The sequence below is a fragment of the Citrobacter sp. S-77 genome (assembly GCF_963864895.1).
GTDB lineage: Bacteria > Pseudomonadota > Gammaproteobacteria > Enterobacterales > Enterobacteriaceae > Citrobacter > Citrobacter murliniae.
Map to the genome: position 1 here is coordinate 2,940,648 of NZ_CAWLWU010000002.1, position 46,447 is coordinate 2,987,094.

A 46,447-nucleotide genomic window follows, 5' to 3' on the forward strand; every position below is an offset into this window, starting at 1 on the left:
GGCATTGCGAACCGCTTCGCGAAAAGCCCCTTCGTTGGTAATCACATGATCAGCTGCCAGCACCAACAGTACCGGATCCCCCTGCGGGGTGTGACGTTTTGCCGCAAGCGCAGCCAGCGCAATCGCTGGGGCTGTATTGCGCCCTGCGGGTTCAAGGATAATGTTCTCGGTCAGCTTATTAAGTTGTCGTAACTGTTCCGCCACGATGAAACGGTGTTGTTCATTGCAGATAACGACCGGGCTTTCGCACTCTACGCCGTTCAGACGACAAATTGTGGTCTGCAACATGGTGAGATCGCCTTTCAGGCATAAGAACTGTTTTGGATACAGTACACGGGACAACGGCCACAACCGACTACCAGAGCCACCGGCCATAACGACCGGAAAGAGTTTGGATTGACTCATGATTTATCCCCGTATATCTGCAATAAATTGGGTGAGCACATTTTCTTTATCCAGCGTGCATTCGGCATAGTTTCGCGCCACCGTGTTTACTTTTGGCATCATCAACGCCTGTTCAATACCACTGACCAATGCACTCACCGACTCCGGCTCCACGCAAACCGCAATCCCCGGATAGCTTTCACAGAGCTGACCGAGTTCGGTTTCAGGCTCGGCGGTGATCACTGCATTGCCGCCAACAGCGAGTATATTGGTCAGTTTTGAAGGCAAAACGGCATCCGCCGCACCACGTTTTTGCACGACTAAATGGCAATCGCCCATCTTCAGTAACGCAGGTAGCGCGTCATAAGACTGCAGGGGGAAAAATTTCACGTTGTGCAGACCGAGTTCACTGACCATCTTCTCCAGCCGCGCTTTTCCACCACCCTGCCCGACGATCACAAACAACCATGGTTGATTGCTAAGTTGAACTGCCGCATCAATCACGCTTTCCAGTCCCTGTTTTTCTCCAACATTGCCTGAGTAGAGAATGATTTTTTGATCTTCAGGCAAACCGAGGTACTGACGTAGTGCCTGAGCATCGGCTGTGGACACCTCACGAAAACGCGCCACTTCCGACCAGTTAGGAAAGAAAATAACCTTCTGCGGCGCGACGCCTTTTCCCTCAGCTTTGTTCATCATGGAACGAGAGATTGTCGAAACGTGGTCCACACTGTGCAGACCACTGCGCTCAAAAGCGCTGGCCAGTTTCGCCACTGCGCTGCTTTTGCTTTTGCTTTTCCCGACCATCCCGAGCCCTAACATAGCGTCAACTTCATAGTCCTGGATGTGCAGCAGCGTCCGCGCCCCGGAAAGCCAGGCCAGCAACCGCATGCCAGGCGTACAAAACAGCGTTGGCACTACACCAATAATGCGATCCGGTTTCCAGCGACGCTGGGCCATTAGCGGGAAAAAACTACTCAGAGCGAAACTGCCTAAATGCAGCAGGCGCTTAAGCGTTGATGGCTGTTCAGGCACGTACAGAGGACAACGCCAGACAATGGCATCACCCTCCTCACGACGGTAGCGCCAGCAGGAATAGCGACCGTTTACTTTCCACTGTGGATAATAAGGAGGCGCGGTGATCACCCGAACGTCATGCCCTTTGCGCGCCATCCACTCCACCATCTCACCGGTGTACTTGCCGATGCCAGTTAGCTCGGGAGAATAGTTAATGCCATACACCAGGATCTTCATATTCCCGCCACTCCGGGCTGACGCTCCGGCATAAAGTACGCCAGGCTATTATCGTGCACGTTCTCACACTCCAACAGTGCCTCAGGTGTTAGCCAGCGATACGCCTCATGCTGGGCATCAGGCAATTGCAGTTCGTTTTGCTGCACCCGCAGACGAAAACCGAGCACGATGTAGTGGGTCGAGAAATCCTCACCGGAAAAGTTATCGTCATAAAAGTGCTGCCAGACCCCATAAAACTTGCCTGCGGATATCGATAAACGCAGCCCCAGTTCGGCTTCGGTCAGGCGTTCGAAGGCCATATGAAGCGGCTCATCTTTTTGCACCCGCCCCCCCGGTACAAACCAGTATCCCTGAGCCGGGCGATTGATGCGCTGACCAAACAGGTACTCGCCACGCGCGTTTTCCACAATCAAATCAATAGCCACCAACGGGGCAGAGCGCACGACGGTGGCAAAATCTTCATGGCGTAAAAACATAATTACCCCCGATACCGCTGCTGATTCTCAAGGAACCACCGCCAGGTGCTGGCAAGTCCGGCCTCCAGCGACACTTCGTGATACCAGCCAAGCTGGTGTAGTCGCGTGACATCGAGCAACTTCCGTGGTGTACCATCCGGTTTCGAGGCATCAAACACCACGCGCCCTTTGTAGCCCACTACCTTCGCGATAGTCTGCGCCAGTTCGCGAATAGTGCAGTCAACACCTGTACCTACGTTGATATGCGACAACATCGGCTGGGTGTGCTCTCGCCAGACTTCGCGAGCCAGCTCCATCACATGAATACTGGCCGCGGCCATATCATCCACATGCAGGAACTCGCGCATCGGCGTCCCGCTCCCCCACACCACAACGTCCGCCGCATTTTGATTACAGGCATCATGAAAACGGCGCAGCAACGCCGGGATCACATGCGAATTGCTCGGATGAAAATTGTCGTGCGGCCCGTATAGATTGGTGGGCATTACCGAACGATAGTCGCGGTCATGCTGACGGTTGTATGACTCGCACAACTTGATCCCGGCAATTTTTGCAATCGCATACGGTTCATTAGTGGGTTCAAGCGCCCCCTGCAATAGTTCACTTTCGTGCATCGGCTGTCTGGCCATCTTCGGGTAAATGCATGATGAGCCGAGGAAGAGCAGCTTATTCACGTTATGCTGATGAGCCGCATGAATAACATTGCTCTCAATCATCATATTTTCATAAATAAAATCAGCAGGATAAGTATTATTTGCCACAATACCACCCACTTTTGCCGCTGCCAGATACACCTGGTCAATACGTTCGGTCGCGAAGAAGTGACGCACCGCATTCCCGTCCAGCAGATTAAGCTCATCACGGGTACGCAGCACCAACTCAACGTTATCGCGCTGCGCCAGTTGCCTCACGATGGCAGACCCCACCATCCCGCGATGGCCCGCCACAAAAATACGTTGTTTCATCATCCTCAGTACTCCAGCGCGATGGCGACCTCATACCCATGGGATTTCAGCAGAGAATGTCGCTTCGCCGCCTCCAGATCGTTGGCAACCATTTCAGAGACCATCTGGCGCAGCGTAATTTCCGGTTTCCAGCCCAGTTTTTCGTGAGCCCTGGCCGGATCGCCCAGCAGAGTTTCTACCTCAGCCGGACGGAAATAACGCGGATCGACAGCAATCATCACATCGCCCGGTTTAACACCTGGGGCATCATGGCCGGTCACGGAAACGACAATCCCTTTTTCGTTCACGCCCTGACCTTCAAAGCGCAATTTAATGCCCAACTGTGCCGCCGCCATTTCCACAAACTGACGTACGGAATACTGCACACCAGTGGCAATAACAAAATCTTCTGGTGTTTCCTGTTGCAGCATCATCCACTGCATCCTGACGTAATCTTTGGCATGTCCCCAGTCGCGCAGGGAATCCATATTGCCGAGATACAGACACGACTCCAGCCCCTGGGCGATATTGGCAATCGCGCGGGTAATTTTCCGCGTGACAAAGGTTTCCCCCCGGCGCGGGGATTCGTGGTTAAACAGAATGCCGTTACAGGCGAACATGCCGTAGGATTCACGGTAGTTGACGGTGATCCAGTAGGCATACAGTTTGGCAACTGCATACGGCGATCGCGGATAAAACGGCGTGGTCTCTTTCTGCGGAATTTCCTGTACCAGGCCATACAATTCAGAGGTGGATGCCTGATAAAAACGGGTTTTCTTTTCGAGACCGAGGAAGCGGATCGCCTCCAGCAGGCGCAGCGTGCCAATCGCATCGACGTCAGCGGTATATTCCGGTGATTCAAATGACACCGCTACGTGGCTCATCGCCCCCAGGTTATAAACTTCATCCGGTTGAACTTCCTGTAAAATCCGGGTCAGGTTGGAGGTATCCGTCAGATCGCCATAGTGCAGATGGAATTTGGGATTACCCGAATGCGGATCCTGGTAAATATGGTCCACGCGTTCGGTGTTAAACGATGATGCACGGCGTTTAATACCATGCACTTCATAACCTTTTTCCAGCAAAAGCTCTGCCAGATAGGAACCATCCTGCCCGGTTACGCCAGTAATGAGAGCGACTTTTGACATGTTTTCACCTCTTAAATGATCCCCTCAGGGAGTAACTTTTTCGACGCGTTTGCGCGTAACAACTGCGGGATTACCCCGACAAACGGTATTTGCCGGCAGCGATTTAAAAACGCTGCTTCGTGCACCCACTACGGTGCCATCGCCAATCGTCACACCAGGAGCAACAAAAACATCCGTCGCCAGCCAGCATTTCTCACCAACAACAATCGGCGTGGCGGTAATATCAAAATATTGACTGGTGAAATCATGACTCCCGGTGCATAAATAACTTTTCTGTGAAATAACCGCGTGCGCACCAATCGTAATATTACCCAGCGTATATAAAACCGTGTCATCACCTACCCAGGCATAATCTCCCAGGGTTAATTTCCACGGATAAGTAATTTTTACTGAAGGTCTGATTACTACGTTTTTTCCTATTTTCGCGCCAAACATTCGTAATAAAAATGCGCGCCAGCGATACATCACCTGTGGTGACAGCCGAAATAATGTCGCCTGTACTGCCCACCATAATTGCACTTTAATGGCGCCGCCACCGCGAAAACCTTTCGGTACTGAGAAGCCATTTAAATTCTGCATAGTGTGCCCCTACGTTTTACCATATAAGGTTTTTGTCTTACCGGTTGTTCGCAGGCGTAAATACCAGGAAAGCTCAGCCCAAAAACCTGGCATCCGTAATATCTGTCGCTGCACTTTTTTTGCATCCCGGCATAATTCCAGATTATTCGTAGTAGACACACCGCCCATAGAGAACTCTGACACCAGTCCGGTGATTTTTTTAAAAGAAAATCCGCACTTATATAATTTGGCAGCCAATGCATAATCTGAGGATATTTTATATTGCAAGTCATAACGCCAGACATTCAATCCACTAACCGGAAAAAAAATCGCCTGATGGCTGGCCGGTAAGCTGTGATAGATATACCAGCCTGGTTTAGCCCGGCGTTTAATTTTATTACCATCACCGAAATCCAGTAACGCATCACCGATAACCATCGCGTTATCACTTTGCGCTTTCAGCTGACGAACAAACTTTGCGGCATCTGCATGTAGAACATCCCCGGAGTTAAGGAACAAAGCGAACCGCCCGCGCGCCAGCGCAATACCTTTATTCATCGCATCATAAATACCGTTATCCGGCTCGCTGACAAAGCGTAACCTGTGCTCTCCGTTAAGATCCTCAAGATACGCTGACGTACCGTCAGTGGAGCCACCATCAACGACAATCCACTCAAAGCTGATATCGCCCGCCTGCGCCAGGTGAGACAGTGACGCGTGAGTTTTGATAACCCCTTCCAAATTGCGAAAGGCGACGGTGATAATACTGAGCAGCATGTAAATTACCTCGCGATATTCAGCGCCTTGCGCAAAATAAACGGACACACAATTAAAAAAGCGTATTCCGGACTAAATACTGAACCGGTGAAAAACAACGACAGTGGCGTAAAAAGATAAAGCTGCACCCGATAATTCTGATTATCGCCAAACGCATTCAGCATCATTTTCATGACTGTCCCCATATACCAGAGGGCTAATATCACGGCAAACCATGAAAAATAGATAATCAACAAATACAAACCATTGTCTATCGTTTTACCTACATCCGCACCGTTAAAAATTCCGAATGACGCAACATACTCATAAAGTGAGCCGAATCTGACTACGCCATCAATATTCAGCAGAGAATAACCAACCATTACCAATGGGCCGACGATACGATAATACGATGACGAACCTTCTGTACCTAAATCTCCCAGGCGCGTCGAGATGTATGGAAATGCAAATACCACTCCAATCAGAAACACGCTCAGTGAGATAATCGCCAACGGTAACTTCTTTTTTATCGCATCTTTATTCAAATACTGGAACACCCACTCCAGTAAATAAAACAAGATAAATGTCATCACCCCCGAAAACGATCCTGATAATATTACCCCTAACAGAATCATAGCATCGGACTTAGGCGTTTTGATACCAAACTGTTTGATACTGAGCCAAATTGAGATTAAGGCCAGAGCGAAAAATGCCGGTTCGAAATAGAGTGCGGTAGTACGTTTGCCACCAAACTTAATAAAGTTCAGAACATAACTATTGCTGTAAATAAGATATTTCGAAATAACTTCCATTACGCTACTGCTACCGCTCAGAATAATCTGTGTCATTTCAATCGCAGCAAGCCCCACCACCAGCCCTACTACCAGCCAAAAGGAACGTAAAATTTTCCGATAGTTATGCGGCGAAATCGTTTTGAACCGAATACTCCACACCATACCGATGATGATCACGGTATACACAAAAAGCATCGCGGAGGTGACATATTTGCTGGCATCCAGAGACTGACCGAACAGATAGTTAAAAGCTGTCAGTCCTCCACCGACACCGAGCGCAATCAGCAACTTTTTGATATTGATGCGTTCAATAAACAGCAACAACAGAACCGGTAAAAAAGTGACGATCGTGACGGGAAAACTTTCTCCCAGTTGTGCAAGTTTGACATTAACCAGCAGATACAACAGCGGTAACATCAGGTAGCTACAGATTCTGATAGAACGAGACATATTCCTCCAGCATCTGTTGCCCGCTGTATACAGCCCGACTACGCTGGCTAAACGTCGCAAGCGAAGTAGCGAATACAGCCTGAGCTATTTCTGACTTATTCAGTTGTACCAGTCGCAGGACATCAGCGTCGCTGAACGTTTTTCCTCCCGATTTAGCCAGCACTTCCTGCGCTGCCTCGCTATGCGTGGCGATCACCGGCACACCGATAGATAGCGCTTCGCATAAAATCAACGGATAGTTATCAACCCGGGAACTGAATACCAGCCCATCCATTTGATTAAGAGCACTCATTAACTTGCCCTTATCGGTTTCAAATCCGTGATTGGTTACGTTCACCCCGGTAAACGGCGAAAACTTACCGAAGGTATGTAGCTCTATCTTGTCGCCCAGCGCGACCATCTGGCGCACCAGTTGCTGGTTCGTTTTACCGTCATAGCGCAAGTCGTGAGCCACTACTGCAATTTTCGGCCTACTGTGATGTTCCATTGCCTGTGGCAGGTCAGAGAGAATGGCTTCCGTTGCAATATCAATCCCGTTATTAATAATGCGGCAGAGTCCTGCGCCGTACAGGTGGTTAAACGCATCGGCTACATGCTGACTGGGAGAGATGAACTGGCAGCCTAACGCCAGCATGGCGCGAAACATCTGTCGTTTGCCGGGCAGTTGTTGGTGCGCCTTATCGACTTTTACTGGGGGATAGTTGGTCAGCGTTGGGCATTTCTGACAGTCAGTTTTCCAGCCCTCACAGCCGTCGGTAAAGGCACAGCGACCGGTGACACTCCAGTGATCATGTAGTGTCCAGACGAAGGTGATATCGGGTTTATGCAACTTCACCTTTTGGCAAAACGCCACTACCTCTTCCAGATTCAGCCAGTAGCTGTGCAGCACATGAAAATGCAGCACCAATGGACCAGATGTACGGGTAACTGTGCGGTACAAATTATCGAGATTGCCAAACAGGTCTCGGTTAGCCAGACGAAACAGCGCAATGTTCGCCGCCGACGTCAGGCGTGGCGTGTGCTTAATCACGTGTGGATAGTTGTCGTGGCTGATACTTCTCTTGCCGCCTTTGCCATAACCATACACAAAACGCGACGACAACCCTTTATCCAGCGCGCGCAGGTGCAGATCCAAAGCTACCCCTGCTGCCCCTCCTTCTGCGAGTCGGACATTAAACTGTAATATATTCATTTCGTTGCCTTAACCCGTGCTTTTTCACCCACCACCAGCGCGTCGTCAGGAACGTCATCAAGTACAACGCTGCCTGCGCCAATCGTCACGTTATGACCAATGGTGATAGCGCCAAGCAGAATGACATTAGCCCCCAGCTCAACACCGTTACCAATCACCGGGCAGGCCATATCTTTTGCACCAACATTTCCGATGGTAACGCCATGGCGAAGGGTAAAATCGTCACCTGCCACTACATGTTTGTTGATAACTACCCCATAGCCATGATGGATGGTAAAACGACGACCGATAGTTGCTGCTGCCTGAATTTCATAGCCAAATACACATTCAGTGATAAGGCGATACATCACCAATATCGGTGCTGCCCACAAGTTGTTCAGCACGTTTTTTTTACGCCACACGGAGCAAAAATGAGCAATCCGATACGCCCCTACCATGCAGCAGGGACGCAGGCTCCAGCCGTTCGCACGTAAATCTTCCAGCATATTTAACGTCCTCTCAGCCCGGCGGCCAGACGCTTGCTGTTACGCACTGAAAGTAACGTCAACAACGTGCGCCAGTTCATTCGTTTGTTACGGATCTGATAGAGAGTAAACAGCTGATATTTTTTGCTGGCCCGGTCAAATTTGCCTTTGTGCTTGCGGTAGAACTGGAAGTAACCGGAGAATTTTCGTGGTGATGATGTAATACGCATCTCGCCGTGATTAACATGCAGAATTTGCGTTGCCTCTTTTACCTTCCAGGGCTCGCCATACGCCACCACCATACGCAGGAAAATGTCGTAATCCTGTGCGGCTTTCAACGTTGTATCGAACAGGCACGCTTTAAAGCGCCAAGCCCAGGTAAAGACCTGATTACCAATAATGTTGCGCTTATAGAATTTACGTCGCGAGTACACGGACTTTGGGTAGAGCGGCAGACTGGCTGGCTGCGAATAGACCTCGCCTTCACAGATATAATCATCGGCATAGAGAAACGCACGAGTCACCAGTTGATGACGATATTTAAGGAAGACGCTCAAACGGTTTGGCGTCCACTCGTCGTCGTCATCAATCCCCGTAATGTATTGCCCGCTGGCCTGCATAATGGCCTGATTGCGTACCGCGCATGCCCCGGAGTTAATGGCATTATGAATATAGGTAACACGTGGATCGTTCAGCTCATCGACAAACTGCTGCAACTGCTCCCAGGACGAAGAGCAATCATCCACAATGATCATCTCCCAGTGTGGATAGTCCTGGCGCAGCACCGATTTAATTGCCCGGATAGCCAGTTGCTGACGGTTCCAGGTCGGCATATAAATTGAAATTAGCGGGTTGTCTGTTGTCATTCTCATTCCCCAGATCGAGATACGTTTGTCGGCCAGATAAAGCGCGTTTATGCCACCTACCGGCACCGTTCATTACTTACTTCGAATCCGACATGTACTCATATTCGTAGTAGCCGTAATCCTGGTATCCACTGGCGCGACGGAAGATAGAGTTGAGGATCACCCCTTTCACCTGAATGCCGTTTTGTTCAAAGCGGCTCAGGCTGGTTTCGACTTCTTTCAGGGTGTTGACGGCATAACGGGCGACCATCAGCGTAGTGCCGGCATGACGTCCTACAATCGCCGCATCGGTCACTGCCAGTATTGGCGGGGTATCGATGAGCACCAGATCATAGTTCGAGCTTGCCCAGGCCATCAGTTCGCCAAAGCGTTCACTCATCAGAAGTTCTGAAGGATTCGGTGGAACCTGTCCGCGCGGGACCAGATCAAAATTCGCGATTGAGGTTGGTTTTGCACAGGACGAGATGTCACCCTTACCAATGAGGAGATCGGACAGACCATTGACGTTATTGGTCCCGAGCAGTTCGTGCGTATAGCCTTTGCGCATATCGCAGTCGATCAGCAGAACGCGTTTGTGGGTCTGACTAATGACCGCCGCCAGGTTGGCGCAGACAAACGTTTTCCCAATTGACGGGCTGACCCCGGTAAGCATCAGCACATTGTTGCGCGCCTGCATCATGGCAAAATGCAGGCTGGTACGCAGGCTACGTACTGCTTCTATCGCCAGGTCGGTCGGATTCCCCACAGCCAACAGCTGACTTTGTTTGTAACGCTTAACACCTTTAATGGTTTTGACGCTATCACGTGCTTTTTGCCACTCAGAAAGAGGAATACTGGCATATACACTGATACCGTTCTCTTCCAGCACCTGAGGATTCTCGATCCCACGATTAAACAGAGAACGCAGCAGAACGCCAACAACTGAAAGCATCAGGCCAAGGATAATGCTACCGAGAATTATCAGCGCAGTTTTCGGTTTCAGTACGCCAGGCTGAGCAATGGCGGGGTCAACAATACGAACATCACCTACCGTACTGGCTTCGGTTATCTTCAGCTCCTGCTGTTTGTTCAGTAACTGCATATAAACCTGCTGACCAGACTCAACATCGCGGGTCAGGCGGACAATTTCCTGCTGCGTTTTCGGCATTGCGGTCACGCGCCCGTTCAGTTTGCTTTTCTCATCTTCCAGCGCCTGGCGTTTTTCCAGCAGCGTGCGATACGCCGGGTGCGCTTTGGTGAACAGTTTGGAAATTTCAGCTTCTTTGAACGTCAGTTCATTCAGCTGAGCATCAATATTCACCATCGAATCCAGTACCGCTTTCGCCTCCAGCGGAAGATCTACTGAGTCCTTATCCTGGCGAAACGCATTCAGTTTATTTTCCGCAACATCCAGGTGGTTACGCACCTCGGGCAGTTGCTTTGCCAGAAACGCCAGGCTTTTGGCCGCCTCTTCAGATTTACGCGCCACGTTTTGTTCCAGGTAGTTACGGGTAATACTGTCGAGGATCTGGCGGATCTGCTCCCGGTCTTCACCGGTAAATGTCAGGCTCAATACGCCGGTGTCTTTCCCTGTTTCAGTGACGCTCAGGTTATTTTGCAGGGTATTGATCATCCCAAGCGTGGAAAATTTACTGATGGTGAATTCGCTGTCGGGACTGGCATGAATTGCCTGGACCTGCATCGTAACCCCATCGTGGTTTAACAACTTTCCGACCTGCCCCCGGGCGCTAAAACCCCCGTCGCTCGTCAGTTGGTAACTTTTGGCATTCAGCACGGTCAGCGTAAAGATCTGTTCATTCATCGGCTTTGGAAAAGTGAATGTCGTCACTTTGACCGTTTCGTTCTGGCGGCCCATGAGTCGCTCCCAGCCCGCGCCAAAAATGGGAAACGTATTTTTGGTGACGGCGATATCCAAATCGAGATCGTCCACCGTTTTACCCAATACCAGTCGCGACTGGATAAGCTGGATTTCGGCTTCAGAAGCCGGGGGCTTGTTCGATAACGCTGAACCAATATCCTGAACCAGCGAGTTACCGGTATTTTGCTCAATTTGCACCAGAGCATCAGCACTGTAGATAGGGGTGGCAAACAAGGTGTAGATCGCAGCACACAGCGCAAAAGCAGTGGTTATGCCAAGCACCCACCAACGCGCTTCTATAACCGTCCCCACCAGGCGACCGATATCGATTTCATCGTTGCCTGTTACCGGCGTGGCAGACTGTTTTATTTTTTCCGTCATTGTTTATCCTGCTCCGCGTTCAGCGCCTTAGCCCATTGGCGGGCAGACCGTTCAAGTAATGCGTATACCGAGTCAAATGCTTCGTGGCTTTTGCGATAGGGATCGGGGATTTCACGCTCACCGTCCCAGTGACCAAAAAGCATCACTTTGCCCCGCATCTCCGGCACCATTTCACACAGTGCTGTAATGTGGCGCTTTTCCATGGTCAGGATCAGGTCATACTCCCGACACATTCGCCCCGAAATTTGACGCGCGCTATGATTTGCAAGAGACAGGTCGTGTGTCTGAGCCACGCTAATGGCTTTTGGATCCGCACCTTTGCCGACCAACGCGCCCAGGCCCGCGGAAGAGACCGTCAACGCCGGATGAAATTGCCTTAACAACCGTTCTGCCGTTGGGGAGCGGCAAATGTTCCCCACGCAAACGACTAATATCTTGTTAAACATGGCGATTACCAGTTGTGAAGGTCGCTGGCCGTATCCGTCATGTAACGAACACCGCTGATAGTCGGCAGCAACTGATTGATCAAACGGTTCCAGCGAGAAACCGGCGCGGTCGTGACATACACCACGTCGTATGGCTGAAGTCGGAAAGAGGTCGCCATCACCAGAGAGGTCGCATCTGACATATCCAGTTGGTAGATATTGGCAATTTTGCCGCTGCGTTCGCCCTCGCCTTTTAACGGTCGAATGACGAAGATACCGCTGGCATTGGAGGTGGTCAGGTCGATACCTTCCGCATTTCCCAGCGCTTCGGTAAGCGTCATCCCGCTGAAGTCCATTTTGAGGGTGCTCTGTTTTTTCACTTCCCCCATCACGAAGACTTTCAGATCGTCATTACGTGGGACAAACAGAATGTCGCCAGGATAGAGCAGACGGTTCTGGCTCAGATCGCCATTTTGCATCAGCGCCTGCAGGGAAATACGTTGCTCCTGTCCACTATGGGTGAGCACAACGTTACGCCAGTCTGCCGCCTCGGTCAGTCCACCGGCGGCGTTAATCGCATCAAGGATAGTTAACGGAACGTTGGTGATGGCCTGCTGGCCGGATTTATTAACCTGCCCGGAGACATACGCCTTCTGCGAGCGGAAAGCAGCGATATTAACGTCCACCTGCGGGTCAGCAATGTACTTCGCCAGGCGCCCGGTAATATCACTACGAATTTCTGCCAACGTTTTCCCAACAACGCTCACTTTACCAATGTAGGGATAAAACATGGTGCCATCAGGTTGAACCCAGTTGCCGGTATCACTTGAGCTTCGGTATTGCCCCGCTGGCGTTGTGAGTTCTGGATGATCCCAGACGGTCACATTTAGTACATCACCTGCGCCGACCCGATACTGGTACCCCGAAATCTCCTGGTCCAGCGACATATTGGGTTGTGCAACATTCGGTCGTGGACGTAATTGCTCTACCAGTCGAGGGGTTAGTGGATAAACATTCACCATCCGATTGATATCAAAATCAGCATCCTGCTGTTTGATCACATCTTTACCCATCGTAGACATATTGCTGCCCGGAAGTACGGTACAACCGTTGATCAAGATTACCGATACCAATACTGGTATTAATCTAAGTTTGGATTTCATCATTGATTATTTATCACTTTGGCAGAGTAATTATCACGTGCATTCTAAATAGCGTCTTCACCTGTGCCATTTACATTGCCGTTAATTAAACGAAAATATAATCGGCATCAGTCCTAAAAAAATGAATTCGTCAGCAGTCTGTTGACAGATTAATTCAGGCTTATCATCAGGCGACCAGGCACGCTACCGCCCCTGGCTTCTTTAGCTACCAATGCACTGATTAATTTATATTTTTCTCGCCCCTCTATTTTCATCACTTTCATAGCAACAATGCAGCAGAAATAGCACTGCGGGGTGATATAGTAATATTTCTCTTTTGGTGATTACGGAAAGAATTGTTACAGCTAACGGTGTTACAGGCAAGAAAACAGCTCGTCGTCTCCTTGCTTTTAAGATTAATATTAAGGACGCATAATTTATATTTTTAGGATTTTATTGATATTGACATTATCACTCTGCAATTACGTAACCTGCGATATTTCTTAAATATGTTAATATTTATAAAACTATATCCTGTAGTAAATTTAAGGTTATTATCTCGTGTCACTCCAGATATAAACGGCAGAGAAATCCCTTATCGCCATTGCATTTTCCGTCGGCTTTATCCATGATCGAATTGTGACAATTGTCATACAACTATGGGTATAGCTTTTACTATGGAATGGATTGCCGATCCGTCGATCTGGGCCGGACTCGTCACGCTAATCGTGATAGAACTTGTTCTTGGCATTGATAACCTCGTTTTTATTGCCATCCTCGCGGAAAAACTGCCACCTGGCCAGCGGGACAAGGCGCGTATTACCGGACTATTGCTGGCGATGGTCATGCGCCTGTTGCTGCTGGCGTCAATATCCTGGCTGGTGACGCTAACCACGCCACTATTTAGCATCCGGGATCTGAGCTTCAGTGCACGTGACCTGATTATGCTATTCGGGGGATTCTTCCTGCTGTTCAAAGCCACAATGGAGCTTAACGAGCGACTGGAAGGAAAAGACAGCGATAACCCCACCCAGCGTAAAGGCGCTAAGTTCTGGGGAGTCGTGGCGCAAATTGTGGTACTGGATGCCATTTTCTCTCTGGACTCAGTGATCACCGCCGTGGGGATGGTCGATCACCTGGCGGTTATGATGGCGGCTGTCATTATTGCTATTAGCCTGATGGTGCTGGCCAGCAAGTCGTTGACCCGTTTTGTAAATAGCCATCCAACCATCGTCATCCTGTGCCTTAGCTTCCTGCTGATGATCGGTTTCAGCTTGGTCGCAGAAGGGTTTGGCTTCCATATTCCGAAAGGCTATCTGTACGCCGCTATCGGGTTCTCGGTCATGATAGAAGCACTGAACCAGTTGGCTATCTTTAACCGCCGTCGTTTCCTGTCAGCCAACCATACTTTGCGCCAGCGTACTGCCGAGGCGGTTATGCGCCTGCTAAGTGGACAAAAAGAAGACGCCGAACTGGATGCAGAAACCTCTGCTATGCTGGCGGATCATCACGACGGCCAGATTTTTGCCCCGCAGGAGCGCCGGATGATCGAGCGCGTACTGAACCTGAATCAGCGTACCGTCAGCAGCATCATGACTTCACGTCATGATATTGAGCATATCGATCTCAATGCTCCTGAAACAGAAATCCGCGCATTACTGGAGAAAAACCAGCATACGCGCCTCGTTGTAACCGGAGAAGACGAACAGGAAGATCTGCTTGGCGTGGTGCATGTGATTGACCTTCTGCAACAATCGCTACGTGGCGAGCAACTCGACTTACGCGTCCTGATCCGCCAGCCGTTGGTATTCCCGGAGACACTGCCGTTGCTTCCGGCGCTGGAGCAGTTCCGTAACGCCCGGACGCACTTTGCTTTTGTGGCTGATGAGTTTGGTTCGGTTGAAGGGATCGTGACACTGAGTGACGTAATGGAAACCATCGCCGGTAACTTGCCTAATGAAGTGGAAGAGATCGACGCCCGACATGATATTCAGAAGAACGCCGATGGGTCATGGACAGCTAACGGACATATGCCACTGGAGGACCTGGTGCAATACGTTCCTATTCCACTGGACGATAAACGTGAGTATCACACGATTGCCGGGCTGTTAATGGAGTATTTGCAACGCATTCCAAAAACCGGGGAGGAAGTTCAGGTTGGTGATTACCTGCTGAAAACCTTGCAGGTAGAAAATCACCGGGTGCAAAAAGTACAGTTAATACCGTTGCACAATAATGAAGAAGAGATGGATTACGAAGTGTAGGTAACGTGTTGTAAGTCGGACAAGACGTAAGACATCTTGTCCGACAATACAAATCAGAGTTTATCGAGCAGCTTTTTAACGTCCTTGCCGTTGCGGGAGTCTTTATTGCGATCGGCCCAGTCATTCAACCGGCGTTTCGCTTCATCCTGCATGTGCTTACGCAGAAGCTGGTCTACCTGCAGGTTGTAGTTTAAAGCCTGCCACTTACCGTAGACCCTAAGCGGAATGGGAGTAGCTTTCAGGAAATCAATCAGTTTGCTTTCCCCATTCCAGCCGCCCAGCACGCGTACGTTAAACTGTGTATCACAGTTCTGTTCAACCAGATCTAACGTGCCTTTACCTGAAAGTGCCAGCATCGCGGACTGCCCTTCCATGTCGTCCAGCATAACCTTGCCGTTACTCAGCGTCAGATCGGTAACAAAACGATCCAGCCGGGTGACATTGTCCAGATCTTGCTGCGATGTTACATCACCGCCGCTGCGCTCAACCGCCTGCTGCACCAGTTGCTGGAAGTTCATCCCTTCCATACGCGTGTCACTCATCTCGACGCTGGCCTGCCCCTGCCAGTTGTGACGAAATGCCTGAGCGTCAATATCTGAACCTGAAAAATCGCCAGTCAGCGACAGCTTGCCCGTCAGCGCAATCGGATAGTCAAAGGCTTTGAGGATAGTCCCAATTTCTACATTTTCCAGACGTGGATGAAAGACCGCTCGCGGCTGAGTCTTTCTGGCATCCAGCGTACCGGGAAGTGAGATAATCCCACCATTGCTTTTTCCCTGTAACTCATCAATGTTCAGCAATCCGGAATCGTTAGATATCTTCGCGGAAACATTATCAAAGGCCATTTTCCGCCAGAGAACCTTGTCCGCCTGCAATGTAATATCCGCAGAAAACCCCTTCAGTCCTTGATAAGATACGGCATCAACCTGCGAGGCGATGACCGGTCGAGCCAGCGTCGATTGACTCTGTCCCTGTTGCGCCCCACCGTTTGTTACAGCAGCGGCATCCTGTTGCACAATCAGGTTGTCGAGATTGAGCTGACCAAATCGCAGGTCGACCGACCATTCCGGCTTATCCGCCAGCGCGACCATAGCCTGCCCAGTCAGAGAGCTGTCATTAGCCGTCATCTTAATCTGGCTAAATGCGAGCTGTTTTTTATCTTCCTGCCATTGAGCCTGAAGCTGCCCCTGGCCGCGAATCCCCTGCTGCGGCAGGTCGGCGCCCTGTAACTGCCAGCTAAGCTGCTCAATATTAGCCGCGAGATTGTGCGGATAATCAGAAGCATCTACGGTGCCGCTAAGGGATAACGCAAGATCACGCTGATCGCGGTTCACGCGTCCGGTGAAGTCGAACGTACCGCGATGCTGGGCATCCTGTTCCATATTCAGGTGAATGTCACGAACCGTAATCTGTTCATCGTCTTCATGCTGAAATACCAGAACGCTGTCAGCAACCCGCAGACGAGCGATATCAAACGACCATCCGCGATCGTCTGCCAGATCAGGAAACGTATTATCTTTCGGAGCTACGGGCGCATCTTCTCCGCGCACCGCTTCGGTTTGTGGGGTCAGTTGGATCACAGCACCTTTGAGCATCACCTGCTTAACATCGAGCTGATGGCTCAGTAACGGCCACAACGCCACATCAAGACGCATATTGTCGGCACGTACCAGCGGTTCGCTGGCACCCTCAGCCGTTAACACCATGCGCCCGGAGAGGATGCTTAGCTGAGGCCATACATGCCAGCGCAAAGGACCATCCAACTGCAACTGATATCCGCTACGCGCAGCAACCTGCTTTACCATGTACGCGCGGAAATCATTCGGATTAACCAACAGTACTAACGCGGAAAAACCGGCCACCAGCACGACCAGAAGAATCATCAGCGTCGTCAGAAATCGTCTCATGCTATCCCCAATGGACTGACAAATACTCAGTCTTTATCAATCCGGCTGGCTACAGCGCCCTGCTGGTCGCGATATTTCGCATCCTGACGACGATTGTAAGGTCGCGCAGCCGGACCGGAAAGCGGCTCAAAACTCAGCGCGCCAATCGGCATGCCGGGGCGCAGGGCCAACGGTAATTTCCCGGAGTTGTAAAATTCCAGAACAATGCAACCCGACCAGCCCGGATCGATGCGGTGTGCAGTAACGTGTACCATCAGACCCAGACGCGCCAGTGACGAACGTCCGTCTAACCAACCAACGAGATCGGATGGCAGCGTAACGGACTCCAGAGTGACAGCCAGTGCTAATTCACCCGGATGCAGGAAAAACGCCTCACCATCATCGAGAACGATTTCATCACTCATCACGCGATCCAGCGCGGCACTGACTTCATCCTTCGGTCCGCTCAAATCAATATACGGTGCCGTATGACCGCGGAACGTACGAAATTTGTTTCCAAGGCGCACATCTACCGTTGCGCCATTGATTCGCTCGACAGGAGGGCGTGGATTGATCGACAGACGACCTTCATCCAACCAGGCTTCAATATCTCGGTCACATAAACGCATGGCACTTTCTCCTTTCGTGCTTCAACCCCTTAACACCAGACGTGCTAAGGGTGAACCAGGTTATCACTGAACGGTACACAATTCGCTGAACTTATTCAAAGAACTGACTGATTTTCGCCTTCAGAATATCAATTGCGATGCGGTTTTTACCCCCACGCGGCACGATGATATCGGCGTATTGTTTTGAAGGTTCAATAAATTGCAGGAACATCGGACGGACGGTTTTTTGGTATTGCGCCATCACTGAATCCATGGAACGGCCTCGCTCATTCACGTCCCGTTTGATACGACGCATCAGGCAAATGTCCAGTGGTGTATCAACAAAAATAGAGAAGTTCATCTCGTCACGCAAACGTGCATCCGTCAGCAGCAGAATGCCTTCCAGGATAATCACTTTCTTTGGTTCAATATGAATGGTGTCTTGCGTACGCGTGTGCTCAACATAGCTGTAAACGGGTAATTCAATCGCCGACCCGCGTTTAAGCGTTTGAAGATGCTGAAACAGCAGGCTGTGATCCATCGCGTTCGGATGATCGTAATTCGTTTTTACACGTTCTTCCATCGACAGATGGCTTTGATCTTTGTAATAACTGTCTTCGGGAATAACGCCAATATGTTCGTCACCCACTTGTTCGCGCAATTCGCGATAAAGAGTACTGGCAATAAGACTCTTGCCGGAAGCCGATGCGCCGGCAATGCCGATAATGACGCACTGATGAGACTGATCAGTCATAAATTTAGCGACCTGATTAACCTGGATGTAAGGAAGGGCGGCGTCGAAACGCCAAACGCGGCAATTATAGGGATTTCATTGGCGCGATGCCAGCCCAGGCTGCACCAATGCTGTCCCTGTCGCAAATTAAAATGGTCAGTTTTAAAGCAGGCACGCCATTTATTCTCCCGCCTTATGAATTAATAGCTTGGGAGTGTTAATTTATGAGCAGCTGGCGTATAAATTGTAAATTGTTTGTACTAGCATAATCTCAGATTAAACAGTACGCGCCCGGCATCTCCTCCAGGGCGACATCAGCTATTTGGGTAGAGTGGTAATGAGTAAACAATCCCAACATGTTTTAGTTACCTTACCTCATCCTCTACTGCGCCTGGCCAGTTTAGGTCTGGTGGCTTTTGTCTTTACGCTGTTCTCGCTGGAGCTATCACGCTTCGGAACGCAGCTGGCACCGCTTTGGTTCCCCACCTCTATCATGATGGTGGCATTTTACCGTCATGCGGGACGAATGTGGCCCGGGATTGCACTGGCTTGCTCCTTCGGTAGCATCGGTGCGTCTTTGCTATTTTTCCCTGGCGAGTCACTTAATTTTACCTACACGGCCATCAATATTATTGAGGCAATCACTGGCGCAATGTTATTGCGCAAACTGTTACCCTGGTACAATCCATTACAAAATCTTAATGACTGGTCACGCCTGGCATTCGGTAGCGCCGTCGTCCCGCCGCTGGTTGGCGGCGTTTTAATGTGGCTGCTGCTCCCAGGCGAAACATCGCTAAATACGTTTCTCATTTGGGTTCTGTCAGAATCCATCGGCGCCCTCGCGCTGGTCCCATTAGGTTTGCTGTTTAAGCCTCATTATCTGCTGCGCCATCGCGATCCCCGTTTACTGTTTGAGACTCTCATCACCCTGCTGGTGACCTTAACATTAAGCTGGCTCTCCATGATGTACGTTCCATGGCCGTTTACCTGCGTTATCGTTCTGCTGATGTGGAGCGCCGTCCGTCTGCCACGTATGGAGGCGTTTTTGATTTTCCTGAGCACAGTCATGATGGTTTCGCTGATGCTCGCCGCTAACCCATCGCTGCTCTACACACCAAAAACGCACATTATGACGAGCATACCGTGGCTGCCGTTTTTAATGATTCTGTTGCCTGCCAACATGATGACCATGGTGATGTACGCATTCCGGGCTGAACGAAAACACATCTCTGAAAGCGAATCACGCTTCCGTAATGCTATGGAATACTCGGCGATAGGCATGGCACTGGTCGGTACTGAAGGACAATGGCTTCAGGCAAATAAAGCCCTGTGCCAGTTTCTTGGCTATAGCCAGGATGAGCTGAGAGCGTTGACCTTCCAGCAGTTGACATGGCCGGAAGATTTGAACAATGACCTGGAACAGTTGAATATGCTGTCTCGTGGGGAAATCAATAGTTACTCCATGGAGAAACGCTATTACACTCGCGCAGGCGAAGTTGTCTGGGCGTTGCTGGCCGTTTCGTTAGTTCGCCATAGTGATAACACCCCACTCTACTTTATTGCGCAGGTTGAGGACATCAACGACCTGAAGCACACGGAGTGGATAAATAAACGACTGATGGAACGTATTACGCTGGCAAATGAGGCGGGCGGCATTGGTATCTGGGAATGGGATCTGCAGCCTGACGTGATCAGTTGGGATAAACGCATGTTCGATCTCTACGAAGTTCCTGCGCATATCAAACCGACCTGGCAAGTCTGGTACAACTGCGTCGTTCCTGAAGATCGTGAGTACGCCGAAAATGTGATTCGCGATTCGCTTGCGGCGCGGATCCCTTTCAAGCTCGAATACCGTATCGCGGTAAAAGACGGCGTGCGCCATATTCGCTCGCTGGCTAATCGGGTGCTGAACAAAGACGGTGAAGTTGAACGCTTACTCGGCATTAATCTGGATATGACCGAAGTGAAGCAACTGCATGAAGAGCTTTATCAGGAAAAAGAGCGTTTGCATATTACGCTCGATTCCATCGGCGAAGCAGTGATTTGTATTGACGTTAATATGAACGTCACCTTTATGAATCCAGTTGCCGAGAAAATGAGCGGCTGGCAGCAGGAAAGCGCAATAGGTATTCCATTGCTGACAGTGCTACGCATCACCTTTGGTGAAAACGGTCCGCTCATGGAAAACATCTACAGTGCCGACATGTCACGTTCGGCAATAGAGCAAGAGGTGGTCCTGCATTGTCGTAACGGCAGTAGTTACGATATTCAGTACAGTATCACCCCGCTCAGCACCCTTGACGGCGGTAGTATTGGTTCAGTACTGGTGATTCAGGACGTCACTGAGTCACGTAAAATGTTACGTCAACTCAGCTACAGCGCCTCGCATGATGACCTGACCAATCTTGCCAACAGAGTCAGTTTCGAGAACCATCTGAAACAATTACTGTACACCGTACAGGACTCACACCAGCGTCATGTACTGGTCTTTATCGATCTGGATCGTTTTAAAGCAGTGAACGATAGCGCTGGACACGCCGCAGGCGATGCCCTGCTGCGCGAGTTGTCTTCACTGATGCTCAGTATGCTGCGCTCCAGCGACGTACTGGCACGTCTTGGCGGCGATGAGTTCGGTCTGTTACTACCGGATTGCAATATTGAAAGCGCACGCTTCATCTCGGGCCGTATCATTAGCGCCATCAACGATTATCACTTTATGTGGGAAGGCCGCTTACATCGTATTGGTGCCAGTGCAGGGATCACGCTGATTGATGAAAAAAACCATGTCGCGACCGAGGTCATGTCTCAGGCAGATATTGCCTGCTACGCAGCGAAAAACAGTGGTCGTGGGCGAGTATGCGTGTACGAGCCAGAGCAGAGTCAAACGCATGATACACGAGGGCTGCTCTTGCCAGATGAACAGAAACAGATTATTACCCACAACCCGATACTCATGGTTGCCAGGGGTGTCGCATCCCCGCGCATTCCTGAGACATTTAGCTTCTGGCTTCTCTCACTACGTCTATGGAATAACGACGGCGAAGTCATCGAAGAACAGACCTTCCGCGCCGGTCTGGCAGATCCCATACTCAATCATGCGCTCGATCGGCGGGTATTTAATGAGTTTTTCTCTCATTCCGCCTCAGCTGTCGCCAGCAAAGGACTCAGTATTGCCCTGCCGCTTTCCGCCGCCGGACTGCTAAATTCGGAGATTGTGGATGAACTGTTGGAGCATCTGGAACAGAGTTCGCTGCCGCCACGGTTATTGCATCTGACCATCCCGGTGGGAGTGATGAATACGCATCCTACGCAGGCCGTATCAGCAATCCATCGCCTACGTCATGCAGGCTGTCGTATTATTTTAAGTCAGGCAGGTCGGGACTTAGAGGTCTTTGACAACCTCAAGTATCACGTAGCCGATTACCTTTTGCTCGACAGCGAACTAAGCGCCAGCGCTCACGGTAATCTGATGGATGAAATGTGGGTTTCCATTATACAGAGCCATGCACAGCGTCTTGATATCAAAACCATCGCTGGCCCGGTACAAATGCCACTTATCATGGATGCGCTTTCTGGCATCGGTATCGATATGATTTATGGCGATATCATTGCCGATGCCCAACCGCTGGATCTGTTACTCAACACCAGCAACTTTGCTATCAACTGACGGTTGCCAGCCTTCTGTATACCAGATATGCAACAGCGCATAGGAACGCCATGGCTTCCAGCGCTCTGCATATCGCCGGATTTGCGCAGGTGTCATGCCTGGAAAACGCTGTTTAATCAGGTAGTCATCTGGCAAAAAAATATCCTTCGCCTGCCATCCGCGCAGAGCAAAGTAGTTGGCAGTCCAGCGCCCAATTCCTGGAAAAGTTTGTAGATGCTTCACGCCTTGTTCAATATCAGACGGGGCAACAGATGCAAGCGTACCCTCCAGCGCGGACCGGGCCAGGTGGATCAACGCTTCAGCACGTTTCAGCGGCATACCTAACGCTTTCAGATGCAACGGATCGGCCGAGGCCAGCGCTTCAGGGAGGGGGAAACATACATATTCTGGAGCGTCTTCAAGTGTATCACCGTAGGCATGGGCAACTTTCGCCGTCAATTTTGCCGCCATCGTCACACTCACCAGTTGTCCTAAAATTGCCCGACCCCCCTGTTCGAAGGCATCGACCGATCCTGGTAGCCGCAGCCCAGGGCGAGCAGCCCCCAGATTACCCAATGCGCTGACAATATGTTGGGGACGGCAGGTAAGATCGAACAATCGCTCGATTTTCGCCAGACACTCGGAGGCCACGGGTTGTAACCCTGGACTCAACGTAATCTGCAGCAGGTTGGCTTCCGGATCAGGGGTGACGCTCACCAGGCCGCGATGCTCACCGATGGCCAGGCTTCTTTCATAATACAACTCCCCCACGGTTTCTACGCCATCCACCGCACGTGCGGCAAGAAACCCTAACATCCAGGGCCAGTCATAGGGTGGGTGCCAGCTCAGCGTTAACATCTGGTTTTCCTTTTTATTCAAACCTACAGCATAAACGGTATCCGAACGATGTGCCTTGCTTTCATATTCCAGTTGTCTGGACGGCAACATTTCGCTAAAGTCACGCCCCTTCTTCACTGGCATGGGGATTTTTACGGTGTTTATTGGTTTTGACTACGGTACGGCAAACTGTTCAGTGGCTGTAATGCGTGACGGGCAACCACAATTGCTCAAAATGGAAAATAACAGCACGCTACTCCCCTCTATGCTTTGCGCTCCAACGCGCGAAGCAGTAAGTGAATGGCTGTATCGCCATCATGATGTGCCAACAACAGATGACGAAACGCAGGCTCTGCTGCGTCGCGCGATGCGCTATAACCGCGAAGAAGACATCGATGTTAACGCCAACAGCGTGCAGTTTGGTCTGGCGTCACTGGGTCAGTATATTGAGGATCCGGAAGAGGTTTACTTCGTTAAATCGCCTAAATCTTTTCTGGGTGCCAGCGGCCTGAAGCCACAGCAGGTTGCCCTGTTTGAAGATTTAGTCTGCGCAATGATGCTGCACATCCGCAACCAGGCGCAAAACCAGCTACCCGAAACCATCACCCAGGCTGTAATTGGCCGTCCGATAAACTTTCAGGGGTTAGGCGGTGATGACGCCAACACTCAGGCCCAGGGCATTCTTGAGCGCGCGGCAAAACGTGCTGGTTTCAAGGATGTGGTCTTTCAGTACGAACCAGTAGCAGCGGGTCTGGATTACGAAGCTACATTGCAAGAAGAAAAGCGCGTACTGGTTGTGGATATCGGCGGCGGTACCACTGACTGCTCGTTACTGCTGATGGGACCACAATGGCACCACCGAGCCGATCGTGAAAACAGTTTGCTGGGGCACAGCGGATGCCGCGTAGGCGGTAACGACCTGGACATTGCGCTGGCATTTAAACATCTGATGCCGTTGCTCGGCATGGGTGGAGAAACAGAAAAGGGCATCGCTTTACCCATTCTTCCGTGGTGGAACGCGGTCGCGATCAACGATGTTCCCGCACAAAGTGATTTCTATAGTACCGCCAACGGACGGTTGTTAAACGATCTGATCCGCGATGCTCGCGAAGCTGACAAAGTGGCCCTGCTGCTTAAAGTCTGGCGCGAGCGCCTGAGCTATCGTCTGGTGCGCTGCGCAGAAGAGAGCAAGATTGCGCTGTCGGGCCAGACAAACATCACTACAGCACTCCCGTTTATCAGCGATGCACTGGCAACGGCTATCAGCCAGCAGGGGCTGGAAACGGCGCTGAATCAGCCCCTGGCGCGTATTCTGGAACAGGTACAACTGGCCCTGGATAATGCACAGGAAAAACCGGATGTCATTTATCTGACCGGCGGTAGTGCCCGTTCACCGTTGATTAAAAAAGCCCTTGCAGAACAGCTTCCGGGGATCCCGATCGCCGGTGGTGATGATTTTGGCTCTGTCACCGCGGGACTGGCTCGCTGGGCGGAAGTGGTTTTCCGCTAAGTGGCTCGCAGGCTGAAAAGCACGCGTATTGACATCATCACTACTGTGGCTTATTTTCAGGAGTGAGGGTTAGGGAAGGTTTCCCTTCCACCTGGTGTCTTAGTAAGCCGGTAAGCTAATCACTAAGAGTATCACCAGTATGATGACGTGCTTCATCATAACCCTTTCCTTATTTTGGCCCCTTCCTCGGGAGGGGCTTTCCCGTTCCAGCGTCCCGCTGAAATCTTTGGCTTTCCTCCTTTTTGCCGTGCCAGCACTCTAACGCACAATGACGTAATCGCTATTTTCACCGCTGATTGTTGCGTAATGCCTCGCAAGCCGCGTCAGCATTCAGACGAATCCCTACAGTGTTTCATAATTCCTCCATTTTTCTCCCTTGTTCGCTGGCTAAACTAGTATCATTCCGCGAAACGTTTCAGGATGAGAAACTTATAACAATGAAAGGCAGTAACAAAACCCGCTGGGTGATAGCAATCGTGATCGTCGTGGCCGCCATCAGCGCATTCTGGTTCTGGCAAAACCATAGCGATCGCCAGGGAAGCGCGCCTGGTGCTACCGGGCAAGCGCAGCACACCTCTGGCCCTGGTCGTCGGGGAATGCGTTCCGGTTCATTGGCTCCCGTTCAGGCAGCAACCGCCACCGAACAAACCGTCCCGCGTTATCTGACAGGGTTGGGAACAATTACTGCGGCTAACACTGCGACGGTACGTAGCCGCGTGGACGGTCAACTCATCGCGCTACACTTCCAGGAAGGACAACAGGTTAAAGCCGGAGACCTGCTTGCAGAGATCGATCCCAGCCAGTTTAAAGTTGCTTTAGCTCAGGCGCAGGGACAGTTAGCGAAGGATAAAGCCACGCTGGCAAATGCCCGTCGCGACCTTGCCCGTTATCAGCAACTGGTCAAAACCAATCTTGTTTCCCGACAGGAGCTGGATGCTCAGCAGGCTCTGGTCAATGAAACTCAGGGGACGATCAAAGCCGATGAGGCCAGCGTCGCCAGCGCACAATTACAGCTCGACTGGAGCCGGGTCACGGCACCTGTGGATGGCCGCGTGGGACTGAAGCAGGTCGATGTCGGCAACCAGATTTCCAGCAGTGACACCACAGGGATTGTCGTTATTACCCAAACCCATCCGATCGATCTGATCTTCACCTTGCCTGAAAACGATATTGCCACCGTGTTACGGGCGCAAAAAACGGGTGCTCCGCTGAAAGTCGAGGCCTGGGATCGCACCAATTCGCAGAAACTGAGCGAAGGCGTACTGCTGAGTCTGGATAATCAGATTGACGTCACCACCGGTACCATCAAAGCTAAGGCCCGTTTTAATAATCAGGACGACGCACTGTTCCCGAATCAGTTTGTTAACGCCCGCATGCTGGTCGACACCGAACAAAATGCTGTCGTGATCCCAACCTCCGCATTACAGATGGGCAACGAGGGTCACTTTGTCTGGGTACTGAACACAGAAAACAAGGTCAGCAAGCATCTTGTCAAACCGGGTATTCAGGATAGCCAAAAAGTCGTGATCACTGCAGGGCTGTCAGTGGGTGATCGCGTCGTCACCGATGGTATCGACCGCCTGACGGAAGGGGCTAAAGTCGAAGTCGTGGAGGCACACACCTCCTCAGCCACAGAAGAGAAAGCCACCGCTAGCGGGTACGGCAAAAAAGGAGCACGCTCCTGATGCAGGTGTTACCCCCAGGCAATACAGGCGGCCCATCGCGCCTGTTTATTTTACGTCCCGTCGCGACCACGCTGTTGATGGTGGCAATTTTACTCGCCGGGATTATTGGCTATCGCTTCCTGCCCATTGCTGCTTTGCCTGAAGTGGATTACCCCACTATTCAGGTTGTGACGCTCTACCCTGGCGCCAGCCCGGATGTTATGACTTCCGCCGTCACCGCCCCGCTGGAGCGCCAGTTTGGACAGATGTCCGGCCTGAAACAAATGTCCTCGCAAAGTTCCGGCGGCGCATCCGTTGTCACATTGCAGTTTCAGCTAACCCTGCCGCTGGACGTAGCCGAACAGGAAGTCCAGGCCGCGATTAACGCCGCCACCAATCTATTGCCGGGCGATCTGCCGAACCCACCGGTCTACAGCAAAGTAAATCCGGCAGACCCGCCGATCATGACGCTGGCCGTCACCTCTACCGCCATGCCAATGACGCAGGTGGAAGATATGGTGGAAACGCGCGTGGCGCAGAAAATTTCCCAGGTCTCCGGTGTTGGTCTGGTGACACTTTCAGGTGGGCAACGTCCGGCAGTACGCGTCAAGCTTAATGCACAAGCCATTGCCGCTCTCGGGCTGACCAGCGAAACCATCCGTACCGCCATCACCAGTGCAAACGTCAATTCAGCAAAAGGGAGTCTTGATGGCCCAACACGCGCCGTTACTCTTTCTGCCAACGACCAGATGCAGTCTGCCGATGAATATCGTCAGTTAATCATTGCGTATAAAAATGGCGCACCAGTGCGCCTCGGCGATGTCGCCACCGTCGAGCAAGGAGCAGAAAACAGCTGGCTTGGCGCCTGGGCCAATAAGCAACAAGCCATTGTGATGAATGTTCAGCGCCAGCCTGGTGCGAACATTATCTCCACAGCAGACAGCATTCGCCAGATGCTTCCACAGTTAACGGAAAGCCTGCCGAAGTCAGTCAATGTCACCGTGCTCTCGGATCGCACGACCAATATTCGCGCGTCGGTTTCCGACACCCAGTTTGAACTGATGCTGGCAATCGCGCTGGTGGTGATGATTATTTATCTGTTCCTGCGTAATATCCCCGCCACCATTATTCCCGCAGTCGCCGTTCCGCTGTCGCTGATTGGCACCTTCGCGGTGATGGTCTTTCTCGATTTCTCCATCAATAACCTGACACTAATGGCGCTGACCATCGCCACAGGCTTTGTGGTAGATGACGCCATTGTGGTTATCGAGAATATTTCACGCTATATCGAGAAGGGAGAAAAACCGTTGAGTGCAGCCCTGAAAGGGGCAGGCGAAATCGGCTTTACTATCATCTCTCTGACCTTCTCACTGATCGCCGTGCTAATCCCGCTGTTATTTATGGGAGATATTGTCGGGCGTTTGTTCCGCGAATTTGCCGTTACGCTGGCAGTAGCCATTCTGATTTCCGCCGTCGTGTCACTGACCCTCACGCCGATGATGTGCGCACGTATGCTCAGTCAGGAGTCATTGCGCAAACAAAACCGCTTCTCTCGCGCTTCTGAAAGAATGTTTGATCGGGTCATTGCCGGGTACGGTCACTGGCTGGCTAAAGTGCTGAACCACCCATGGCTGACACTCAGCGTGGCGCTCGGCACACTCGTCCTTAGCGTCATGCTGTGGGTCTTTATTCCGAAAGGATTCTTCCCGGTGCAGGATAACGGCATTATTCAGGGCACGCTGCAGGCTCCACAGTCCAGTTCATTTGCCAGTATGGCCCAGCGCCAGCGCCTGGTGACTGACGTGATCCTCAAAGACCCGGCGGTTGAAAGCCTGACCGCGTTCGTCGGTGTTGACGGTACTAATCCGGCACTCAACAGCGCGCGCCTGCAAATTAACCTTAAGCCACTGGATGATCGAGATGATCGCGTACAGAAGGTTATCGCCCGCCTGCAGGATGCCGTTGATAAAGTTCCTGGCGTAGATCTCTACCTGCAGCCAACTCAGGATCTGACCATCGACACGCAGGTAAGCCGGACACAATACCAGTTTACATTGCAAGCCACCTCTCTCGACGCGCTCAGCACCTGGGTACCACAGCTGTTGGAAAAACTGCAGCAGTTACCGCAGCTCTCAGATGTCAGCAGCGACTGGCAGGATAAAGGACTGGTAGCATGGGTTAACGTCAATCGCGACAGTGCCAGCCGTTTAGGCATCAGTATGGCGGATGTCGATAACGCTCTGTACAACGCCTTCGGACAACGGTTGATTTCGACTATTTACACCCAGGCAAACCAGTATCGTGTAGTGTTAGAACACGACACCGAAAATACGCCCGGGCTTTCCGCGCTGGACTCCATTCGCCTGACCAGCAGCGATGGCGGAATTGTGCCTCTGAGCACGATCGCCAGCGTTGAACAACGTTTTGCCCCACTGTCGATTAACCACCTCGATCAGTTCCCGGTAACGACCATCTCGTTTAACGTACCGGACAATCATTCGCTGGGTGATGCGGTACAGGCAATTTTGCAGGCTGAAAAAACGCTCAACCTGCCGTCGAATATTACTACTCAATTCCAGGGTAGCACGCTGGCATTCCAGGCCGCGCTCGGCAATACCATCTGGCTGATTGTGGCGGCAGTTGTCGCCATGTATATCGTGCTTGGCATCCTGTATGAGAGCTTTATTCACCCGATTACCATTCTCTCCACGCTGCCTACTGCGGGCGTCGGTGCGCTACTGGCGTTAATGATTGCCGGTAGTGAGCTGGACGTCATCGCGATTATCGGCATCATTTTGCTGATCGGTATCGTTAAGAAAAACGCCATCATGATGATCGACTTTGCCCTCGCCGCCGAACGCGAACAGGGAATGGCGCCGCGCGACGCCATTTTTCAGGCTTGCCTGCTGCGTTTTCGGCCGATCCTGATGACCACACTGGCGGCGCTGTTGGGAGCTTTACCACTCATGTTAAGTACTGGCGTGGGTGCTGAATTGCGCCGTCCATTAGGTATTGGTATGGTCGGCGGTTTGCTGGTCAGTCAGGTGTTAACGCTGTTTACCACCCCGGTGATTTATCTGCTGTTTGACCGTCTGTCGCTGTATGTGAAAAACCGCTTCCCGCGCCAGGAAGAGGAAGCGTAAATGAAATTTTTCGCTCTTTTCATTCATCGTCCTGTCGCGACCATTCTCATCTCCGTCGCTATTACCCTGTGCGGCATACTGGGCTTTCGCCTGTTACCGGTCGCCCCGCTGCCGCAGGTGGATTTTCCGGTCATCATGGTTAGCGCATCGTTGCCCGGCGCGTCGCCAGAAACGATGGCCTCCTCGGTAGCAACGCCGCTGGAGCGCTCACTGGGGCGCATCGCGGGCGTGAACGAAATGACCTCAAGCAGTTCACTTGGTAGCACGCGCATTATTCTTGAATTTAATTTCGACCGTGATATTAACGGTGCGGCGCGGGACGTTCAGGCCGCCATTAACGCTGCGCAGAGCCTGTTACCGAGCGGGATGCCCAACCGCCCGACTTACCGAAAAGCCAACCCATCCGATGCACCAGTCATGATCCTGACACTGACCTCGGATACCTACTCACAGGGTGAGTTGTATGATTTCGCATCGACTCAACTGGCGCAGACTATTGCGCAAATCGACGGTGTCGGTGACGTTGACGTCGGTGGCAGTTCCCTGCCCGCCGTGCGCGTGGGGCTGAATCCGCAAGCCTTATTTAACCAGGGGGTCTCGCTTGACGATGTGCGCAGTGCCATCAGTAATGCCAACGTGCGCAAACCTCAGGGGGCCATAGAGAGTGAAACACGGCGCTGGCAGGTACAAACCAACGACGAACTAAAAACCGCAGCGGAATATCAACCGCTGATTATCCACTACAACAACGGTGCGGCCGTGCGGCTGGGTGATGTTGCGTCGGTCAGTGACTCGGTACAGGATGTTCGTAATGCCGGTATGACCAACGCCAAACCGGCTATTTTGCTGATCATTCGCAAACTGCCGGAAGCCAATATCATCCAGACGGTCGACAGCATCCGGGCCAAACTGCCGGAGTTGCAAACCCTGATCCCGGCTACCATCGATCTACAAATTGCCCAGGACCGCTCTCCGACCATTCGCGCTTCGCTGGAGGAAGTGGAACAGACGCTGATTATCTCAGTCGCGCTGGTGATCCTGGTCGTATTTGTCTTCCTGCGCTCCGGACGCGCGACGCTCATTCCCGCCGTTGCGGTTCCGGTTTCGCTGATTGGCACCTTTGCCGCCATGTATCTTTGTGGATTCAGCCTCAACAACCTGTCGTTAATGGCACTGACCATCGCCACAGGTTTTGTGGTCGACGATGCCATCGTCGTGCTGGAGAACATTGCCCGTCACCTGGAAGCGGGGATGAAGCCATTACAGGCGGCATTACAGGGCACCCGCGAAGTGGGGTTTACGGTACTGTCTATGAGCCTGTCGCTGGTAGCGGTATTCCTGCCGTTACTGTTAATGGGAGGACTGCCGGGACGATTATTACGTGAATTTGCCGTCACCCTGTCGGTAGCAATCGGTATCTCACTTCTGGTTTCGTTGACGCTCACACCTATGATGTGCGGCTGGATGCTTAAGTCCACGCCTCCTCGCCAACAGTCCCGTAAACGGGGCTTTGGTCGTCTGCTGGTCGCTTTACAACAGAGTTATGGCACTTCACTGAAATGGGTATTACGCCACACGCGGCTGGTAGGCGTTGTTTTACTCGGCACGATCGCACTGAACGTCTGGCTCTATATTTCCATCCCCAAAACCTTCTTCCCGGAGCAGGATACTGGCGTATTGATGGGTGGGATCCAGGCCGACCAAAGCATTTCGTTTCAGGCCATGCGCGGCAAGCTTCAGGATTTTATGAAGATCATCCGCGACGACCCGGCGGTAGATAACGTGACCGGTTTCACCGGCGGTTCTCGTGTCAACAGTGGCATGATGTTTATTACGCTGAAGCCTCGTGGCGAGCGTCATGAAACCGCTCAGCAGGTAATCGACCGCCTGCGTGTGAAGTTAGCCAAAGAGCCTGGTGCGAACCTGTTTCTGATGGCGGTGCAGGATATTCGCGTCGGTGGAAGACAAGCCAACGCCAGCTATCAGTACACGTTGTTATCCGATGACCTTGCGGCACTACGTGAATGGGAGCCCAAAATCCGTAAAGCGTTAGCTGCCCTGCCCCAGCTGGCTGACGTCAACTCCGATCAGCAGGACAACGGCGCGGAGATGAACCTGACCTACGATCGTGACACCATGTCTCGTCTGGGGATCGACGTTGAAGCCGCCAATAGTCTGCTAAATAACGCCTTTGGCCAGCGACAAATATCGACTATCTATCAACCGATGAACCAGTACAAAGTGGTGATGGAAGTCGATCCACGCTACACCCAGGACATCAGTGCGCTGGATAAAATGTTCGTCATCAATAACGACGGGAAGGCTATACCGTTGTCGTACTTTGCCAAATGGCAACCAGCGAACGCCCCGCTGTCCGTAAATCATCAGGGACTCTCTGCTGCCTCAACAATTTCCTTTAACCTGCCAACTGGGGCTTCACTTTCTGAAGCGACAGAGGCTATCAACAGAACGATGACGCAGCTTGGTGTACCTTCCACGGTGCGCGGTAGTTTTGCTGGCACAGCGCAGGTTTTTCAGGACACGATGAACTCGCAGGTGATCCTGATTATTGCGGCAATAGCGACGGTTTATATCGTACTGGGCATGCTGTATGAGAGCTACGTTCATCCGCTGACGATCCTCTCAACGCTTCCCTCTGCTGGCGTTGGTGCATTGCTGGCGCTGGAGTTGTTCAATGCCCCATTCAGCCTAATCGCGCTAATAGGGATCATGCTATTAATTGGCATTGTGAAGAAAAACGCCATCATGATGGTCGATTTTGCGCTGGAAGCGCAGAGAAACGGTAAGTTGACGCCGGAAGAAGCGATTTTCCAGGCATGTCTGCTGCGCTTTCGCCCAATAATGATGACCACGCTGGCGGCGCTTTTTGGCGCACTACCTTTGGTGTTATCCGCAGGCGACGGCTCGGAACTGCGCCAACCTCTTGGGATAACCATTGTCGGCGGGCTGGTAGTCAGTCAGCTTCTGACGCTGTACACCACTCCAGTGGTATATCTCTTTTTCGACCGTCTGCATCTGCGTTTTTCGCGTAAAAACAGCAAACCGGTAGCAGATCTATGACAGAACTTCCTGACAGCACCCGCTGGCAACTGTGGATTGTGGCATTTGGCTTTTTTATGCAGTCGCTGGATACCACCATCGTCAACACCGCGCTTCCCTCAATGGCAAAAAGCCTTGGTGAAAGCCCGTTGCATATGCATATGGTCATTGTGTCCTATGTATTAACCGTGGCCGTAATGCTGCCCGCCAGCGGGTGGCTGGCGGATAAGATTGGTGTGCGTAATATTTTCTTCACCGCCATCATCCTGTTTACGCTCGGATCGCTGTTTTGTGCCTGGTCCAATACGCTCAATGAGCTGGTCATTGCCCGCGTTTTACAAGGTGTTGGCGGCGCAATGATGGTGCCGGTCGGCAGGTTAACGGTGATGAAAATTGTCCCCCGCGAACAATATATGGCGGCAATGACATTCGTCACCTTGCCGGGTCAGGTGGGTCCGCTATTGGGACCGGCGTTAGGAGGCATTCTGGTTGAATACGCCTCCTGGCACTGGATTTTCCTGATTAACATTCCGGTCGGCATTGTCGGGGCAATAGCGACATTGATGTTGATGCCCAACTACACCATGCAAACCCGACGATTCGATCTTTCGGGTTTTATGATGCTGGCAGTTGGCATGGCGGTGCTGACGCTCGCTCTGGATGGCAGCAAGGGAAGCGGAATTTCAGACATTACTCTGGCTGCGCTCGTTATCTGCGGCGTAGTGGCGGTCCTGTTATACCTCAAACACGCCCGGCACAATCCGCGGGCGCTGTTTAGCCTGAAGCTTTTCCGCACACCTTGCTTCTCCTTAGGCCTGTTTGGCAGCTTTGCCGGGCGCATTGGTAGCGGGATGTTGCCATTTATGACGCCGGTATTTTTACAGATTGGCCTGGGCTTTTCACCGTTTCACGCCGGTCTGATGATGATCCCAATGGTACTGGGCAGTATGGGAATGAAACGCATCGTGGTTCAGGTCGTTAATCGATTTGGCTATCGTCGGGTGCTGGTCGCAACGACGCTTGGCCTGTCACTGGTCAGCCTGCTGCTGATGACGACCGCCCTGCTCGGCTGGTATTACGCCCTGCCCTTCGTTTTATTCCTACAAGGAATGGTCAATTCAACCCGTTTTTCGTCAATGAACACCCTGACGTTGAAAGATCTACCTGACGATCTCGCCAGCAGTGGCAACAGTCTGCTTTCGATGATCATGCAACTGTCAATGAGCATTGGGGTTACCATTGCCGGACTGCTATTGGGTATGTTTGGTCAACAGCATATCGCTATCGGCAGCGACACCACGCATACCGTCTTTATGTATACCTGGCTGTGCATTGCTCTCATTATTGCGCTGCCAGCCATCATTTTTGCCCGCGTGCCGAACAACACGCAACCCAACGCGGTGATTTCACGACGCAAAAGGAGCACCTGATGAAGTTCTGGCGGCCCGGTATCACCGGCAAACTGTTTCTGGCAATTTTCGCCACCTGCATTGTGTTGCTGATTAGCATGCACTGGGCCGTACGCATTAGCTTCGAACGCGGTTTTATTGACTACATCAAGCATGGTAATGAACAGCGTCTGCAAATGCTGGGCGACGCATTGGGCGAACAGTATGAACAGCACGGCAACTGGCGTTTCTTACGCAACAACGAGCGCTTTGTTTTTCAGATCCTGCGCTCTTTTGAACACGAAAATGACGATGACAAACCCGGCCCGGGAATGCCCCCACACGGCTGGCGCACACAATTTTGGGTTGTCGATCAAAAAGCACATGTATTGGTTGGTCCGCGCGGCCCGGTGCCCCGTGACGGTATGCGCCGCCCTATAAAAGTTAACGGTGCTGAAGTTGGGGCTGTCATCGCCTCTCCCGTCGAGCGCTTAACGCGCAATACGGATATCAATTTTGATAAACAGCAGCGCCGAACCAGCTGGCTCATTGTCGCGCTCTCTACCCTGCTGGCGGCACTGGCAACATTTACCCTGGCGAGAAGCCTGCTGGCGCCAGTCAAGCGGCTGGTAGACGGCACGCACAAACTGGCGGCAGGTGATTTTACCACTCGAGTTACGCCCACCAGCACGGATGAACTGGGCAAACTGGCGCAAGATTTCAACCAGCTTGCCAGTACGCTGGAAAAGAACCAGCAGATGCGTCGTGATTTTATGGCCGATATTTCTCACGAGCTGCGCACACCACTCGCAGTTTTACGCGGAGAACTGGAAGCTATTCAGGATGGCGTTCGCCAGTTCACTCCTGACTCAGTTGCCTCGCTACAGGCCGAAGTAGGTACGCTCACCAAACTGGTGGACGATCTTCATCAGCTCTCGATGTCTGATGAAGGGGCTCTGGCCTACCAAAAAACCTCGTTAGATCTTATACCGTTGCTGGAAGTCGCGAGCGGAGCTTTCCGCGAACGCTTCGCCAGCCGCGGATTAACGATCCAGCTTTCGCTCCCGGACAGCGTAACGGTATTTGGTGACCGCGATCGTCTGATGCAGTTATTCAACAATCTGCTGGAAAACAGCCTGCGCTACACCGACAGCGGCGGTGGGCTGCATATTTCTGCCGAACAACGTGACCGGCTGGTGCTGTTGACCTTCGCCGATTCAGCGCCAGGGGTCAGTGAGGAGCAGTTACAGAAACTGTTTGAACGATTTTATCGTACGGAAGGGTCCCGTAACCGCGCCAGCGGGGGTTCCGGGCTGGGGCTGGCGATTTGCGTCAATATCGTCCAGGCGCATAATGGACATATCCGTGCCGCCCATTCGCCTTTTGGTGGGGTTAGCATTACAGTAGAGTTACCGCTGGAACGCGATTTACAGAGAGATGTATGACTGAGTTACCCATTGATGAAAACACACCACGTATTCTGATTGTGGAAGATGAACCCAAGCTGGGACAGTTGCTTATCGACTATCTGCGCGCTGCAAGCTATGCCCCAACCCTAATCAATCACGGTGATCTGGTGCTGCCTTACGTGCGCCAGACGCCACCCGATATGATTTTACTGGATCTGATGCTGCCAGGTACCGACGGTCTGACCCTGTGCCGGGAAATTCGTCGTTTCTCTGAAGTTCCCATCATGATGGTTACCGCCAAAATTGAAGAGATAGACAGGCTACTGGGGCTTGAGATCGGCGCAGATGACTACATTTGTAAGCCCTACAGCCCGCGAGAAGTCGTTGCCAGGGTGAAAACGATCTTGCGTCGTTGCAAGCCACAGCGAGAGCTGCAACAGATGGATGCTGACAGCCCATTGATCGTTGATGAAGGTCGTTTTCAGGCTTCATGGCGTGGAAAAATGCTCGACTTAACGCCAGCCGAATTCCGCTTGCTCAAAACGCTGTCGCATGAACCGGGGAAAGTATTCTCGCGCGAGCAGTTGCTCAACCATCTTTATGACGACTATCGCGTCGTCACTGACCGCACCATCGACAGCCACATCAAGAACTTGCGCCGCAAACTGGAGTCGCTGGACGCGGAGCAGTCGTTTATCCGCGCCGTTTATGGCGTGGGATATCGCTGGGAAGCCGATGCGTGCAGAATTGCGTAAACATCCCTCTCTAAAATGGCTCTGTCAGCTGGCGGAGCCTTCGTCACTAGCAACTCTGTGAATATCACCCATACTCTTACTGGCAATACACTGTCGTTAATAACTGTTTGATATAAAATTTTTAATCAAGGAGTTCATATGGCTGGTTGGTTTGAGTTAAGCAAAAGCAGTGATAATCAGTACCGATTTGTTCTTAAGGCAGGAAATGGAGAAACTATCCTGACCAGTGAGCTTTACGCCACAAAAGGTGCTGCGGAAAAGGGGATCGCTTCGGTCCAGGTAAACAGCCCACTGAGCGAACGTTATGAGAAAAAAACGGCGACAAACGGCAAATTGCATTTCAATCTGAAAGCGGCAAACCATCAGGTTATTGGTACCAGTCAGCTGTATGCAAACGAGCAGTCGCGAGATACCGGAATTGCGTCGGTAAAAACCAATGGCATAAGTCAGACGGTGAAAGATAAAACCTGATTATCACTTCATCAGCCGGGTAACGCCAAACTGTCGCCCGGCGTTTTTCTTTACCTGTCTTCCCCGCAGCGCTACAATGCCCGCCCTTAATATGGGGGCACTCCCCTAACCGCCTCATTGAGTGAGGCGAGTCTGACCTGTCATCAGAACGAGAAAATTATGTTTAAACCGGAACTCCTTTCCCCGGCGGGAACGCTGAAAAATATGCGTTACGCTTTTGCCTATGGCGCAGATGCAGTATATGCGGGCCAGCCGCGTTACTCGCTGCGCGTGCGCAACAACGAATTCAATCACGAAAATTTGCAGCTCGGAATTAATGAAGCCCATGAACTGGGTAAAAAATTCTACGTGGTGGTAAACATTGCCCCACACAACGCCAAGCTGAAAACTTTCATTCGTGACCTGAAACCGGTTGTGGAAATGGGACCGGATGCCTTAATCATGTCCGACCCGGGTCTTATCATGCTGGTACGCGAAAACTTCCCGGATATGGACATTCACCTGTCGGTACAGGCTAACGCTGTAAACTGGGCAACGGTAAAATTCTGGAAGCAGATGGGACTGACCCGCGTGATCCTGTCCCGTGAATTGTCGCTGGAAGAAATTGAAGAGATCCGTAATCAGGTACCGGATATGGAGATTGAGATCTTCGTTCACGGTGCGTTGTGCATGGCTTACTCCGGCCGCTGCCTGCTCTCCGGCTACATCAACAAGCGCGATCCGAATCAGGGCACCTGTACCAATGCCTGCCGCTGGGAATATAACGTGCAGGAAGGTAAAGAAGACGTGGTAGGCAACATCGTACACAAGTATGAGCCTATTCCAGTACAAAACGTCGAACCTACGTTGGGTATTGGTGCGCCGACTGACAAAGTGTTTATGATCGAAGAAGCTCAGCGCCCGGGCGAATATATGACCGCGTTCGAAGACGAACACGGTACTTACATCATGAACTCAAAAGATTTACGCGCCATTGCCCATGTCGAGCGTCTGACCCAAATGGGTGTGCATTCACTGAAAATCGAAGGCCGTACCAAATCCTACTACTACTGTGCTCGTACCGCGCAGGTGTACCGTAAAGCGATTGATGACGCCGCTGCCGGTAAACCTTTCGACACCAGTCTGTTAGAGACGCTGGAAGGTCTGGCGCACCGTGGATATACCGAAGGCTTCCTGCGTCGCCACACACATGACGACTATCAGAATTACGAATATGGTTTTTCTGTTTCCGAGCGCCAGCAATTTGTCGGTGAATTCACTGGCGAGCGCAAAGGTGAGCTGGCGGCAGTACTGGTGAAAAACAAATTCACCGTTGGTGATAGCCTGGAACTGATGACCCCGCAGGGTAATATCAATTTCACCCTCGAGCAGATGGAAAACGCCAAAGGCGAGGCAATGCCGGTCGCTCCAGGGGATGGCTACACTGTGTGGATGCCGGTACCGCAAGATATTGATCTGAACTATGCCTTGTTAATGCGTAATTTTGCCGGGGAATCCACGCGAAATCCGCATACTAAGTAGTTAATTATGGATATTTTTCGGCGTTCGGAAGATTCTTAGAAACCGATCACATACCGTTTCGTTCATTAAGGGTATTATCTGTTTCGCTGAAAAACATAACCCATAAATGCTAGCTGTACCAGGAACCACCTCCTTAGCCTGCGTAATCTCCCTTACGCAGGCTTATTTTTTGCCTCTGCTCCATCCGTTACCCAATTTCAGGCGAAAAAAAACCGGGCATTTACGCCCGGTCTGTTATGAGATAAGAATTTAATGTGCTGCTTCCGGTTTATGCTTTTGCGCACTCTGGAAGCCATACGTCAGCTCATTTTTCTCTTTATCCAGCGCGACTGTCACCTGCCCACCATCCACAAGCGAACCGAACAGCAGTTCGTTTGCCAATGGTTTTTTCAGGTTGTCCTGGACTACACGCGTCATCGGGCGTGCGCCCATGGCGCGGTCATAGCCTTTCTCTGCCAGCCAGTCACGTGCTTCCTGACTCACTTCCAGAGATACACCTTTCTGATCCAGCTGAACCTGAAGTTCGACAATAAATTTATCCACAACCTGGTGAATGACCTCAGTAGAGAGATGATCAAACCAGATAATATTGTCGAGACGGTTACGGAACTCCGGCGTAAATACTTTTTTGATCTCGCCCATCGCATCAGTACTGTTGTCCTGATGAATAAGCCCAATCGATTTACGTTCAGTTTCACGCACCCCGGCGTTAGTGGTCATTACCAGCACCACGTTGCGGAAATCCGCTTTGCGCCCGTTGTTGTCAGTCAGCGTACCGTTATCCATCACCTGCAGCAGCAGGTTAAAGACATCCGGGTGCGCTTTTTCGATTTCATCCAGCAGCAGTACCGCATGCGGATGTTTAATCACCGCATCCGTTAACAAACCGCCCTGGTCAAATCCAACGTACCCCGGAGGCGCACCAATCAGGCGGCTGACGGTATGCCGCTCCATATATTCAGACATATCAAAACGCAGCAGTTCAATACCCAGCGCTTTGGACAGTTGCACCGTGACTTCGGTTTTACCGACGCCAGTCGGACCAGCAAACAAGAACGAACCGACAGGTTTATGCTCGTGACCAAGACCTGCACGACTCATCTTGATCGCTTCAGTCAGTGCCTCAATAGCTTTATCCTGCCCGAACACCAGCATTTTCAGGCGGTTGCCCAGATTTTTCAGCGTATCTCGATCGCTCTGCGAAACACTCTTCTCCGGGATCCGCGCAATGCGAGCCACAACGGACTCAATATCCGCTACGTTGACGGTTTTCTTGCGCTTGCTGACCGGCATTAGTCGCGCACGGGCGCCAGCTTCATCGATCACATCAATCGCTTTATCCGGCAGATGACGATCGTTGATATATTTCACCGCCAGCTCAACCGCTGCACGCACTGCTTTTGCGGTATAACGAACATCGTGGTGCGCTTCATATTTGGGTTTCAAACCGTTAATAATCTGCACGGTCTCTTCCACCGACGGTTCAGTAATATCGATTTTCTGGAAGCGGCGCGCTAACGCACGGTCTTTCTCGAAAATATTGCTGAACTCCTGATAGGTGGTCGAACCGATCACGCGGATCTTCCCGCTGGACAGCAGCGGTTTGATCAGATTTGCGGCGTCAACCTGGCCGCCAGATGCAGCCCCCGCACCTATAATGGTGTGGATCTCATCGATAAACAGAATACTGTTGGTATCCTGTTCCAGCTGTTTCAGCAGAGCTTTAAACCGTTTTTCAAAATCACCACGGTATTTGGTTCCCGCCAGCAGCGACCCAATATCCAGCGAGTAAAGCGTGCAGTCTGCCATGACTTCCGGCACGTCACCCTGGACAATACGCCAGGCGAGGCCTTCAGCAATCGCGGTTTTCCCGACGCCAGACTCACCCACCAGCAGCGGGTTGTTTTTACGGCGGCGGCACAGTACCTGAATGGCTCGCTCCAGCTCTTTTTCCCGGCCAATGAGCGGATCAATACCGCCCACGCGAGCAAGCTGGTTAAGGTTAGTGGTGAAGTTCTCCATACGGTCCTCCCCGCCAGCTTGTTCTTCGCTATTTGGCTGATTACCTGAATCAGAAGACTGACTCGGTTCGTCTTTGCGCGTGCCATGAGAAATAAAATTCACCACGTCCAGGCGACTGACTTCATGCTTACGCAGCAGATACGCCGCCTGAGATTCCTGCTCGCTGAAGATGGCAACCAGCACATTTGCGCCAGTGACTTCATTACGCCCGGAGGACTGAACATGAAAGACAGCACGTTGCAGTACACGCTGAAAACTCAGCGTCGGTTGCGTGTCGCGCTCTTCTTCGCTGGCAGGCAATACGGGTGTGGTTTGTTCAATGAAGGCTTCGAGTTCCTGACGGAGCGCCACCAGATCCACAGAACACGCTTCCAGCGCTTCGCGGGCCGATGGGTTACTGAGCAATGCCAGTAACAAGTGCTCGACGGTCATAAACTCATGTCGGTGCTCGCGCGCTCTGGCGAAAGCCATGTTTAAACTGAGTTCCAGTTCTTGATTGAGCATAGGCACCTCCCCCAATATTTATGCCTGCATTCAGGCTTTTTCCAGCGTACACAGCAACGGATGCTCGTTCTCCCTCGCATATTTGTTCACCATCGCAACTTTGGTCTCAGCCACTTCCGCGGTAAATACGCCGCAGATAGCTTTACCTTGATAGTGAACAGCAAGCATCAGTTGCGTTGCACGTTCTACATCATAAGAAAAGAATTTTTGTAACACGTCAATAACAAACTCCATCGGAGTGTAATCATCATTGACTAATATCACTTTATACATAGATGGCGGTTTTAGCGCGTCGCGCAATTTGTCTTCCGCCAGCAGGTCGAAATCCAACCAATCGTTCGTCTTACCCATTGTCAGTCGTCATCTTCAGTTACGGTTACCGGCAGAATAACTTGCCGCTGACAAGAGCCTATGCGCACAATCAATCTACCTCAAGTATTAGATAATTATCATCTATCAGTGTCATTCGCGACATCTGTCACAGAACCGACAATAGCGTTAACTGCTTCAAATTTTGATGCATTTTTACCCTATTCCACTAGCCTGACGCTTGACGCCCCGCCTGATTTCTCTAAATTGTAGTCTCGAGAGTTGGCGAGGTTTTGAACAGCCCCCACTCCGCCACCGGTTCATTCCATCTTACTTATATAAGATTTACGAAGGATGTCGAAGCATGGAAACGGGTACTGTTAAGTGGTTCAACAATGCCAAAGGGTTTGGTTTCATCTGCCCTGAAGGCGGTGGCGAAGATATCTTCGCCCATTACTCCACCATTCAGATGGATGGTTACAGAACGCTAAAAGCCGGACAGTCTGTCCAGTTTGATGTCCACCAGGGGCCAAAAGGCAATCACGCCAGCGTCATCGTGCCTGTCATTGAAGCAGAAGCTGTCGCATAGCTCTTCTGTCTCATTGTGTACATCCCGCAGACAAAATGCCAGCCCCGGAGGCTGGCATTTTTATTTCTTATGCAATACAACACGTTATTCACGCGCCAAAGCATCGACGGGATCAAGGCGCGCCGCATTACGCGCAGGCAGCCAGCCAAACAAAACGCCGGTCGCCGTTGAGCACAGGAAAGCCGTCAGCAGGGCAAAAGGAGAGAATCCAATTTCCCATCCAGGCAGAAAAAGTTGCAACGTAAAAGCGATTAGCATCGACAGGCTAATACCTAACGCCCCACCGACCAGACACACCAGCACTGCTTCAATTAAGAACTGCTGCAGCACATCACTGGCACGCGCACCAACCGCCATACGAATGCCAATTTCACGCGTTCGTTCAGTCACGGAAACCAGCATAATGTTCATCACACCTATTCCGCCGACCACCAGGGAAATCACCGCAACCAGAGTCAGGAACAACTGTAAAGTACGTGTGGTTTTTTCGGCGGTTTTCAAGACGCCGTCCATGTTCCAGGTGAAGAAATCTTTTTTACCATGGCGCAACGACAACAGTCGGGTCAGTTGCTGCTCCGCCTGCGCGCTGTCGAAACCATCCTTAACACGCACGGTAATAGAGTTCAGCCACGATTGCCCCATGATCCGCCCGGACATGGTGCTGTAAGGCAACCAGACCCGCAGGATCTTGCTGCTGCCAAACATCGACTGCTTCTCTTCGGCGACCCCAATCACGGTGGCAGGCATATTTCCCACCAGGATAACTTCTCCCACTACCTGCGCTTTGTTGGGGAATAGCTGGCGTCGGGTATTGCTGTCAAGCACCACCACCTGTGCCCGACCATTTAACTGTTCTGCGTTAAAAGTGTTCCCTTCGCTAAACGTCATGCCATAAACGTTAAAGTAATCTCCACTAACGCCGTTCGCGCTGGCCGCCACGTCGATATTTCCATAACGCAGACGCAAATTCTTCGACACCGCAGGCGTAACGGAACTCACCCAGGGCTGCTTCTGAATAGCGACTAAGTCGTCATATTTCAGCGCCTGCTGATACTGTGGGTCATCATCACCGAAATCTTTGCCGGGGTAGATATCAATGGTGTTCGTCCCGATAGCGCGAATATCAGCCAGCACCAGCTGTTTTGCTGCGTCACCAACAACCACAATAGAGACCACAGAAGCAATACCGATGATAATGCCAAGCATGGTCAGCAGTGTACGCATCTTATTGGCGGCCATTGCCAGCCACGCCATGGTAAGCGCCTCACGAAAACCGCTGGCAAACTGACGCCAACCGGAGGCCGCCGTCACCGTCGGTTCCGCAATACCGCGCCCTGCAGAGGGTTTCTGTGACGGCGGATTACGCACGATTTCGCCATCACGAATTTCAATCACTCGCTCGGCCTGTGCGGCTACCTGCGGGTCGTGAGTTACGATAATCACCGTATGTCCACGATCGCGCAGCTGATGCAGAATAGCCATCACCTCTTCGCCAGAATGGCTGTCCAGCGCCCCGGTCGGTTCATCGGCCAGAATCACCTGTCCGCCATTCATCAGCGCACGCGCAATACTGACGCGCTGCTGCTGCCCACCGGAAAGCTGGGAAGGTTGATAGTCGACCCTGTCACCCAGTCCCAGTCGCTGGAGCAACTCCTGCGCTCGTGCCAACCGCTGCTTACGCTCGGTTCCGGCGTAGACCGCGGGTACCTCAACGTTTTGCGCTGCCGTCAAATGCGAGAGTAAATGATACCGCTGGAAGATGAAGCCGAAATGCTCACGCCGTAGTTGCGCTAACGCGTCGCTGTCCAGGGTGGAAACATCGCGCCCGGCAACCTGATACGTCCCGTTGGTAGGCTTGTCCAGACATCCCAGAATGTTCATCAGCGTCGATTTGCCCGAGCCAGAAGCCCCGACAATCGCCACCATTTCGCCGGCCTGGATGCTCAAGGAGACGTTCTTTAACACCTCGACCTGCCCTTCTCCTGACGGGTAACTGCGGCAGATATTGCTCAGCTCAAGCAATGCCGTCATTGCGCTGCTCCAGGTTTCGCCTCACCGATGATGACTTCATCCCCTTCTTCCAGCCCTTTTACAATCTCTACATCGGTGTCATTACGTGCGCCGATAGAGACCTCACGCTCCCGGGTCTCGCCGTTGCGCAACAGTCTGACGTTATAACGGTTGTTGCCAATAGGATCGCCAAGGGCCGCTAACGGGATTGTCAGCACATTTTTCACATCCGTTAGCTGAATATGAACCTGCGCGGTCATATCCAGACGCAGGATCCCTTTCGGGTTAGGCACTTCGAAGCGGGCGTAATAGAAAATAGCGTCATTCACTTTCTCTGGCGTTGGCAACACATCTTTGAGTGTACCTTCATAGCGCGTCTGCGGATCGCCCAGCACAGTAAACCAGGCCTTTTGCCCCGGATGCAGATGAATAACATCCGCCTCGGACACCTGCGCTTTTACCAGCATGGTACTCATATCTGCCAGAGTCAGAATGTTTGGTGCCTGCTGTGCAGCAATCACGGTTTGCCCCTGCAGGGTGGTAATTTGGGTTACCTCACCGGCCATAGGAGCCACGATGCGGGTGTAATCGAGGTTAGTCTTTGCCGTATCAAGCGAGGCCTGATTACGCTTAATTTGTGCATCAATGGTGCCAATTTGCGCCTGTTTAACCGCCATTTCGGTAGCAGCAGTGTCGAGATCCTGCTGAGAAACAGCCTGTGTTTTCGCCAACTGTTGCTGACGAGAAAGCGTTACCCGCGCCAGTTTCCATTCGGCTTCTGCCTGCAAACGCTGAGCGCGTAATTCCATGAGCGTCGCCTCAACCTCTTTGATCTGGTTTTGCGCCTGTTCAGGATCAATAACACCAAGCAGTTGATCTTTTTTTACTTTATCGCCAATCGCTACTGACAACGTTTTCAGTTGCCCGCTTACCTGCGCACCTACGTCAACTTTGCGTAACGCATCCAGTTTCCCGGTTGCCAGTACGCTTTGCTGGAGATCGCCAGGTCGAACAATTAACGTCTGATACTGAGGTAATGGAGCATTAAGTGTTCTCCAAAGTGCAATCATCACCACAATAATAATGATGGCGATGAGAAAATACCGTTTTTTAATTTTTCCCTTGAGCTTCATAAAAATCCCAGTTTCCCCCAATACGTCCACCAGAGTGGAGTGATAAACATCAACGATAAATTAACAGGCGTTGAAAAGTTCAAAGAATAACAGAGTTATTGATGAATCGTTAAGATCCACCGTGCTGAAATTAGTACCAGCGTATCAATTGGATTGTTATTATGAGCCAGCTAACTGAAAGCACTTTTCATTCTGCAAAACCAGCAACTGGTTTTGGCCTTTTTTGCAACCTGACTACCGGTCATTGGCGACCCGGTAATTGTTGGGAAAAGCGAAGTTTTCGCCGTAAGTTTATGTGGCGCTCATTGCTGATACCACGACTGACTCGAGAATGGATGACTGAACTGGCACAGTGGCCAGACCTTGATAATTTACTCTCCCGTCAGCCGCGCTTGCCGGTGCGTTTACATCGCCCGTATCTTGCTAAAAATTTCGACCTGAAAATGCGTTTAGACGCGGTGCGCTTTCATTACCATGTTATCCGTAACGCATTTTTGCCCGCGGAGTTTAGCGCATTTTTAAGCAATGATGGATTGCAACTGGCGAAAATTGAAGGCAAAGACGGTGAAATATTCACTGTCGACATGATGATGTTCACTGCACTGGATAAAGAAGGGGAAAGTACAATTCTCATGCGTAATAGCGCCGGGGACATCCTGATTAAAATGACGTTCACACTGTGTAAGTACAATAAGAAAAGTACGCTCTTTATTGGCGGCGTACAGGGTAATGCTCAACTGCCGCACGAAGAAATTCAAAAAGCGACCAAATCATGCCATGGAATTTTTCCTAAGCGTATTGTAATGGAGGCTATTTGCCGCTTTGCGGAACAGCTTAATATCGAACAAGTTCTGGCTGTCAGTAATGAGCAGCATATTTTTCGCAGCCCACGTTACCATGATAAAAACAAGGTTATTCTTTCTGACTATAATGCCTTTTGGGAGTCGGTAGGTGGAGAATGCGACAGCCACGGGTATTATCATATTCCACGCTCGTTGGCTCGAAAAAACGAGGCAGATATTGCCAGTAAAAAACGCGCGGAATACCGCCGCCGCTATCAGTTACTGGACAATATACACGCTCAGTTATCGCTGATGTTCCGCCACTAATCAGCCCGCCCGCGCGCCAACCACAGCACGCGCGAAAACATTTTCCTGAGCAGGGTTGGTACGGCTTCAACGCCGCGTCGCCCTGCTTCCATCGCCACTTCAATCGCCAGATCCGGTTTTGACGAACGATGAATAGCTTTCGATATAATCTTGCGCATATTCATTGGTACATTTTCCGGAATTTGTGCCACCCGATGAAAGACGTCAGAGAATCCCTGTCGGTACATAAAGTGTTCCATATCCAGCGCAGGCAGTATGGTTAAATGCTCGCGTTCTTCTTCCCGATCGTTATTCAGCAAGCTGCGTACGGTAGCGGCGTACTTTTTGCCCGCTTCATCTCCATCGACCAACACATGCCACTCTATCCCCATACGCCGGGCAAACTTAACCAACGGTTTAAGGCCTGACTGGGCGAACTCAATGACTTTAATGCCTTCGGCATCAAAGTGATGTCCGCACTGACGAGCCAGTTCGTTAATAACCCAGGTTTCCGTTTCCCCCTCCACCAGCAGCCAGCAGCGGGCAAACAACGACGACGCTCGATTAAAGCGAATATGAAACGCAATACGCCGTCCGTCTTCCGCACTCAAACCACCCGGCCCCAGCCGCCAGGCGGCAACGCGAGAGGATTCACGCACCAGACGGACAACATGCTCAACGGGCGTGAGAGACAACAATTCTCCGGAGTTGGTGGTCGCCACACGCTGCAGAGGAAGTAGATTCAGCAACTGCCAGGCGACAGAGAGCATAATAGGATGCAACCGTGTTTCTGGATCTTCTACCA

General features: G+C 51.5%; 37 protein-coding genes (1 of these 37 running past the window's edge). 13 read left to right on the top strand and 24 right to left on the bottom strand.

Annotated features, from left to right (window positions below; all coding sequences use genetic code 11):
• The 14 genes from cpsB to AACS05_RS14740 all read right to left on the bottom strand — a co-directional run.
• Nucleotides 1-405, bottom strand: partial view of a mannose-1-phosphate guanyltransferase gene (cpsB, locus tag AACS05_RS14675; RefSeq protein ID WP_045444690.1) — the start only. The gene continues 1,032 nt to the left of window position 1, outside the view; only the first 405 of its 1,437 coding nucleotides appear in the window; the start codon lies at nt 403-405; the stop codon falls past the left edge of the window.
• A 3-nt stretch (nt 406-408) separates the two neighbouring features.
• Nucleotides 409-1,638, bottom strand: coding sequence for a colanic acid biosynthesis fucosyltransferase WcaI (gene wcaI / locus AACS05_RS14680; RefSeq protein ID WP_045444692.1), 1,230 nt, complete (start codon nt 1,636-1,638; stop codon nt 409-411).
• Nucleotides 1,635-2,114: a GDP-mannose mannosyl hydrolase gene (locus AACS05_RS14685; protein WP_045444694.1), complete on the bottom strand. Its 480-nt coding sequence runs from the start codon at nt 2,112-2,114 to the stop codon at nt 1,635-1,637. Before AACS05_RS14685 ends, wcaI begins: the two co-directional genes overlap by 4 nt.
• Before the next feature lie 2 nt (nt 2,115-2,116).
• On the bottom strand, nt 2,117-3,082 hold the full coding sequence (gene fcl, locus AACS05_RS14690; protein WP_045444696.1) for a GDP-L-fucose synthase: 966 nt from the start codon (nt 3,080-3,082) through the stop codon (nt 2,117-2,119).
• Nucleotides 3,083-3,084: 2 nt separating this feature from the next.
• Entirely contained in the window at nt 3,085-4,206 is a 1,122-nt protein-coding gene (gmd, locus tag AACS05_RS14695) for a GDP-mannose 4,6-dehydratase (RefSeq protein WP_045444698.1), read from the bottom strand.
• A 24-nt stretch (nt 4,207-4,230) separates the two neighbouring features.
• Entirely contained in the window at nt 4,231-4,785 is a 555-nt protein-coding gene (wcaF, locus tag AACS05_RS14700; RefSeq protein ID WP_045444700.1) for a colanic acid biosynthesis acetyltransferase WcaF, read from the bottom strand.
• Nucleotides 4,786-4,794: 9 nt separating this feature from the next.
• Nucleotides 4,795-5,541, bottom strand: a complete 747-nt coding sequence (gene wcaE, locus AACS05_RS14705; protein ID WP_045444703.1) for a colanic acid biosynthesis glycosyltransferase WcaE — start codon at nt 5,539-5,541, stop codon at nt 4,795-4,797.
• A 5-nt stretch (nt 5,542-5,546) separates the two neighbouring features.
• A complete protein-coding gene (gene wcaD, locus AACS05_RS14710; protein ID WP_045444705.1) occupies nt 5,547-6,764 on the bottom strand; it encodes a colanic acid polymerase WcaD in 1,218 nt (405 codons plus the stop codon).
• A complete protein-coding gene (wcaC, locus tag AACS05_RS14715; protein WP_045444708.1) occupies nt 6,739-7,956 on the bottom strand; it encodes a colanic acid biosynthesis glycosyltransferase WcaC in 1,218 nt (405 codons plus the stop codon). Before wcaC ends, wcaD begins: the two co-directional genes overlap by 26 nt.
• Nucleotides 7,953-8,441 carry a colanic acid biosynthesis acetyltransferase WcaB gene (gene wcaB / locus AACS05_RS14720; RefSeq protein WP_045444710.1) on the bottom strand — a complete coding sequence of 163 codons (489 nt, stop codon included), beginning with the start codon at nt 8,439-8,441 and terminating at the stop codon, nt 7,953-7,955. Before wcaB ends, wcaC begins: the two co-directional genes overlap by 4 nt.
• A 2-nt stretch (nt 8,442-8,443) precedes the next feature.
• A complete protein-coding gene (gene wcaA / locus AACS05_RS14725) occupies nt 8,444-9,286 on the bottom strand; it encodes a colanic acid biosynthesis glycosyltransferase WcaA (protein WP_045444713.1) in 843 nt (280 codons plus the stop codon).
• Between the two features lie 76 nt (nt 9,287-9,362).
• A complete protein-coding gene (gene wzc / locus AACS05_RS14730) occupies nt 9,363-11,525 on the bottom strand; it encodes a tyrosine-protein kinase Wzc (RefSeq protein WP_045444716.1) in 2,163 nt (720 codons plus the stop codon).
• Nucleotides 11,522-11,971: a low molecular weight protein-tyrosine-phosphatase Wzb gene (gene wzb, locus AACS05_RS14735; RefSeq protein WP_045444719.1), complete on the bottom strand. Its 450-nt coding sequence runs from the start codon at nt 11,969-11,971 to the stop codon at nt 11,522-11,524. The genes wzc and wzb overlap by 4 nt, the downstream gene beginning before the upstream one ends.
• Before the next feature lie 5 nt (nt 11,972-11,976).
• Nucleotides 11,977-13,116, bottom strand: coding sequence for a polysaccharide export protein (locus tag AACS05_RS14740; protein ID WP_045444723.1), 1,140 nt, complete (start codon nt 13,114-13,116; stop codon nt 11,977-11,979).
• 653 nt (nt 13,117-13,769) lie between these two features.
• On the opposite strand from AACS05_RS14740, the gene AACS05_RS14745 reads away from it, so the two are divergent.
• A complete protein-coding gene (locus tag AACS05_RS14745; RefSeq protein WP_045444726.1) occupies nt 13,770-15,356 on the top strand; it encodes a TerC family protein in 1,587 nt (528 codons plus the stop codon).
• Nucleotides 15,357-15,409: 53 nt separating this feature from the next.
• Here the strand turns inward: AACS05_RS14745 and asmA are convergent, their stop codons facing one another.
• The 3 genes from asmA to udk form a co-directional block, all read right to left on the bottom strand.
• On the bottom strand, nt 15,410-17,263 hold the full coding sequence (asmA, locus tag AACS05_RS14750) for an outer membrane assembly protein AsmA (RefSeq protein WP_045444729.1): 1,854 nt from the start codon (nt 17,261-17,263) through the stop codon (nt 15,410-15,412).
• Nucleotides 17,264-17,289: 26 nt separating this feature from the next.
• A complete protein-coding gene (dcd, locus tag AACS05_RS14755; protein ID WP_045444731.1) occupies nt 17,290-17,871 on the bottom strand; it encodes a dCTP deaminase in 582 nt (193 codons plus the stop codon).
• A 91-nt stretch (nt 17,872-17,962) separates the two neighbouring features.
• Complete coding sequence (gene udk, locus AACS05_RS14760; RefSeq protein WP_003036776.1) at nt 17,963-18,604, bottom strand: uridine kinase; 642 nt, start codon at nt 18,602-18,604, stop codon at nt 17,963-17,965.
• Between the two features lie 316 nt (nt 18,605-18,920).
• Here udk and AACS05_RS14765 point away from each other — a divergent pair, with 316 nt between their 5' ends.
• Nucleotides 18,921-22,250, top strand: coding sequence for a diguanylate cyclase (locus AACS05_RS14765; protein WP_045444734.1), 3,330 nt, complete (start codon nt 18,921-18,923; stop codon nt 22,248-22,250).
• Here the strand turns inward: AACS05_RS14765 and alkA are convergent.
• Entirely contained in the window at nt 22,218-23,087 is an 870-nt protein-coding gene (gene alkA, locus AACS05_RS14770) for a DNA-3-methyladenine glycosylase 2 (RefSeq protein WP_045449689.1), read from the bottom strand. The two genes, AACS05_RS14765 and alkA, sit on opposite strands and share 33 nt — an antisense overlap.
• Before the next feature lie 136 nt (nt 23,088-23,223).
• Between alkA and yegD the strand changes: the two genes are divergently transcribed.
• Nucleotides 23,224-24,576 (top strand): molecular chaperone, encoded by a 1,353-nt coding sequence (gene yegD / locus AACS05_RS14775; RefSeq protein ID WP_045444738.1) that lies wholly within the window; start codon nt 23,224-23,226, stop codon nt 24,574-24,576.
• Nucleotides 24,577-24,675: 99 nt separating this feature from the next.
• Here yegD and AACS05_RS14780 read toward each other — a convergent pair whose 3' ends face one another.
• Entirely contained in the window at nt 24,676-24,735 is a 60-nt protein-coding gene (locus tag AACS05_RS14780) for a type I toxin-antitoxin system Ibs family toxin (RefSeq protein WP_136345439.1), read from the bottom strand.
• Nucleotides 24,736-25,013: 278 nt separating this feature from the next.
• Here AACS05_RS14780 and AACS05_RS14785 point away from each other — a divergent pair, with 278 nt between their 5' ends.
• The 8 genes from AACS05_RS14785 to trhP all read left to right on the top strand — a co-directional run bounded on the left by AACS05_RS14785 (nt 25,014) and on the right by trhP (nt 37,987).
• Nucleotides 25,014-26,261, top strand: coding sequence for an MdtA/MuxA family multidrug efflux RND transporter periplasmic adaptor subunit (locus tag AACS05_RS14785; RefSeq protein ID WP_045444741.1), 1,248 nt, complete (start codon nt 25,014-25,016; stop codon nt 26,259-26,261).
• Nucleotides 26,261-29,383: an MdtB/MuxB family multidrug efflux RND transporter permease subunit gene (locus tag AACS05_RS14790; RefSeq protein ID WP_045444744.1), complete on the top strand. Its 3,123-nt coding sequence runs from the start codon at nt 26,261-26,263 to the stop codon at nt 29,381-29,383. The genes AACS05_RS14785 and AACS05_RS14790 overlap by 1 nt, the downstream gene beginning before the upstream one ends.
• Entirely contained in the window at nt 29,384-32,464 is a 3,081-nt protein-coding gene (gene mdtC / locus AACS05_RS14795; protein WP_045444747.1) for a multidrug efflux RND transporter permease subunit MdtC, read from the top strand.
• Nucleotides 32,461-33,873 (top strand): MFS transporter, encoded by a 1,413-nt coding sequence (locus AACS05_RS14800; RefSeq protein WP_045444750.1) that lies wholly within the window; start codon nt 32,461-32,463, stop codon nt 33,871-33,873. The genes mdtC and AACS05_RS14800 overlap by 4 nt, the downstream gene beginning before the upstream one ends.
• Nucleotides 33,873-35,276 carry a two-component system sensor histidine kinase BaeS gene (baeS, locus tag AACS05_RS14805; RefSeq protein ID WP_045444753.1) on the top strand — a complete coding sequence of 468 codons (1,404 nt, stop codon included), beginning with the start codon at nt 33,873-33,875 and terminating at the stop codon, nt 35,274-35,276. Before AACS05_RS14800 ends, baeS begins: the two co-directional genes overlap by 1 nt.
• Complete coding sequence (gene baeR, locus AACS05_RS14810) at nt 35,273-35,995, top strand: two-component system response regulator BaeR (RefSeq protein WP_045444756.1); 723 nt, start codon at nt 35,273-35,275, stop codon at nt 35,993-35,995. Before baeS ends, baeR begins: the two co-directional genes overlap by 4 nt.
• Nucleotides 35,996-36,133: 138 nt before the next feature.
• Nucleotides 36,134-36,466, top strand: a complete 333-nt coding sequence (locus AACS05_RS14815; protein WP_045444759.1) for a YegP family protein — start codon at nt 36,134-36,136, stop codon at nt 36,464-36,466.
• Between the two features lie 159 nt (nt 36,467-36,625).
• Nucleotides 36,626-37,987, top strand: coding sequence for a prephenate-dependent tRNA uridine(34) hydroxylase TrhP (gene trhP, locus AACS05_RS14820; RefSeq protein WP_045444762.1), 1,362 nt, complete (start codon nt 36,626-36,628; stop codon nt 37,985-37,987).
• A gap of 249 nt (nt 37,988-38,236) precedes the next feature.
• Here the strand turns inward: trhP and clpA are convergent, their stop codons facing one another.
• Nucleotides 38,237-40,513, bottom strand: coding sequence for an ATP-dependent Clp protease ATP-binding subunit ClpA (clpA, locus tag AACS05_RS14825; protein ID WP_045444765.1), 2,277 nt, complete (start codon nt 40,511-40,513; stop codon nt 38,237-38,239).
• A 30-nt stretch (nt 40,514-40,543) separates the two neighbouring features.
• Nucleotides 40,544-40,864: an ATP-dependent Clp protease adapter ClpS gene (clpS, locus tag AACS05_RS14830; protein WP_003036810.1), complete on the bottom strand. Its 321-nt coding sequence runs from the start codon at nt 40,862-40,864 to the stop codon at nt 40,544-40,546.
• A 322-nt stretch (nt 40,865-41,186) separates the two neighbouring features.
• Here clpS and cspD point away from each other — a divergent pair, with 322 nt between their 5' ends.
• Nucleotides 41,187-41,411, top strand: a complete 225-nt coding sequence (cspD, locus tag AACS05_RS14835) for a cold shock-like protein CspD (protein WP_003036813.1) — start codon at nt 41,187-41,189, stop codon at nt 41,409-41,411.
• Nucleotides 41,412-41,495: 84 nt separating this feature from the next.
• Here the strand turns inward: cspD and macB are convergent, their stop codons facing one another.
• Entirely contained in the window at nt 41,496-43,442 is a 1,947-nt protein-coding gene (gene macB / locus AACS05_RS14840) for a macrolide ABC transporter ATP-binding protein/permease MacB (protein ID WP_045444768.1), read from the bottom strand.
• Entirely contained in the window at nt 43,439-44,554 is a 1,116-nt protein-coding gene (gene macA / locus AACS05_RS14845; RefSeq protein ID WP_045444771.1) for a macrolide transporter subunit MacA, read from the bottom strand. The genes macB and macA overlap by 4 nt, the downstream gene beginning before the upstream one ends.
• 161 nt (nt 44,555-44,715) lie before the next feature.
• Between macA and AACS05_RS14850 the strand changes: the two genes are divergently transcribed.
• Nucleotides 44,716-45,663, top strand: a complete 948-nt coding sequence (locus tag AACS05_RS14850) for a VirK/YbjX family protein (RefSeq protein WP_045444774.1) — start codon at nt 44,716-44,718, stop codon at nt 45,661-45,663.
• On the opposite strand, the gene AACS05_RS14855 is transcribed toward AACS05_RS14850, so the two are convergent.
• A partial coding sequence (locus AACS05_RS14855; protein ID WP_045444777.1) for an ATP-dependent nuclease occupies nt 45,660-46,447 on the bottom strand: 788 nt, incomplete at its 5' end. The two genes, AACS05_RS14850 and AACS05_RS14855, sit on opposite strands and share 4 nt — an antisense overlap.

What these genes read in the sequence shown, in the direction of transcription:
- wcaI (WP_045444692.1), bottom strand. Translation starts at nt 1,638, where the DNA reads ATGAAGATCCTGGTGTATGGCATTAACTATTCTCCCGAGCTAACTGGC.
- AACS05_RS14685 (WP_045444694.1), bottom strand. Translation starts at nt 2,114, where the DNA reads ATGTTTTTACGCCATGAAGATTTTGCCACCGTCGTGCGCTCTGCCCCG.
- fcl (WP_045444696.1), bottom strand. Translation starts at nt 3,082, where the DNA reads ATGATGAAACAACGTATTTTTGTGGCGGGCCATCGCGGGATGGTGGGG.
- gmd (WP_045444698.1), bottom strand. Translation starts at nt 4,206, where the DNA reads ATGTCAAAAGTCGCTCTCATTACTGGCGTAACCGGGCAGGATGGTTCC.
- wcaF (WP_045444700.1), bottom strand. Translation starts at nt 4,785, where the DNA reads ATGCAGAATTTAAATGGCTTCTCAGTACCGAAAGGTTTTCGCGGTGGC.
- wcaE (WP_045444703.1), bottom strand. Translation starts at nt 5,541, where the DNA reads ATGCTGCTCAGTATTATCACCGTCGCCTTTCGCAATTTGGAAGGGGTT.
- wcaD (WP_045444705.1), bottom strand. Translation starts at nt 6,764, where the DNA reads ATGTCTCGTTCTATCAGAATCTGTAGCTACCTGATGTTACCGCTGTTG.
- wcaC (WP_045444708.1), bottom strand. Translation starts at nt 7,956, where the DNA reads ATGAATATATTACAGTTTAATGTCCGACTCGCAGAAGGAGGGGCAGCA.
- wcaB (WP_045444710.1), bottom strand. Translation starts at nt 8,441, where the DNA reads ATGCTGGAAGATTTACGTGCGAACGGCTGGAGCCTGCGTCCCTGCTGC.
- wcaA (WP_045444713.1), bottom strand. Translation starts at nt 9,286, where the DNA reads ATGACAACAGACAACCCGCTAATTTCAATTTATATGCCGACCTGGAAC.
- wzc (WP_045444716.1), bottom strand. Translation starts at nt 11,525, where the DNA reads ATGACGGAAAAAATAAAACAGTCTGCCACGCCGGTAACAGGCAACGAT.
- wzb (WP_045444719.1), bottom strand. Translation starts at nt 11,971, where the DNA reads ATGTTTAACAAGATATTAGTCGTTTGCGTGGGGAACATTTGCCGCTCC.
- AACS05_RS14740 (WP_045444723.1), bottom strand. Translation starts at nt 13,116, where the DNA reads ATGATGAAATCCAAACTTAGATTAATACCAGTATTGGTATCGGTAATC.
- AACS05_RS14745 (WP_045444726.1), top strand. Translation starts at nt 13,770, where the DNA reads ATGGAATGGATTGCCGATCCGTCGATCTGGGCCGGACTCGTCACGCTA.
- asmA (WP_045444729.1), bottom strand. Translation starts at nt 17,263, where the DNA reads ATGAGACGATTTCTGACGACGCTGATGATTCTTCTGGTCGTGCTGGTG.
- dcd (WP_045444731.1), bottom strand. Translation starts at nt 17,871, where the DNA reads ATGCGTTTATGTGACCGAGATATTGAAGCCTGGTTGGATGAAGGTCGT.
- udk (WP_003036776.1), bottom strand. Translation starts at nt 18,604, where the DNA reads ATGACTGATCAGTCTCATCAGTGCGTCATTATCGGCATTGCCGGCGCA.
- AACS05_RS14765 (WP_045444734.1), top strand. Translation starts at nt 18,921, where the DNA reads ATGAGTAAACAATCCCAACATGTTTTAGTTACCTTACCTCATCCTCTA.
- alkA (WP_045449689.1), bottom strand. Translation starts at nt 23,087, where the DNA reads ATGTTAACGCTGAGCTGGCACCCACCCTATGACTGGCCCTGGATGTTA.
- AACS05_RS14785 (WP_045444741.1), top strand. Translation starts at nt 25,014, where the DNA reads ATGAAAGGCAGTAACAAAACCCGCTGGGTGATAGCAATCGTGATCGTC.
- AACS05_RS14790 (WP_045444744.1), top strand. Translation starts at nt 26,261, where the DNA reads ATGCAGGTGTTACCCCCAGGCAATACAGGCGGCCCATCGCGCCTGTTT.
- mdtC (WP_045444747.1), top strand. Translation starts at nt 29,384, where the DNA reads ATGAAATTTTTCGCTCTTTTCATTCATCGTCCTGTCGCGACCATTCTC.
- AACS05_RS14800 (WP_045444750.1), top strand. Translation starts at nt 32,461, where the DNA reads ATGACAGAACTTCCTGACAGCACCCGCTGGCAACTGTGGATTGTGGCA.
- baeS (WP_045444753.1), top strand. Translation starts at nt 33,873, where the DNA reads ATGAAGTTCTGGCGGCCCGGTATCACCGGCAAACTGTTTCTGGCAATT.
- baeR (WP_045444756.1), top strand. Translation starts at nt 35,273, where the DNA reads ATGACTGAGTTACCCATTGATGAAAACACACCACGTATTCTGATTGTG.
- AACS05_RS14815 (WP_045444759.1), top strand. Translation starts at nt 36,134, where the DNA reads ATGGCTGGTTGGTTTGAGTTAAGCAAAAGCAGTGATAATCAGTACCGA.
- trhP (WP_045444762.1), top strand. Translation starts at nt 36,626, where the DNA reads ATGTTTAAACCGGAACTCCTTTCCCCGGCGGGAACGCTGAAAAATATG.
- clpA (WP_045444765.1), bottom strand. Translation starts at nt 40,513, where the DNA reads ATGCTCAATCAAGAACTGGAACTCAGTTTAAACATGGCTTTCGCCAGA.
- clpS (WP_003036810.1), bottom strand. Translation starts at nt 40,864, where the DNA reads ATGGGTAAGACGAACGATTGGTTGGATTTCGACCTGCTGGCGGAAGAC.
- cspD (WP_003036813.1), top strand. Translation starts at nt 41,187, where the DNA reads ATGGAAACGGGTACTGTTAAGTGGTTCAACAATGCCAAAGGGTTTGGT.
- macB (WP_045444768.1), bottom strand. Translation starts at nt 43,442, where the DNA reads ATGACGGCATTGCTTGAGCTGAGCAATATCTGCCGCAGTTACCCGTCA.
- macA (WP_045444771.1), bottom strand. Translation starts at nt 44,554, where the DNA reads ATGAAGCTCAAGGGAAAAATTAAAAAACGGTATTTTCTCATCGCCATC.
- AACS05_RS14850 (WP_045444774.1), top strand. Translation starts at nt 44,716, where the DNA reads ATGAGCCAGCTAACTGAAAGCACTTTTCATTCTGCAAAACCAGCAACT.